Origin of the sequence: Bacillus sp. FSL K6-2971 (assembly GCF_038006405.1) — a bacterium.
GTDB classification, from domain to species: domain Bacteria; phylum Bacillota; class Bacilli; order Bacillales; family Bacillaceae; genus Bacillus; species Bacillus pumilus.
The window spans coordinates 2,466,026-2,522,690 of the sequence record NZ_JBBOVD010000001.1 but is presented as its reverse complement, the minus strand read 5'-3'; the positions used below and the strand labels follow the sequence as shown (position 1 = coordinate 2,522,690).

Annotated in this window: 62 protein-coding genes and 1 other annotated feature (2 of these 63 cut by a window edge); of the genes, 45 read left to right on the top strand and 17 right to left on the bottom strand. The window is 41.5% G+C overall.

Features of this window, described 5'->3' with window-relative positions:
• From MHI33_RS13380 to MHI33_RS13370, 3 genes are all read left to right on the top strand, one after another.
• Positions 1-836, top strand: partial view of an alpha-ketoacid dehydrogenase subunit beta gene (locus MHI33_RS13380; RefSeq protein WP_065098373.1) — the 3' portion only. It extends 148 nt beyond the left edge of the window; the window shows 836 of its 984 coding nt (coding positions 149-984); its start codon lies beyond the left edge, outside the window; the stop codon is at positions 834-836.
• Between the two features lie 18 nt (positions 837-854).
• Complete coding sequence (locus MHI33_RS13375; protein WP_113767407.1) at positions 855-2,111, top strand: dihydrolipoamide acetyltransferase family protein; 1,257 nt, start codon at positions 855-857, stop codon at positions 2,109-2,111.
• Between the two features lie 65 nt (positions 2,112-2,176).
• Positions 2,177-2,470: a YesK-like family protein gene (locus MHI33_RS13370; protein ID WP_050943788.1), complete on the top strand. Its 294-nt coding sequence runs from the start codon at positions 2,177-2,179 to the stop codon at positions 2,468-2,470.
• Between the two features lie 15 nt (positions 2,471-2,485).
• Here the strand turns inward: MHI33_RS13370 and MHI33_RS13365 are convergent, their stop codons facing one another.
• Entirely contained in the window at positions 2,486-3,379 is an 894-nt protein-coding gene (locus tag MHI33_RS13365; RefSeq protein WP_065098370.1) for a YegS/Rv2252/BmrU family lipid kinase, read from the bottom strand.
• A gap of 169 nt (positions 3,380-3,548) precedes the next feature.
• Here MHI33_RS13365 and MHI33_RS13360 point away from each other — a divergent pair, with 169 nt between their 5' ends.
• The 6 genes from MHI33_RS13360 to MHI33_RS13335 all read left to right on the top strand — a co-directional run bounded on the left by MHI33_RS13360 (position 3,549) and on the right by MHI33_RS13335 (position 8,083).
• Positions 3,549-3,986 (top strand): BrxA/BrxB family bacilliredoxin, encoded by a 438-nt coding sequence (locus tag MHI33_RS13360; RefSeq protein ID WP_003215907.1) that lies wholly within the window; start codon positions 3,549-3,551, stop codon positions 3,984-3,986.
• A 195-nt stretch (positions 3,987-4,181) separates the two neighbouring features.
• Positions 4,182-4,949, top strand: a complete 768-nt coding sequence (locus MHI33_RS13355) for a transporter substrate-binding domain-containing protein (protein WP_065098369.1) — start codon at positions 4,182-4,184, stop codon at positions 4,947-4,949.
• Between the two features lie 126 nt (positions 4,950-5,075).
• Positions 5,076-5,732: an amino acid ABC transporter permease gene (locus tag MHI33_RS13350; RefSeq protein WP_003215691.1), complete on the top strand. Its 657-nt coding sequence runs from the start codon at positions 5,076-5,078 to the stop codon at positions 5,730-5,732.
• Positions 5,725-6,447: an amino acid ABC transporter ATP-binding protein gene (locus MHI33_RS13345; RefSeq protein WP_003215712.1), complete on the top strand. Its 723-nt coding sequence runs from the start codon at positions 5,725-5,727 to the stop codon at positions 6,445-6,447. The genes MHI33_RS13350 and MHI33_RS13345 overlap by 8 nt, the downstream gene beginning before the upstream one ends.
• Before the next feature lie 120 nt (positions 6,448-6,567).
• Complete coding sequence (locus MHI33_RS13340; RefSeq protein WP_061408485.1) at positions 6,568-7,521, top strand: aromatic acid exporter family protein; 954 nt, start codon at positions 6,568-6,570, stop codon at positions 7,519-7,521.
• A 52-nt stretch (positions 7,522-7,573) separates the two neighbouring features.
• Positions 7,574-8,083: a L,D-transpeptidase gene (locus tag MHI33_RS13335; protein WP_106065558.1), complete on the top strand. Its 510-nt coding sequence runs from the start codon at positions 7,574-7,576 to the stop codon at positions 8,081-8,083.
• A 38-nt stretch (positions 8,084-8,121) separates the two neighbouring features.
• On the opposite strand, the gene MHI33_RS13330 is transcribed toward MHI33_RS13335, so the two are convergent.
• On the bottom strand, positions 8,122-8,202 hold the full coding sequence (locus MHI33_RS13330) for a hypothetical protein (protein WP_257736823.1): 81 nt from the start codon (positions 8,200-8,202) through the stop codon (positions 8,122-8,124).
• A gap of 114 nt (positions 8,203-8,316) precedes the next feature.
• Between MHI33_RS13330 and mce the strand changes: the two genes are divergently transcribed.
• From mce to MHI33_RS13310, 4 genes are read left to right on the top strand one after another with little or no spacing between them, the layout of a single operon-like run.
• Positions 8,317-8,739, top strand: coding sequence for a methylmalonyl-CoA epimerase (mce, locus tag MHI33_RS13325; protein ID WP_044141020.1), 423 nt, complete (start codon positions 8,317-8,319; stop codon positions 8,737-8,739).
• Positions 8,726-10,195 (top strand): acyl-CoA carboxylase subunit beta, encoded by a 1,470-nt coding sequence (locus tag MHI33_RS13320; protein ID WP_340911890.1) that lies wholly within the window; start codon positions 8,726-8,728, stop codon positions 10,193-10,195. Before mce ends, MHI33_RS13320 begins: the two co-directional genes overlap by 14 nt.
• Before the next feature lie 16 nt (positions 10,196-10,211).
• Positions 10,212-11,333, top strand: coding sequence for a M20/M25/M40 family metallo-hydrolase (locus MHI33_RS13315; RefSeq protein WP_065098365.1), 1,122 nt, complete (start codon positions 10,212-10,214; stop codon positions 11,331-11,333).
• Positions 11,334-11,347: 14 nt separating this feature from the next.
• Positions 11,348-11,812 carry a chemotaxis protein CheW gene (locus MHI33_RS13310; protein WP_044141023.1) on the top strand — a complete coding sequence of 155 codons (465 nt, stop codon included), beginning with the start codon at positions 11,348-11,350 and terminating at the stop codon, positions 11,810-11,812.
• A gap of 36 nt (positions 11,813-11,848) precedes the next feature.
• On the opposite strand, the gene MHI33_RS13305 is transcribed toward MHI33_RS13310, so the two are convergent.
• Both MHI33_RS13305 and MHI33_RS13300 read right to left on the bottom strand, forming a co-directional pair.
• Positions 11,849-12,667, bottom strand: coding sequence for a membrane protein insertase YidC (locus tag MHI33_RS13305; protein ID WP_003215471.1), 819 nt, complete (start codon positions 12,665-12,667; stop codon positions 11,849-11,851).
• Between the two features lie 27 nt (positions 12,668-12,694).
• Entirely contained in the window at positions 12,695-12,976 is a 282-nt protein-coding gene (locus tag MHI33_RS13300; RefSeq protein ID WP_003215677.1) for a hypothetical protein, read from the bottom strand.
• A gap of 180 nt (positions 12,977-13,156) precedes the next feature.
• Here MHI33_RS13300 and MHI33_RS13295 point away from each other — a divergent pair, with 180 nt between their 5' ends.
• The 10 genes from MHI33_RS13295 (at position 13,157) to MHI33_RS13250 (ending at position 23,443) form a co-directional block, all read left to right on the top strand.
• Entirely contained in the window at positions 13,157-14,149 is a 993-nt protein-coding gene (locus MHI33_RS13295; protein WP_065098437.1) for a carbon-nitrogen hydrolase family protein, read from the top strand.
• A gap of 348 nt (positions 14,150-14,497) precedes the next feature.
• Positions 14,498-15,742, top strand: coding sequence for a DNA polymerase IV (locus MHI33_RS13290; RefSeq protein ID WP_340911884.1), 1,245 nt, complete (start codon positions 14,498-14,500; stop codon positions 15,740-15,742).
• A gap of 98 nt (positions 15,743-15,840) precedes the next feature.
• Positions 15,841-17,250 carry an NADP-dependent phosphogluconate dehydrogenase gene (gene gndA, locus MHI33_RS13285; RefSeq protein ID WP_044141026.1) on the top strand — a complete coding sequence of 470 codons (1,410 nt, stop codon included), beginning with the start codon at positions 15,841-15,843 and terminating at the stop codon, positions 17,248-17,250.
• Positions 17,251-17,369: 119 nt separating this feature from the next.
• Positions 17,370-18,215 carry a GRP family sugar transporter gene (locus tag MHI33_RS13280; RefSeq protein ID WP_340913837.1) on the top strand — a complete coding sequence of 282 codons (846 nt, stop codon included), beginning with the start codon at positions 17,370-17,372 and terminating at the stop codon, positions 18,213-18,215.
• Positions 18,216-18,227: 12 nt separating this feature from the next.
• Complete coding sequence (locus tag MHI33_RS13275; protein ID WP_106067124.1) at positions 18,228-19,013, top strand: SDR family oxidoreductase; 786 nt, start codon at positions 18,228-18,230, stop codon at positions 19,011-19,013.
• A gap of 144 nt (positions 19,014-19,157) precedes the next feature.
• Positions 19,158-19,469: a PTS sugar transporter subunit IIB gene (locus MHI33_RS13270; RefSeq protein WP_003215713.1), complete on the top strand. Its 312-nt coding sequence runs from the start codon at positions 19,158-19,160 to the stop codon at positions 19,467-19,469.
• Between the two features lie 3 nt (positions 19,470-19,472).
• Positions 19,473-19,805, top strand: coding sequence for a PTS lactose/cellobiose transporter subunit IIA (locus tag MHI33_RS13265; RefSeq protein WP_003216020.1), 333 nt, complete (start codon positions 19,473-19,475; stop codon positions 19,803-19,805).
• Between the two features lie 25 nt (positions 19,806-19,830).
• Positions 19,831-21,177 carry a PTS cellobiose transporter subunit IIC gene (gene celB / locus MHI33_RS13260; protein WP_003216035.1) on the top strand — a complete coding sequence of 449 codons (1,347 nt, stop codon included), beginning with the start codon at positions 19,831-19,833 and terminating at the stop codon, positions 21,175-21,177.
• The gene (locus MHI33_RS13255) at positions 21,161-22,567 is read left to right on the top strand and encodes a glycoside hydrolase family 1 protein (RefSeq protein ID WP_340911874.1); all 1,407 of its coding nucleotides are present in this window, start codon (positions 21,161-21,163) and stop codon (positions 22,565-22,567) included. The genes celB and MHI33_RS13255 overlap by 17 nt, the downstream gene beginning before the upstream one ends.
• Positions 22,568-22,720: 153 nt before the next feature.
• Positions 22,721-23,443, top strand: a complete 723-nt coding sequence (locus MHI33_RS13250; protein ID WP_106067144.1) for a GntR family transcriptional regulator — start codon at positions 22,721-22,723, stop codon at positions 23,441-23,443.
• Between the two features lie 46 nt (positions 23,444-23,489).
• On the opposite strand, the gene zwf is transcribed toward MHI33_RS13250, so the two are convergent.
• Complete coding sequence (gene zwf, locus MHI33_RS13245) at positions 23,490-24,965, bottom strand: glucose-6-phosphate dehydrogenase (protein ID WP_106067122.1); 1,476 nt, start codon at positions 24,963-24,965, stop codon at positions 23,490-23,492.
• Positions 24,966-25,185: 220 nt separating this feature from the next.
• Here zwf and rnz point away from each other — a divergent pair, with 220 nt between their 5' ends.
• A complete protein-coding gene (gene rnz / locus MHI33_RS13240; protein ID WP_185108541.1) occupies positions 25,186-26,115 on the top strand; it encodes a ribonuclease Z in 930 nt (309 codons plus the stop codon).
• Between the two features lie 139 nt (positions 26,116-26,254).
• On the top strand, positions 26,255-27,562 hold the full coding sequence (locus MHI33_RS13235) for an aminotransferase class I/II-fold pyridoxal phosphate-dependent enzyme (protein ID WP_003215770.1): 1,308 nt from the start codon (positions 26,255-26,257) through the stop codon (positions 27,560-27,562).
• Positions 27,563-27,628: 66 nt separating this feature from the next.
• Here the strand turns inward: MHI33_RS13235 and MHI33_RS13230 are convergent.
• The 3 genes from MHI33_RS13230 to namA all read right to left on the bottom strand — a co-directional run bounded on the left by MHI33_RS13230 (position 27,629) and on the right by namA (position 30,796).
• Positions 27,629-28,779, bottom strand: a protein-coding gene (locus MHI33_RS13230; RefSeq protein WP_340911867.1) for an IS3 family transposase whose coding sequence is annotated in 2 segments (ribosomal slippage) — positions 27,629-28,506 and positions 28,506-28,779 — 1,152 coding nt in all. Because the reading frame shifts where the segments join, the coding sequence is not laid out codon by codon here.
• A 116-nt stretch (positions 28,780-28,895) separates the two neighbouring features.
• Complete coding sequence (locus tag MHI33_RS13225) at positions 28,896-29,660, bottom strand: alpha/beta fold hydrolase (RefSeq protein ID WP_044141035.1); 765 nt, start codon at positions 29,658-29,660, stop codon at positions 28,896-28,898.
• A gap of 119 nt (positions 29,661-29,779) precedes the next feature.
• On the bottom strand, positions 29,780-30,796 hold the full coding sequence (gene namA, locus MHI33_RS13220; protein ID WP_080772998.1) for an NADPH dehydrogenase NamA: 1,017 nt from the start codon (positions 30,794-30,796) through the stop codon (positions 29,780-29,782).
• Positions 30,797-30,937: 141 nt separating this feature from the next.
• On the opposite strand from namA, the gene MHI33_RS13215 reads away from it, so the two are divergent.
• The 5 genes from MHI33_RS13215 (at position 30,938) to MHI33_RS13195 (ending at position 36,184) form a co-directional block, all read left to right on the top strand.
• On the top strand, positions 30,938-32,551 hold the full coding sequence (locus tag MHI33_RS13215) for a M20/M25/M40 family metallo-hydrolase (RefSeq protein WP_044141037.1): 1,614 nt from the start codon (positions 30,938-30,940) through the stop codon (positions 32,549-32,551).
• 370 nt (positions 32,552-32,921) lie between these two features.
• The gene (locus MHI33_RS13210; protein ID WP_044141038.1) at positions 32,922-34,271 is read left to right on the top strand and encodes a coproporphyrinogen-III oxidase family protein; all 1,350 of its coding nucleotides are present in this window, start codon (positions 32,922-32,924) and stop codon (positions 34,269-34,271) included.
• Complete coding sequence (locus tag MHI33_RS13205; protein WP_044141039.1) at positions 34,271-35,527, top strand: MFS transporter; 1,257 nt, start codon at positions 34,271-34,273, stop codon at positions 35,525-35,527. Before MHI33_RS13210 ends, MHI33_RS13205 begins: the two co-directional genes overlap by 1 nt.
• A 19-nt stretch (positions 35,528-35,546) precedes the next feature.
• The gene (locus MHI33_RS13200; protein ID WP_044141041.1) at positions 35,547-36,035 is read left to right on the top strand and encodes a DinB family protein; all 489 of its coding nucleotides are present in this window, start codon (positions 35,547-35,549) and stop codon (positions 36,033-36,035) included.
• 14 nt (positions 36,036-36,049) lie between these two features.
• Positions 36,050-36,184 (top strand): hypothetical protein, encoded by a 135-nt coding sequence (locus MHI33_RS13195; protein ID WP_258395125.1) that lies wholly within the window; start codon positions 36,050-36,052, stop codon positions 36,182-36,184.
• 50 nt (positions 36,185-36,234) lie between these two features.
• On the opposite strand, the gene proC is transcribed toward MHI33_RS13195, so the two are convergent.
• On the bottom strand, positions 36,235-37,062 hold the full coding sequence (proC, locus tag MHI33_RS13190; protein WP_044141042.1) for a pyrroline-5-carboxylate reductase: 828 nt from the start codon (positions 37,060-37,062) through the stop codon (positions 36,235-36,237).
• 41 nt (positions 37,063-37,103) lie between these two features.
• Positions 37,104-37,316, bottom strand: a binding site (T-box leader).
• 169 nt (positions 37,317-37,485) lie between these two features.
• On the opposite strand from proC, the gene MHI33_RS13185 reads away from it, so the two are divergent.
• Together MHI33_RS13185 and MHI33_RS13180 are read left to right on the top strand one after the other, a co-directional pair.
• Positions 37,486-38,436, top strand: coding sequence for an MBL fold metallo-hydrolase (locus MHI33_RS13185; protein ID WP_044141043.1), 951 nt, complete (start codon positions 37,486-37,488; stop codon positions 38,434-38,436).
• Between the two features lie 12 nt (positions 38,437-38,448).
• Positions 38,449-39,225 carry an SDR family NAD(P)-dependent oxidoreductase gene (locus MHI33_RS13180; RefSeq protein ID WP_065098350.1) on the top strand — a complete coding sequence of 259 codons (777 nt, stop codon included), beginning with the start codon at positions 38,449-38,451 and terminating at the stop codon, positions 39,223-39,225.
• 66 nt (positions 39,226-39,291) lie between these two features.
• Here MHI33_RS13180 and MHI33_RS13175 read toward each other — a convergent pair whose 3' ends face one another.
• Positions 39,292-40,620: a CoA-disulfide reductase gene (locus MHI33_RS13175; protein ID WP_044141045.1), complete on the bottom strand. Its 1,329-nt coding sequence runs from the start codon at positions 40,618-40,620 to the stop codon at positions 39,292-39,294.
• A 188-nt stretch (positions 40,621-40,808) separates the two neighbouring features.
• On the opposite strand from MHI33_RS13175, the gene coaA reads away from it, so the two are divergent.
• The gene (gene coaA / locus MHI33_RS13170; protein ID WP_044141046.1) at positions 40,809-41,768 is read left to right on the top strand and encodes a type I pantothenate kinase; all 960 of its coding nucleotides are present in this window, start codon (positions 40,809-40,811) and stop codon (positions 41,766-41,768) included.
• A gap of 31 nt (positions 41,769-41,799) precedes the next feature.
• On the opposite strand, the gene MHI33_RS13165 is transcribed toward coaA, so the two are convergent.
• From MHI33_RS13165 to MHI33_RS13150, 4 genes are all read right to left on the bottom strand, one after another.
• Positions 41,800-43,035: an MDR family MFS transporter gene (locus MHI33_RS13165; protein WP_340911853.1), complete on the bottom strand. Its 1,236-nt coding sequence runs from the start codon at positions 43,033-43,035 to the stop codon at positions 41,800-41,802.
• Between the two features lie 188 nt (positions 43,036-43,223).
• Entirely contained in the window at positions 43,224-43,568 is a 345-nt protein-coding gene (locus MHI33_RS13160) for a YolD-like family protein (RefSeq protein WP_044141048.1), read from the bottom strand.
• A 15-nt stretch (positions 43,569-43,583) separates the two neighbouring features.
• Positions 43,584-44,816, bottom strand: a complete 1,233-nt coding sequence (locus tag MHI33_RS13155) for a DNA polymerase IV (protein ID WP_126741066.1) — start codon at positions 44,814-44,816, stop codon at positions 43,584-43,586.
• A 149-nt stretch (positions 44,817-44,965) separates the two neighbouring features.
• On the bottom strand, positions 44,966-45,415 hold the full coding sequence (locus tag MHI33_RS13150) for a YfmQ family protein (protein ID WP_065098346.1): 450 nt from the start codon (positions 45,413-45,415) through the stop codon (positions 44,966-44,968).
• Between the two features lie 276 nt (positions 45,416-45,691).
• Between MHI33_RS13150 and MHI33_RS13145 the strand changes: the two genes are divergently transcribed.
• On the top strand, positions 45,692-46,171 hold the full coding sequence (locus MHI33_RS13145) for a GNAT family N-acetyltransferase (RefSeq protein WP_034661184.1): 480 nt from the start codon (positions 45,692-45,694) through the stop codon (positions 46,169-46,171).
• Positions 46,168-47,142 carry a bifunctional GNAT family N-acetyltransferase/GrpB family protein gene (locus MHI33_RS13140; protein WP_065098345.1) on the top strand — a complete coding sequence of 325 codons (975 nt, stop codon included), beginning with the start codon at positions 46,168-46,170 and terminating at the stop codon, positions 47,140-47,142. Before MHI33_RS13145 ends, MHI33_RS13140 begins: the two co-directional genes overlap by 4 nt.
• A 17-nt stretch (positions 47,143-47,159) precedes the next feature.
• Here MHI33_RS13140 and MHI33_RS13135 read toward each other — a convergent pair whose 3' ends face one another.
• Complete coding sequence (locus MHI33_RS13135) at positions 47,160-47,822, bottom strand: expansin EXLX1 family cellulose-binding protein (RefSeq protein WP_445661790.1); 663 nt, start codon at positions 47,820-47,822, stop codon at positions 47,160-47,162.
• 259 nt (positions 47,823-48,081) lie between these two features.
• On the opposite strand from MHI33_RS13135, the gene MHI33_RS13130 reads away from it, so the two are divergent.
• The 3 genes from MHI33_RS13130 to MHI33_RS13120 all read left to right on the top strand — a co-directional run bounded on the left by MHI33_RS13130 (position 48,082) and on the right by MHI33_RS13120 (position 50,227).
• Complete coding sequence (locus MHI33_RS13130) at positions 48,082-48,408, top strand: iron-sulfur cluster biosynthesis family protein (protein WP_044141053.1); 327 nt, start codon at positions 48,082-48,084, stop codon at positions 48,406-48,408.
• Positions 48,409-48,420: 12 nt separating this feature from the next.
• Entirely contained in the window at positions 48,421-48,660 is a 240-nt protein-coding gene (locus tag MHI33_RS13125; RefSeq protein WP_003215790.1) for a YqkC family protein, read from the top strand.
• Positions 48,661-48,964: 304 nt separating this feature from the next.
• Positions 48,965-50,227, top strand: coding sequence for a response regulator aspartate phosphatase (locus MHI33_RS13120; RefSeq protein ID WP_065098343.1), 1,263 nt, complete (start codon positions 48,965-48,967; stop codon positions 50,225-50,227).
• Between the two features lie 26 nt (positions 50,228-50,253).
• Here the strand turns inward: MHI33_RS13120 and MHI33_RS13115 are convergent, their stop codons facing one another.
• A complete protein-coding gene (locus MHI33_RS13115; protein WP_065098342.1) occupies positions 50,254-51,186 on the bottom strand; it encodes an alpha/beta hydrolase in 933 nt (310 codons plus the stop codon).
• 125 nt (positions 51,187-51,311) lie between these two features.
• Here MHI33_RS13115 and MHI33_RS13110 point away from each other — a divergent pair, with 125 nt between their 5' ends.
• The gene (locus MHI33_RS13110) at positions 51,312-51,533 is read left to right on the top strand and encodes a YqkE family protein (protein ID WP_065098341.1); all 222 of its coding nucleotides are present in this window, start codon (positions 51,312-51,314) and stop codon (positions 51,531-51,533) included.
• A gap of 154 nt (positions 51,534-51,687) precedes the next feature.
• Here MHI33_RS13110 and MHI33_RS13105 read toward each other — a convergent pair whose 3' ends face one another.
• Positions 51,688-52,611 (bottom strand): aldo/keto reductase, encoded by a 924-nt coding sequence (locus tag MHI33_RS13105; RefSeq protein WP_065098340.1) that lies wholly within the window; start codon positions 52,609-52,611, stop codon positions 51,688-51,690.
• Between the two features lie 167 nt (positions 52,612-52,778).
• On the opposite strand from MHI33_RS13105, the gene MHI33_RS13100 reads away from it, so the two are divergent.
• The 6 genes from MHI33_RS13100 to spoIIM all read left to right on the top strand — a co-directional run.
• Positions 52,779-53,336, top strand: a complete 558-nt coding sequence (locus MHI33_RS13100) for an NUDIX hydrolase (RefSeq protein WP_044141058.1) — start codon at positions 52,779-52,781, stop codon at positions 53,334-53,336.
• The gene (locus MHI33_RS13095; protein ID WP_113767387.1) at positions 53,333-54,514 is read left to right on the top strand and encodes a TIGR00375 family protein; all 1,182 of its coding nucleotides are present in this window, start codon (positions 53,333-53,335) and stop codon (positions 54,512-54,514) included. The genes MHI33_RS13100 and MHI33_RS13095 overlap by 4 nt, the downstream gene beginning before the upstream one ends.
• Entirely contained in the window at positions 54,501-54,953 is a 453-nt protein-coding gene (locus MHI33_RS13090; protein WP_340911826.1) for a GNAT family N-acetyltransferase, read from the top strand. The genes MHI33_RS13095 and MHI33_RS13090 overlap by 14 nt, the downstream gene beginning before the upstream one ends.
• Positions 54,954-55,021: 68 nt before the next feature.
• Positions 55,022-55,243 (top strand): hypothetical protein, encoded by a 222-nt coding sequence (locus tag MHI33_RS13085; RefSeq protein WP_217012288.1) that lies wholly within the window; start codon positions 55,022-55,024, stop codon positions 55,241-55,243.
• Between the two features lie 108 nt (positions 55,244-55,351).
• Positions 55,352-56,482, top strand: coding sequence for a S8 family peptidase (locus tag MHI33_RS13080; RefSeq protein WP_113767384.1), 1,131 nt, complete (start codon positions 55,352-55,354; stop codon positions 56,480-56,482).
• 116 nt (positions 56,483-56,598) lie between these two features.
• Positions 56,599-56,665, top strand: partial view of a stage II sporulation protein M gene (gene spoIIM / locus MHI33_RS13075; RefSeq protein WP_034661156.1) — the 5' end (the start) only. 581 nt of this gene lie beyond the right edge of the window; 67 of the gene's 648 nt are visible here — the first part of the coding sequence; its start codon is at positions 56,599-56,601; its stop codon lies off the right edge, out of view.

The following is a 56,665-nucleotide window of genomic DNA, read 5'->3' as shown; positions in this document are numbered from 1 at the left end:
AAGCGCGCGTCATGGATACACCTCTTGCAGAATCAGCCATTGCTGGTGTAGGGATTGGAGCAGCGATGTATGGAATGCGCCCAATTGCTGAGATGCAATTTGCGGATTTTATCATGCCTGCTATTAACCAAATCATTTCAGAGGCTGCGAAAATTAGATACCGCTCAAATAACGATTGGAGCTGTCCAATGGTCATCCGCGCACCTTATGGGGGCGGAGTTCACGGGGCGCTTTATCATTCACAATCAGTTGAAGCGATTTTTGCCAACCAGCCTGGTTTGAAGATTGTCATGCCTTCTACGCCTTATGATGTAAAAGGTCTTTTAAAAGCTGCGGTGCGTGATCCAGATCCTGTATTGTTCTTTGAACACAAACGTGCCTACCGTCTGATTAAAGGAGAAGTACCTGAAGAGGATTACACACTTCCTATTGGAAAAGCAGATGTGAAACGTGAAGGCGATGATATCACGGTCATTACATATGGCCTCTGCGTCCATTTTGCATTGCAAGCAGCAGACCGCCTTGCGAAAGACGGCATTTCTGCGCATATTCTCGATTTGAGAACAGTGTACCCGCTTGATCAGGAATCCATTATTGAAGCGGCATCAAAAACAGGCAAAGTGCTTCTTCTAACGGAAGATACAAAAGAAGGCAGCATCATGAGTGAGGTAGCGGCGATCATATCAGAGCATTGCTTATTTGATTTAGACGCACCAATCAAACGTCTAGCCGGACCAGAAATTCCGGCAATGCCTTATGCACCGACGATGGAAAAATTCTTCATGGTCAACCCAGATAAGGTAGAAGCTGAAATGAGAGAGCTAGCGGCGTTTTAAGAAAGAGGAGGGTTTCAAGTGGCAATTGAACAAATGAAAATGCCTCAGTTAGGTGAAAGTGTAACAGAAGGAACCATCAGCAAATGGCTCGTTTCACCTGGCGATCATGTGAATAAATACGATCCAATTGCGGAAGTCATGACGGATAAAGTGAACGCAGAAGTCCCGTCATCTTTTACAGGAACGATAACAAAGCTATCAGCTGAAGAAGGCGATACACTGCAAGTAGGAGAAGTGTTCTGTGAAATTGAAGTAGAAGGCAGCTCGCAGCAAAGTGCGAAAGAAGAAGCCGCACCTGAGCAAAGTGAAGCACCTGAAGCAGATCAAACAAAAGAGAATCAAAGTCAAAAGAAACGCTACTCTCCAGCAGTCCTTCGTTTAGCAGATGAGCACAGCATTGATTTAGCGGCAGTGCAAGGAACGGGAGCAGGCGGACGAATCACAAGAAAAGATTTACTTCAGCTCATTGAAAAGGGCGGCATGCAAGGGAAGACAGCACCTGTCACTGAACAGGCGGTCAAGCCAGAGCCTGTGCAGCCATCAAAATCAAAAGCGGCGCCTTCCATCTCTACAATGCCTGGTGATGTTGAACTGCCAGTCACGCCAATCAGGCAGGCGATTGCGGCAAATATGCTGAGAAGCAAACATGAAATTCCGCATGCATGGACGATGATGGAAGTTGATGTGACAAACCTTGTGACTAGAAGAAATCAGCTCAAGGACCAATTTAAAGCAAAAGAAGGCTTTAATTTGACATTCTTTGCGTTCTTTGTCAAAGCAGTGGCTCAGGGCTTAAAGGAATTCCCAGAAATGAACAGCATGTGGGCTGGAGATAAAATTGTGCAAAAGAAAGCGATCAATGTCTCGATTGCTGTTGCGACTGATGACGCTCTTTTTGTTCCAGTCATTAAGGATGCAGATGAAAAAACGATTAAAGGCATCGCCAAGGAAATTCATGAGCTTGCTTCCAAGGTGAGACAAGGTACGCTGAAGCAAAGTGACATGGAAGGTGGCACCTTTACTGTAAACAACACGGGATCATTTGGTTCTGTACAATCTATGGGAATCATTAATTATCCGCAAGCGGCGATTTTACAAGTAGAATCGATCGTGAAGCGTCCAATGATTGTAAATGGTATGATTGCAGCAAGAGACATGGTCAACCTTTGTCTCTCATTAGATCACAGAGTTCTTGATGGTCTTGTATGCGGCAGATTCCTTCAACGGATTAAACAAATCCTTGAAGGCATTGACGAGCAGACATCAGTTTACTAAAACAAGAATGTCCCCCTCCCGCTAAGGAGAGGGGGATTTCCACATGATGAGAAAGGAGCGATGGTATGTCTGGACTAGACTTTTTTGCGTTTTTAACGATTGGACTCATGTTTATCACAGCAATTGCGTTCGCTTTTCTTCGATATATTTCTAAATCACGCAACCATCCTGAAAGATTACTACTGATCATATCAATCGTTTCAATTATTCAAGTTTTGTATTGCTTGCTGATTGTCGGTGGATTTAAAGGAGCAGCGAATAGCCTCTTAGGAATTTCTCTTCTTGCCGGGACGCTGCTTGGCTATGCGCTTGAATATTTATACAGACGCTATATCAAAAAAACGCCCGAAAAAGAATAATCTCGGGCGTTTTCTTTATTTTGCTGGAACAATAAAGGTCAAATGTTGTTTTAACACTTCTAAAGAAGCTGGGGCTGTCATGTACACTTCGCCATCTGTATCAGCATCCATTTCCTCTTTTGTGTGGATCTGAATATTGGATGCTTGAATGAGGGAGAGGTCTCCGGTGAAATCCTCCAGCTCTTCCCGGTTCATAGAAAAGATTTCTTTTAGAGCAGAGAAACTCGTATTTCTGCAAATTAAGATTTCTGCTTTCCCATCATCAATCGTTGCACTCGGCAAATCAATTTTATTTGTCCCGATGAAATGTCCATTCATGACAAGAACGATGACGGCTTCTTCTTCCCAGGTCTCCTCCTCTGTTTCAATTCGTACATGAAAAGGATCTGTTTGCTGTAAGGTGCGGAGGGCACTTGTGAAGTAGCTGATTTTGCCGAGTACAGCTTTTTCCTTGTCATTAATATTGTTGGATGTGTCTGCAATCAGCCCGATTCCCCAAAAGTTTAACAAGTATCGATCTCCTGCTTTGATTAAGTCGACCTTTTTTTCTACGCCGTCTACAATCATTTGAGCGGCTTTCTGCATTTGTTGCGGAATACCAAGCGTTCTAGAAAAGTCATTGCATGTCCCGCCTGGTAATATCGCTACAGCTGGCCTTTTTTCTAAACCACCGATGCCATTCATGCATTCATGCACGGTTCCATCTCCGCCTAATATGATCAGCAATTCTATCGTCTCATCAATTGTGCGACAGAATTCATAAGCATCATTTGGCTGCTTTGTTGGTTTAAGAATGAGTTCATCAATATGTAGAGAAAGAAGAGGTACTGTTTGTCCGAGAACTTTTTCCATGTTTTTTTGTCCAGCATTTCCATTATAAATGAGCATCGCTTTTTTGAATTGTGCCATCACGCAGTTCTCCCTTTCATCTCTTTATCATCACTTTTCCCCAATTTCGCGGCGTATAAACGATGTTCAGAAAAGTGTGGAATGAAAAGACAACACATTTGCCCGCAGGCGTTTTCCTTGATATGATGTTGTTAAAATGGTTTTGGCATGCTAAAGGAGTGGACGGACAATGAATATTGATTTTAATTTATTTATGAATGATATTGTGAAACAAGCGAGAGAAGAGATCAAACAGGCTGGCTATAATGAGCTTACATCAGCTGAAGAAGTGGATGAAGCCCTGTCTAAAGAAGGCACGGCACTTGTGATGGTGAATTCAGTATGCGGATGTGCTGGCGGTATTGCAAGACCAGCTGCAGGCTATTCTGTTCATTATGATAAGCGTCCAGATCAATTGCTGACAGTGTTTGCTGGACAAGACAAAGAGGCAACGGCAAGAGCCCGTGAATATTTTGAAGGCTTCCCGCCATCTTCACCATCCTTTGCATTATTAAAAGATGGAAAGATCATTAAAATGGTCGAACGTCATGAAATTGAAGGGCACGAACCAATGGAAGTCGTGTCAAAGCTTCAAGCTGCATTCGATGAGCATTGCAAAGAAATTTAACATGTGACGTTTGAATGATGACATATAAAGCAGTCCGGTCTTTAGATCGGTCTGCTTTTTGTTTTATAAGACCATTGAATCAAAATAATTTTAGCAAAATACTATTGCATCTTAAAAAGAAAGTGTTTAAAATACATTATAGTGAATAAATATTCAAAACAATACATGATTTTAAATACTGGGAGGCATTATCTTATGAAAAAGTGGTTATTATTACTTATGACAGCTGGTCTTGCAGCTGCACTCGCAGCTTGCGGAACTTCTTCTAATAATTCAAACGCATCAGGAGATGACAAAACACTCGTTATGGCGACATCAGCAGATTATCCGCCATTTGAATCAAAAGACGGAGATAAAATTGTCGGTTTTGATGTCGATCTTGCAACAGCACTAGCGAAAAAGAACGGCTACAAGCTAGAAATTCAAGATATGGATTTCGCAAGCCTTGTATCCGCCCTTAAAACAAACAAAGCTGATATTGTCCTAGCAGGAATGACACCAGATGAAAAGCGTAAAAAACAAGTAGACTTCTCTGATGTTTATTACAATGCTAAAAACTTAGTTGTCTCAAAGAAATCTAGCGGAATGAAAACAGAGAAAGACTTAAAAGATAAAACAGTCGGCGTTCAATTAGGTTCAATCCAGCAAGATGAAGCAAACGGTTTGCAAAAGAAATATAACTTAAAAGTGGAAGACCGTAATAAAATCTCTGATATCATTCAAGAGATCAAAGCAGGCCGTTTTGATGCAGCTATTATTGAAGATAAAGTAGCAGCGGGCTATTTAAAGAAAGAGAAAGACTTTCAGGCTTTTGACCTTAGTGGGTCAACAAATAATGGTTCAGCCATTGCATTCAAGAAAAATAGCGACTTAACAGCTAAATTTAATAAATCATTAAAAGAAATGCAAGACAATGGCGAACTTGATAAATTAATTAAAAAATGGTTTGCTGATGAAAAATAAGTCAGGAAAAGGATCAGCGTCATTCATGAAAATTCAGTAGAAAGCGCTGAAAAGTTCAACTCATGTTGAACTTTTTTCCTGTTTTATTATTTGATTTCGTATGAAGGCATAAAAAAGGAGACTGTCATGTTAGATTTTAAAGATGTAATACCTCAGATGCCCTTTATTTTAGAAGGGCTTAAGGTCACACTTTCTATTGTAGTGGTATCACTTTTTCTTGGATTTATTTTAGGGATTTTATTAACGCTTTGCAAAATTAGTGTATTTAAGCCGCTCATTTGGCTTGCAGATTTTTATACATCCATCTTCAGAGGCACACCGCTTGTGCTTCAATTGCTCATTATTTATTTCGGTCTGCCTCAGCTTCTCGGGTTTCAAATCGATCAATACTGGGCTGCTGTAGCGGCATTTTCACTAAACTCTGCGGCTTACGTATCTGAAATTATTCGTGCTGGTATTAATGCCATTGATAAAGGTCAAAAAGAAGCAGCCGTTGCTTTAGGCATCCCTTATGCTAAAATGATGAAGGACTTATTGCTTCCGCAGGCATTTAAAAATATTTCACCTGCACTTGTGAACGAAACGATTACACTGACAAAAGAATCAGCTATTGTGACAGTCATTGGACTGGGAGATGTCATGAGACGAGCCTATCAAGCAGGTGCCGTCACGTATAATTATCTTGAACCGCTTATTTTTGCGGGTCTCATCTATTATGTCATCGTGCTTGTTCTCACCTTTGTCGGCAAATCGGTGGAAAGGAAGTTAAAATCAAATGATTAACATAGAGAAACTCACAAAATCTTTTGGCAAAAATGAAGTATTAAAAGGGATCGACACCACTATTAAAGAAGGAGAAGTTGTCGCAGTCATTGGACCATCTGGTTCAGGAAAATCGACGTTTCTTCGCTGCATCAACTTGCTTGAAAAGCCGACTTCTGGTGTTATTACGATTCAGGATACCGAAATCACAAACCCAAAAACCAATGCACTCAAAGTGCGTGAGAACATCGGAATGGTGTTTCAGCATTTTCACCTGTTCCCGCATAAAACGGTGCTGGAAAATATCACATATGCGCCAATGAATGTGAAGAATCAATCGAAGGAAGACAGCATCAAACAAGCTGAAGATCTGCTGAAAAAGGTAGGGCTTTTAGAGAAAAAAGATGATTTTCCGAACCGCTTGTCAGGTGGTCAAAAACAGCGTGTCGCAATTGCACGTGCGCTTGCGATGACACCAGACATCATGCTGTTTGACGAACCAACGTCTGCACTAGATCCAGAAATGGTCAAGGAAGTGCTAGAGGTCATGAAAGAGCTGGCTCAATCTGGAATGACACTTGTGATCGTCACACATGAAATGGGCTTTGCAAAAGAAGTGGCTGACCGCGTGATCTTTATGGACGATGGGAAAATTGTAGAGGATGCAAACCCTGTGCAATTCTTTGAATCGCCTTCGTCACAGCGCGCGAAAGACTTCTTACAAAAAATATTATAAAGAAAAAAGAGAGGGAGACTTAACATCTCCTTCTTTTTTTGATTATAATGGGGAAAGTAAAAAAGTTCATCATTTCACAATAAGTGAATAGAAACAAGACAGAAAAGAGTGACTCACATCATGTTTAAAATCGGCTACCGAACGCTGAAAACAGCATTAGGAACAGCGATCGCCATTTATATTGCGCAACTGCTTGGCCTTCAAAATTATTCCGCTGCCGGGATTATTACGATTCTGTGTATTCAGGTGACAAAGAAACGGTCGCTTCTTGCATCAGGTGCCCGCTTTGCCGCATGCAGTCTTGCCATTTTATTTTCTTATCTATTTTTCGATCTGATTGGGTATCATCCTTTTGTGATTGGTCTGATGCTGCTTGTCTTTATTCCGACAACCGTATTGCTCCGCATTAAAGAAGGGATTGTCACAAGTTCAGTCATCATCCTCCATTTATACATGTCGGGCGGGATTACCCTTCACCTCATTTGGAATGAGCTGCTGCTGATTACGATTGGTGTTGGCGTGGCACTTATCATGAACCTGTATATGCCAAGTGTCGATAAAAAGCTTAAACGCTACAGCGAACAGATTGAAGCCAACTTTGCAAAAATTTTTGAGGAAATCGAACAATACTTAATGACAGGGAAACAAGACTGGACAGGCAAAGAAATACCAGAGACACATCAATTGATTAAAGAAGCAAAAGCTCTTGCATATCGTGATGTTGAAAACCATGTCTTAAGACATGAAAACCTGTATTATCATTATTTCAATATGAGGCAAAAGCAATTCGAAATCATCGAGCGTGTGCTTCCGAAGATCACATCCATTTCCATTACAACAGAGCATGGACAAATCATTGCAGAATACATTAGAGACTTACGCGAACATATTCACCCAGGGAACACGGCGCATAAGTTTTTAAGGCGCCTCATTGATATGAAAGAAGAGTTCGATAAGCTCCCGCTGCCGCAAACAAGAGAAGAGTTTGAAGCAAGAGCTGCACTGTTTCATTTCCTCGGAGAAATGGAACAATATTTAGTACTGAAAAGCTATTTTAAAGGGATGAAAGAATAGAGACGCATGAGTTCCTCCTTCATTGGTCAATCTAATGAAAAAGGAGGAGCCTATGCGTCTTTTATTTTATACCGTATTGACCATGTCCCTTTCACCTATCTGGCCGCTCGGACAAAACCCGCTTCCAGGAGACCCTTATGTCATTATTAATAAACAAACCAATGAACTTGCCTATATTGATCAAGGACAAATCCAAAAAATATATCCTGCTTCTACAGGGAAAACTTCAGATTTAACGCCAGAAGGGGAATTTACCATTATGATCAAAGCGAAAGATCCCTATTACAGAAAAAAGAATATTGAAGGCGGTGCGAAGAACAACCCTCTTGGCAGAAGATGGATTGGATTTGATGCACGAGGAACAGATGGCAGAATATACGGAATTCATGGGACGAGTGACGAAACATCGATAGGGAAATTTATCACGGCAGGCTGTGTGAGACTGCATAATCAAGATGTAGAGCTTCTATTTGACCAGCTTCCGGTTGGGACAAAAGTTTGGATTACAACATCAACCGATTCATTTGAAAAGCTTGCCAAAGACAAACAGGCCATTCGTTGATTGAACGAATCACCTGCTTGTCTGCTTTTATTGAAACCTTATAAAAAGGTTGCGGCTCCTGCTAAAAGCGAAGATATTAGCAACAGGCTAATCATGAGCAATACCATGAATTTCATCATTTTCTGAGACATATCGCACCCCTATAATCGAAGATTTTTTGCGACGAACGCACCTTTCTTTATTCTAGCTCGTTTTTTCAAATGCGACAAGTGATCAACAAAGGAAGTGAACGGATGAATCAAATCGACCATATTGCCATTGCGGTCTTTTCTATAAAAAACACATCTCGAATTCTTCAACAGCTGTTTAACTGGCATTTTTCAGACATACAAGAGATTCCTGAGCAGGAGATTAAAGCGTCCTTCGTTTCACTTGATCATGTGCACATTGAATTAATTGAACCGATGTCCGGCAGCAGCAAACTACATACCTTTTTAACAAAAAGAGGAGAGGGACTCCATCATATTGCGCTAAAGTCAGGTGACATACAGGCGGACCTTAACCGTCTTGATCATCTTGGCGTGGAGCTTCTCCAACAATCAGCACAGATAGGCGCGAGCGGGAAGCGGATTGCTTTTATTTCACCGAAAGAAACGTCCGGTGTGTTATTCGAATTGTGCGAGCCCTTGAAAGGAGAGGAACATGGCAATGAATGAATCGTTCAATGACTTGGCTAAATGGCGCGAAAAAGCATTCATGGGCGGCGGCGTGAAACGTGCAGCTGCGCACCGGAACAAAGGGAAACTAACCGTTCGTCAGCGGTTGCATGAACTTCTTGACGGGGGCAGTTTCATGGAAATTCAAGGATTTGCAACAGGCCGCATGTCAGAGCATGTCGGTGATGGCGTCGTTACTGGAACTGGACTCATTCATGGAAAGCCGGTATGTGTTTATGCACAAGATGCAACAGTGCATGGAGGCTCTTTAGGCGAAATACATGCCAAAAAAATTGCTTCTCTAATGGATCTCGCAGCTAAAAATCAGATGCCGGTCATCGGTCTAAAAGACTCAGGTGGTGCGAGAATTCAAGAGGGTGTGGTATCATTAGAAGGATACGGACAGATTTTTAAACGGAATGTGCTGTACTCTGGTCAAATCCCGCAAATATCCGTTATTTTAGGCTCTTGTGCTGGAGGAGCAGTCTATTCTCCTGCCTTGACTGATTTTGTGTTCATGACAGAACAGACAGCTCATATGTTTTTAACAGGTCCGAAAGTCATAGAAAAGGCAACAGGAGAAACGGTCTGTCCTGACCGTCTTGGCGGTGCAAGTGTTCAGCATCAGACAAGCGGGAATGTGCACTATACTGGCAAAGATGAGAAAGACGTGTTAAAAGCGGTTCGAACACTTTTAACGTACATACCAACGAAACAACAGACTGTCATGGACGCTGAAACGAGTAAGCAAGACGCAGCTGATCCAGGCGACATCTTGCCGAAGGATCCATCACGCACCTATGACGTCAAACAAGTGGTGACAGCGATCATCGATTCAGACTCATTCTTTGAGACGCAGCCTTGTTTCTCAAAAAATATCGTTACAGGGTTTGCCAAATTACAAAGGGCTTCAATTGGTATAGTTGCCAATCAGCCAAAGGTGCTGGCAGGAAGTCTTGACCTTGACGCTGCTGATAAAGCGGCCAGGTTTATTCGATTTTGCGATGCGTTTCATATTCCGCTCTTAACACTTGTAGACGTCCCTGGTTTTTTACCAGGGGAAAAAGCCGAGCATGCGGGAATTATCCGTCACGGCGCAAAGCTTTTATATGCGTACGCTGAAGCGACCGTTCCAAAAATCACGGTGATTTTAAGAAAGGCGTATGGCGGTGCGTATGTCGCAATGAATAGCAAGGGCTTAGGCGCTGACTTTGTTTATGCATGGCCAGCGGCAGAAATTGATGTCATGGGGAAAACGTTCGCAGACGAAATCGTTCATCCTGCTTCCCGCGAGATTGAGATGGAGCCAAGTGTATTAAAAGCAGCTCAGGCAGGGCTAATAGACGATATTTTCATGCCGGCTGAAACGAGAGAGCGATTGATTCGCTCATTTGATTTGCTTCGCAGGAAGGAAGAAGATAGACCGTTAAAAAAGCATGGCAACATGCCGCTATAAGAGGAGGAGCATCATCATGATCAATGAAAAACGTTTGCTAGACGAATTTTTAGAACTTGTTCAGATTGATTCGGAAACGAAACACGAAGAGAAAATTGTGGAAGTCTTAAAAGAAAAATTCTCACAGCTTGGACTAAAAGTGGTGGAAGACGACTCAAAAGCGAAAACAGGCCACGGTGCAGGCAACCTCATCTGTACACTGGAAGGCAATCAAGAGGCTGATACCATCTATTTCACGTCTCATATGGATACAGTTGTTCCGGGCAATGGCGTAAAACCAGTCATTGAAGACGGCTATGTGAAAACAGATGGAACAACCATTCTTGGTGCTGACGATAAGACAGGACTTGCGGCAATGTTTGAAGCAATCCGTGTGCTGAAAGAGAAGAATTTACCGCATGGAACGATTGAATTTGTCATCACAGCAGGTGAGGAATCAGGACTTGTCGGAGCAAAAGCGTTAGATCCGAAGTTGATGACAGCTTCATACGGCTATGCCCTTGATTCAGATGGCAAGGTCGGAACCATTATCGTAGCTGCGCCAACACAGGCAAAAGTACGCGCAACCATTTACGGGAAAACAGCTCACGCAGGTGTCGCGCCTGAAAAAGGTGTGTCTGCGATTACCATTGCATCAAAAGCCATTGCCAGTATGCCGCTTGGCCGAATTGATGAAGAAACAACGGCGAATATTGGTCGTTTTGAAGGCGGAACGCAAACGAATATTGTGTGCGATCAAGTCGATATCCTTGCGGAAGCACGCTCTTTAGAACCTGCAAAAATGGAAGCACAAGTAGCGAAGATGAAAGAAGCCTTTGAAAAAACCGCTAAAGAAATGGGCGGAAGTGCCGATGTACACATTGACATCATGTATCCAGGCTTCAAATTCTCTCACGGCGATCAAGTCGTAGAAGTGGCGAAAAAAGCGGCTGCGAAAATTGGCCGTCCATCAGAACTACAGACGAGCGGTGGTGGCAGTGATGCAAACGTCATTGCAGGAAACGGCGTCCCAACTGTCAACTTAGCTGTTGGATATGAAGATATTCATACGAAAAATGAGAAAATGCCGATTGAAGAATTAGTCAAAACAGCTGAAATGGTTCTCGCCATTATCGAAGAAACGACAAATCCATCGTAAAGGCAGGAGACTCTGTGAGCACGCAAAAGATCATTATTTTCCAAGTGGGGCAAGAGGATTTTGGCATTAGTGTAGAGCATATTCGTTCGATTGAGAAGGTCCCTTATTTACAAGAAGTATCGAACCTACCTAAAGAAATAAAAGGACTCATGTCTTTAAGGGGAGAGGTCATTCCTGTCAGTGACACAGGCGTGATGCTTCACGGAAAGCCTCTTGATGTGAACGAACAGTCCAAGGTGTTGCTATTTGAATTAAACGGACAAATGGTAGGCTGTCTTGTCTCGGATGCAAAAGATATTATCGATATCGAGCTAAGCGAGATCAAGCCATTTCATATGAACACGAAAGCCTCTGAATATTTCTTCGGCGTTGTGGAGAGAGAGAACAAGATGATTTTACAAGTGGACCCGAATAAGTTCCTTGGGAGAATTGAGGATCTCGATCAATTGCCAGCGCGGTTAAAAGAAGAATTGGCATAAAGAAGATCCCCTTATCATCAGATAAGGGGATTATTTTTATTCAGCAGCTGGGCTAGCTTGGTCGTTTGCCTCAGCTTTTGATTTTGATTTTTGGTACATGACATTTAAAATAATGGTTTGGATTGTGAGTAATAATCCGCTTGTCATCCAGTATAAAGGAAGGGCAGCGGGTGCATTGATTGAAATAAACAGCATCATGATTGGGAAAATCATGCCCATCACTTTGGCTTGTTTCAGCGCAGCCTCTGTCTGGGTGCCTGATTGCTTCGCAAACCTTTGCGTAACATAAAATTGCAAGAAATACATAGCGCCTGCAAAGATTGCGACCAATAGATCGGTTTGTCCTAAGTTAAACCATAGGAACGAATGTGTTGCGATCTCAGGTGTTGAGCGGATCGCTGAGTAAAAGCCAAGAACAATTGGAATTTGAATCAGCATAGGCAGACAGCCCATTGCCAGCGGGTTCACATTGTTCTCTTTGTATACTTTCATCATTTCCATTTGTAGTTCTTTTTGTTTTTCAGGTTCTTTCGTTTTCTTCAATTTGCTTTGAATTTCATCAATTTGAGGCTTTACTAGTGCCATTTTCTCCTGCATGACTCTTTGCTTCTTAAATTGGTTCGCAAAAAGAGGGAAAATCAGCAGACGGACGATCAAGGTCACGAACATAATCGATAAACCATAATCATCATGGAAGAAGTTCGCAAGCCAAATGATCAGCTCAGAAAAAGGCTGGACAAAATAATGATGGAAAAACCCATCAGAGCTCGCATTCGTTTGCCCACTCGCTGCAAAAGCAGGTGAGGCAATCATCATTAAACATAAAGTCGTACAAATCGTTAATAAACGTTTCAATTCGTTTCCTCCTCATTTTTTAAAAAATTAATTAGAGAGAGGAAGCGAATGGTCTTCATCATCGTTCGATGATCGTTTCATTCGAATGACTTTACTAATCCAAGTTGTAATGCGATCATATATGATAAACAGAAAGTCTGTTCGATTCAATAAAGATGCGTCCAACTCTTCCAAACGATGTCCACCGAGGTGTTCGTTCATACGGCAGTCTTTTAATAAAAACGCAATACCGATGGCCGTCAGCGCTGGAAGAATAATCGTAAAGAATTCAACAAGGAAAAAGACTTCATTGAATGTATCAATAATCATGATTATCACATCCATTTCATTACTCACAGTGTACTATACACATTGTGAAATGTCTAACAGGATCACGTGTTTTCTCTACCGAGTATAAATCCTTATTTTGCATAAAATGGTATTTGTCATCCAAACTTCATAATTCCTATCTTATAATGAGGGGGAATAGAAGAAATGGAGGTTTTTAATATGACAAGTATTTACCCGAAGTTTCGAGCAGCTGCGGTACAAGTAGCACCTATCTACTTAAATTTGGAGGCAACCGTTCAGAAATCATGTGAACTGATCGACGAGGCAGCTTCAAATGGTGCAAAACTTGTAGCATTCCCAGAAGCATTTTTACCTGGTTATCCTTGGTTTGCTTTTATTGGTCATCCAGAATATACAAGAAAGTTCTATCACGAATTATATAAAAATGCAGTCGAAATCCCTAGCTTAGCTATTCAAAAAATAAGCGAGGCAGCAAAAAGGAATGAAACGTACGTTTGTATATCATGCAGTGAAAAAGATGGCGGCTCTCTCTATTTAGCTCAACTTTGGTTTAACCCAAATGGGGATTTAATAGGGAAACATCGGAAAATGAGAGCTTCTGTAGCAGAAAGACTGATTTGGGGAGATGGAAGTGGAAGCATGATGCCAGTTTTTCAAACTGAAATTGGCAACCTTGGCGGATTGATGTGCTGGGAGCATCAAGTGCCACTAGATCTGATGGCGATGAATGCTCAAAATGAACAGGTTCATGTAGCGTCCTGGCCAGGTTATTTTGATGATGAAATTTCAAGTAGATATTATGCCATCGCGACACAAACTTTTGTGCTGATGACTTCTTCTATCTATACGGAAGAAATGAAAGAGATGATTTGTTTAACGCAGGAGCAAAGAGATTACTTTGAAACATTTAAGAGTGGGCATACGTGCATTTACGGTCCAGATGGAGAACCGATCAGTGATATGGTTCCAGCTGAAACAGAGGGAATTGCTTACGCAGACATTGATGTGGAAAGAGTTATTGATTACAAGTATTATATTGATCCAGCTGGCCACTATTCCAATCAAAGCTTGAGTATGAATTTTAATCAGCAGCCTACTCCGGTTGTGAAACATTTGAATGACACTAAAAATGAAGTGTTAACATACGAGGCTATTCAATATCAAAATGGTATGCTTGAAGAAAAAGTGTAATTCGTGAAACCTTCTCTTTTTTAGAGAAGGTTTTAGCGTGTAGACAAACCCTCGTATTCGTTGTCAGATCTGCGCGCTGGTGCTCACGAATGTTGAATTCGCTCCGCTCCAGTGCTCAATCTTCCTAGACTTCAAGGGTTTTCAATTCACGCTGAAAAGAAGACAAAGGGCTAAAATAAAAATCATTTTAGCCCTTTGTCAACAATCTGAAACCTTCTCTTTTTTAGAGAAGGTTTTTTTGAGGAAAGATGAAATAAATCAATGTATAATTGAGCATAAAAGAGATTAATCATATTTGATCGATTCGGAACTTCTGATCAAAATATAGGGATTTAAGAAAATGGGGTTATGCCAATGTCAAATATTATTTTTCATATAGACATGAATGCGTTTTATGCGAATGTAGAAATGGCGTATGATCCTTCTTTGAGAGGGAAACCTTTAGCCATTAGCGGAAATGCGAAAGAGCGTAAAGGGATTGTGGTGACGTGTAGCTACGAGGCAAGAGCGCTAGGTGTAAAGCCCCCGATGCCGTTATGGGAAGCGAAGCGGCTTTGTCCGGGGCTGATTGTCCGTACACCAAACTTTGACCGGTACCGAAGCTCCTCACAAGAGATGTTTACAATACTAAGAGAATACAGCGATTTAGTCGAGCCTGTATCCATTGACGAGGGCTATATTGATTTAACGCATACGCCATATGCCGAGCATGCGGTGAAAACGGCTCATGATATTCAAACGAGGCTTGTAGAGGAGCTCATGCTTCCTTCAAGTATTGGCATTGCACCGAATAAATTTTTAGCGAAAATGGCGTCTAATTGGAAAAAACCAATGGGCATCACCATTTTGCGTAAACGAGATGTACCCCAAATGCTATGGCCGCTACCAGCGGGTGACATGCACGGAGTTGGACAAAAAACGGCAGATAAATTGAAAACGATTGGCATTCATACCATTGAAGATTTAGCGAAAGCAAATGAGTATACACTAAAGGAATTACTAGGCATCAATGGACCGAGATTAAAGCAAAAGGCGAATGGTGAACATGACGGCATCGTGGACCCAGAAAGGATATACGAATTTAAATCCGTCGGTAATTCGTCAACCCTTCCTCATGATTCTGACGATCCAGATGAACTTGTCGCGTTAATTGATAAGCTGTCACAATCTGTGAGTGCAAGGTTAAGGAGAAAAGAAGTGATGGCAAATCGGCTGCTCATCATGATTCGGTACGCAAGCTGGAAAAATATCACGCGAAGTGTCACCCTCACGAATCCGACGGATCGGAAGGAAGACTTATTTGAGGCAGCAAGGCAGTTATTCCTTAAACATTGGAATGACCAGCCTGTGAGGCTCTTAGGTGTGACGGGGACAGACCTTGTAGAACGAAAAGCAGCCGTTAAACAGCTTGATTTATTTTCCTATACAGAAGATGCAAAAGAAGAGCCTCTTCAAACCATTTTAGAAGGGCTAAAAGAAAAGTATGGAAAATCACTCGTTCAAAGAGGGATGACCATCAAGGAAAAAGAGAGCAAAATAAGTGGAACAAGTTTTAATAAAGACTTTTTTCAGGACGAAAAAGGAAATGACTAGCCTGAAAACTTGATAAAAGAGGTGGTGTTGTGGTAATTTCAAAGGGTACATCATTTCAGCAGTAATCAATATAGTGTGTTAGAAGGGACGTCAGAATTATGTCAAAACAACAAATCGGTGTGGTTGGACTAGCCGTTATGGGGAAAAACCTTGCCCTTAATATTGAAAGCCGCGGGTTCTCCGTGTCCGTTTATAACAGATCTAGCAGCAAAACGGAAGAATTTCTTCAAGAATCAAAAGGGAAAAACGTTGTAGGCACATACAGCATCGAAGAATTTGTTCAGTCGCTTGAAACACCGCGTAAAATTCTTTTAATGGTAAAAGCTGGTGCAGCAACGGATGCAACCATTCAATCATTACTTCCTCACCTAGAGAAAGGTGACATCTTAATTGATGGTGGAAATACATATTACAAGGATACGCAAAGACGTAATCAAGAGCTTGCGGAAAGTGGTATCCACTTCATTGGTACAGGTGTTTCCGGCGGTGAAGAAGGTGCACTAAAAGGTCCATCGATCATGCCTGGCGGTCAAAAAGAAGCGCATGAGCTAGTGAAACCAATTTTAGAAGCGATCTCTGCGAAAGTAGATGGCGAGCCATGTACAACGTATATCGGCCCAGATGGAGCAGGACATTATGTCAAAATGGTCCATAACGGCATCGAGTACGGAGACATGCAGTTGATTTCTGAATCATACTTTATCTTGAAGCATGTGGCTGGATTGTCAGCAGAGGAGCTTCATGAAGTATTCTCAGAATGGAATAAAGGCGAGCTTGACAGCTATTTAATCGAAATTACAGCTGATATTTTCACAAAAGTGGATGAAGAAACAAACCAGCCGCTTGTGGATGTCATCTTAGATAAAGCTGGACAAAAAGGAACTGGAAAGTGGACGAGCCAAAGTTCTCTTGATCTAGGTGTTCCGCTTCCAATCATTACTGAGTCTGTTTTCGCCCGCTACATTTCAGCAATGAAAGATGAGCGTGTTGAAGCAAGTCAATTAATCGAAGGTCCTAAGCCAGCGCAATTAGCAGAGAATAAACAAGAGCTGATCGAAGCGGTTAGAAAAGCTTTATTCATGAGTAAAATCTGCTCGTATGCACAAGGTTTTGCGCAAATGAAAGCAGCATCTGATGAGTATAACTGGGATTTAAAATACGGTGAAATTGCAATGATCTTCCGTGGTGGATGTATCATTCGTGCAGCCTTCTTACAACAAATTAAAGAAGCATATGACCGTAACCCTGAACTGAAAAACCTATTGCTTGATCCTTACTTTAAGGATATTGCTCAAAGCTATCAATCATCTCTTCGTAAAGTCATTTCGCTTGCAGTGGAGCAAGGAGTTCCTGTTCCTTCATTGTCAAGTGCACTTGCTTACTTTGATAGCTATCGCACAGCTGTCCTGCCAGCGAACTTAATTCAAGCGCAGCGTGACTATTTCGGTGCCCATACGTATGAGCGCACAGATAAAGAAGGCATCTTCCATACGGAATGGATGAAATAAACATAGAACGACTGAAAAACCTTACCCTTTGGTAAGGTTTTTTTGTGTTTGCATCTTTTCGGCTAAAAATGCGAAAAAGAGGGATGCTATGTAAAAAAGAAAAGAAAGTAGGGATCGAAGTGGGCATCTTATATGCACTTCTCCCAGCGATATTTTGGGGAAGTATTGTTCTCATCAGTGTCAAACTTGGCGGGAATGCTTACCAGCAAACCCTTGGTATTACGCTTGGTGCATTTATATTTTCAATTGCAGCCTTCTTCATCAAAATGCCAGAGCTGACACCGCTTATTTTTGCGGTTTCTGTGATTTCAGGCATCTTTTGGAGCATTGGACAAATGAATCAGCTTTCAAGTGTTGCGTTTCTCGGAGTCTCGAAGGCGGTTCCTTTATCAACGGGCATGCAGCTTGTGAGCACTACTTTATTTGGCGTCATGGTCTTCAAAGAATGGCAAACGATGACGGTCATACTCATTGGTTCTTGTGCTATTTTACTGATTATTGCAGGTGTTGTGCTGACATCGCTCGGCCAAAAAAAGAATGGTGGCGGGAACGGTAGCAATTTCAAAAAAGGGATCATGATTCTGCTCATCTCAACGGTTGGTTATGTCGGATATGTTGTCATTTTGAGATGGTTTCATATTGATGGCTGGTCTGCGCTCGTTCCGCAATCGGTCGGCATGCTGCTTTCATCCTTGGCGATTAGTCTTAAGCAGAACCCGTTTAGTAAATATACGTTTAAAAATATCATTGCCGGTTTGGTTTGGTCGACAGGAAATCTCGGACTTCTTTTGGCTATTCCGCTTATTGGTGTTGCCGTAAGTTTTTCGATGTCACAGACAGGGATAGTCATCTCAACATTAGGCGGCATTTACTTATTAAAAGAGAAAGCATCCAGAACAAGCTTTGTCATTGCAGGCTGCTTGATGATCATTGCAGGCGGCGTGCTGCTAGGCTTTACAAAATAGGAGGGTAAACGAATGTATCCAGATTTAAAAGGGAAAACAGTCCTGATTACAGGAGCTGGTACAGGAATAGGTCAAGCGATGGCGCGCCGGTTTGGACAAGAAAAAGCCAATGTGGTGATCAATTATTTCTCAGATCAAGAAAATCCAGATGACACCATTGCGGATATTCAAAAAAATGGCGGACAAGCTGTGAAAATCAAGGGAGATGTCTCAAAGGAAGAGGATATGCAGGCAATGATTGATAAAGCCGTTCATACGTACGGAAGCCTTGATGTCATGATCAATAACGCAGGCATTGAAAACGAAGTGCCTTCCACAGAAATGACGCTGGATAATTGGAACAAAGTCATGTCGACCAATTTAACAGGTATGTTTCTAGGCTGCCGTGATGCATTGAAGTATATGACAGATCACGGAATAGAAGGATCGATCATCAATATGTCGTCGGTTCACCAGCAAATCCCTTGGCCTCATTTCGTGCATTATGCAGCAAGTAAAGGGGGCGCCAAGCTGCTGACAGAAACGCTGGCACTAGAATATGCCCCTAAAAAAATACGTGTAAACAGTATTGCACCAGGCGCCATCGATACCCCGATCAATAAGGAAAAATTCGATGATCCCGCATTGAAAAAAGGCGTGATTGAACTGATCCCCATTGGCTATATTGGAAAGCCTGAAGAAGTGGCAGCATGTGCTGTCTGGCTGGCGTCAAAAGAGGCAAGCTATGTCACAGGCTTGACACTCTATGTGGACGGCGGTATGACAAAATATCCTGGCTTCCAAGCAGGAAAAGGATAAGAAGAAAGAAAAAGAGCGTACACAAACAAACGCTCTTTTTTTATATAAAATACAGACAAATAAAATGAAATGTCTAGACATTTAAAAATAAAAATATATAATATTAAATGGAAGCGCTTTTATTACAACAATGGGGTGAGAGAAATGAAACGTATTTTATTAGCATGCAGTTCAGGAATGTCTACGAGTTTACTAGTTACAAAGATGAAGGCTCATGCCGACTCAATAGGGGACGAGGCAGAAATTTGGGCAGTTGGGCAAGATCAAGCGAGAAAAGAAATGGCGAATGCGGATGTTGTGTTAATTGGACCGCAAATGAGCTTTTTAAAAGGGGATCTTCAAAAAGAAGCAACAAAATACGGGATTGCAGTAGAGGTCATCGATATGCAGGCGTACGGGCTTGCCGATGGACAAAAAGCGTATGAACAAGCCGTTACATTGATGGAGGAATCGTAAAGAATGGAAAAGAAAACACTCGAAGGGCTCACAGAGGAACAAGTCAGTTTTCAATTGATCTTACACAGCGGTAATGCACGCAGCAAATTGCTTCAATCTCTTAAACAATTTCGAGAAGGTCAAGAAGATGAGGCATTTGGTCTCATGAAAGAAGCAGAAGAAGATTTACGTCATGCACATGGCATCCATTTTCAACTCGTGCAGCAAGAGGCAGGCGGGGAGAAAACGCCTTTCTCCTTATTGCTCATGCACGCCGAAGACCACTTAATGTCGACTATTACGATCAAGGAGCTTGTGGGAGAGCTCCTGCCAATTTTCCAAACGCTTAAACAATAAAAGGTGTAAACAAGGGGGGAAACCAATGTTTGATAAAATAAGTGCTATTTTGGTTCCAATTGCTGGGAGACTGAACAACAACCGCTATTTGGGCGTATTACGGGATGCCTTTATGCTTGCGTTCCCGCTCACCATTTTTGGTTCCATTATGGTTGTGCTAATGAATTTGCCATTTTTAGATAAAATCATGAGTCAAACCGCACTGGAAGGCGTCCAGTCTGCACTGAATATCGCGCCAAGTGCGACCATCAGCATTATGAGTGTGTTTGTTGTATTTGGGATTGGCTACTATTTATCGAAAAGCTATGATGTGGAAGCTGTATTTGGCGGCGTGATTGCATTAGCGTCTTTCTTACTTCTGACGCCATTTCTACTAGAACAAGAAGGCGGTGCATCTATTGCAGGCGTAATACCAGTCGATCGTTTAGGAGCAAAGGGGATGTTCCTTGGAATGATCACAGGCTTTTTGTCTGCTGAAATTTATCGTTATTTTGTCCAAAAGAAATTTGTCATCAATATGCCGCAGGGGGTTCCGCCAGCTGTTGCTAAGTCTTTTGCTGCACTGATCCCGGCTACTTTGACACTCACAGCCTTTTTACTGATCAATATCATCATTACACAAGGCTTCAAAACAAATATGCATGACTTGATTTATCATGCGATTCAGGCACCGCTTGTCGGACTTGGAAGCGGTATCATTCCGACCTTGATCGCTGTTTTCTTTATACAAATTCTTTGGTTCTTTGGGCTTCACGGCCAAATTATTATCAACTCTGTCATGGACCCCATTTGGAATACGTTGTCCATTCAAAACCTAGAGAGCTATACAAAAACTGGTGAGGTTCCGAATATCATCAGCAAGCAGTTTATCGAAATTTATACGGTTGGTATGGGCGGAACCGGTATGACGCTGGCTGTTGTGTTTACGATTTTAATTTTCCTGAAAAGTAAGCAATTAAAACAAGTAGCAAAGCTCGGCTTAGGACCAGGATTATTTAACGTCAATGAACCGATTATCTTCGGTTTACCGATTGTCATGAACCCGCTTATTCTCATTCCATGGATTTTGGCGCCAATGGTTATTACATGTATTTCTTATTTTGCGATGGCATCAGGCATTGTACCACCGCCGACTGGCGTGAATATTCCCTGGACGGTGCCGATCTTTATTAGCGGAATAATGGCAACCAATTCACTGGCGGGCGGCCTGCTTCAGCTGTTTAACCTGATGATCGTGTTTGTCATTTGGTTCCCGTTCCTGAAATTTATTGACCGTATGAATGTGAAGAATGAAAAAATAACCACAACGGAAAAAACAAAAACAACCAACATCAAAGGTGAAGGAGACTCAATACATGTCGATGGAAAATAACAAGCAATCATATTCATTTCCAGAAGGTTTCTGGTGGGGATCTTCTGCCTCTGCCACGCAAACAGAAGGCAGCGTCCCTGGTGATGGAAAAGGACCGAATATTTGGGATCATTGGTTTGAGCAAGAGCCGACTCGTTTTTTTGATGGCGTAGGACCGAACGTGACATCCCAATTTTACCGAAAATATAAAGAAGATATTCGTCTGATGAAAGAAATTGGGCACAATTCATTCCGGTTATCCATTTCCTGGTCACGTCTTTTGCCTGAAGGGAAAGGTTCGGTCAATGAAGAAGCAGTATCTTTTTACAATGATGTGATCAACGAACTGATTGCACATGATATTGAGCCGTTTGTGAACCTGTACCATTTCGATATGCCAATGGCGCTACAGGAAAAAGGCGGCTGGGTCAACAGACAGGTAGTAGATGATTATGTGAGCTATGCAGAATTATGCTTTCAATTATTTGGCGATCGGGTGAAAAAATGGTTTACCCATAATGAACCGATCGTTCCTGTAGAAGGCGGATATATGTATAGCTTTCATTATCCAAATGAAGTCGATTTCCAAAAGGCTGTACAGGTCGGTTATCATGAACTTTTATCAAATGCGAAGGCGATTGCGGCTTATAAAAAGTTGAAGCAAGGCGGGAAGATTGGCATCATCCTCAATCTTACCCCATCTTATCCGAGAAGCCAGAATCCGCGCGATTTAGAAGCAGCTGAGATGGCGGATGCTTTCTTTAACCGTTCCTTCCTAGATCCTGCGGTGAAGGGACATTTCCCAGAGAAACTAGTAGAGGTGTTAAAGAAAGAAGGCTTTATGCCTAGTATGCAAGAAGGAGACCTTGAGCTCATTCAAGAGAATACCGTCGACCTCCTTGGAATCAACTATTATCAGCCAAGAAGAGTGAAAGCGAAAGAGCATATGCCGCATCCAAATGCACCATTTATGCCAAATCATTATTTTGATGCGTTTGACATGCCGGGAAGAAAAATGAATGTGTATCGTGGCTGGGAAATCTATGAAAAAGGCATTTATGATATATTGAAAAAAGTCCAAACAGACTATGATAATATTGAATGCTTTATTTCTGAAAATGGAATGGGTGTCGAAGGAGAAGAGCGGTTTAAGGATGAAGAAGGAATGATTCATGACGATTACCGCATTGACTTTATTTCTGAGCATCTTAAATGGGTGCATCAAGCCATTCAAGAAGGAAGTAATGTAAAAGGCTATCATCTGTGGACGTTTATGGATAATTGGTCATGGTCGAATGCCTATAAGAATCGCTATGGATTTGTCTCAGTTGATCTTCAAGAAGACGGAAAACGTACGATTAAGAAAAGCGGATACTGGTTTCAATCGGTATCAGAAAATGACGGTTTTTAATCAAAATACTTGCTCTTTCCTTGAAAAGGGCAAGTATTTTTCTTATGTGGCCATAAGTGGATGAAACAAAAATGGCTCGTACCTTTTAAGCTCACTAGGCTTAGTGTAGAATGAGAGGAAGCTATGAAAAAACAAGTCAGTTGGTGGTGTGAGATGAAAAAGTACGAACTCATTTCAGAAGAAATCAGAAAACGAATAGGAACAGCATATTATCCAGAAGATCAACCCATTCCAGATGAAAACTCGCTTGCCGCTGAATTTCAATGCAGCCGAATGACGATGAAGCGTGCGCTCGATCTTCTCGTAGCAGAAGGTCTGCTCTTTAGAAAAAGAGGACACGGTACATTTATTGTGAAGGCAGCGCTCAATCAAGGGGCAATCAATGTGTCAGGACATGAAAATAAAGGGTTCACAAAAGTCATGGCGGATAAAAACGTCACGACTCAAATCATTCACTTTGATGTCCATTTTCCAAGCAAAGAGGTGGCAGCCCACCTATCCATAGACTCCACCACACCCATTTATGACATCATCCGTCTCCGTCTTGTGGACGAGGAGCCATATGTATTAGAAAAAACGTTTATGCCCGTCAATCTCATTAAGGGAATAGATGAAGAGGTTCTATTGGGATCAATCTATGGCTACATATCAAATGATTTGAAATTAAAAGTGGCAGGAGCGCATAAGAAAATTAGAGCAGCTAAATCAGACGAGCTGGACCAGCAATATTTAGGCTGTGACCCAACGGATCCTGTGCTAGAAGTCGAGCAGGTTGCTTATTTAAACACAGGCCGGCCGTTTGAGTACTCCTTTAGTCATCACCGCTATGATAAGTTCGACTTTTCAACGGTTGAAATTACAAAAACAGGACGTTAAAAAAAGAGCAGAACCCCCAAGGGAGACTGCTCTTTTTTATATCATTTTATATATTCCACCAATGATACCCGTCTTTTTCTAGAAGCTCATCGGCTTCTTTCGGTCCCATAGAACCAGCAGGATAATTTGGTTTTAATGTTTTGTTTTCTGCCCATTTCTCAGAAATCGGATCCACAAAGTTCCAAGAAAGCGCCACTTCATCCCAGTGAGCAAAGTTCGTAGCATCGCCTAGCAAGCAGTCATGAATCAGCTTTTCATAGGCTTCTGGTGTATTCATGATGTCGTTATAGTTTGTTTGGTAGTCGAGCTTAATCGGTTTTGCAAATGTACCGCCATCAAGCTTACGAGCGTTCAGGTGAAGGGTAATACCTTCATCTGGCTGAATGTGGATGACGAGTAAGTTTGGATGCATGGAATTTCCGTTACCATAGTACAGGTTCATTGGAATGTCTTTAAATTGAACAACGATCTGAGTAGATTTCTTTTCTAAACGTTTTCCAGTACGAATGTAAAATGGCACGCCGGCCCATCTAAAGTTATCAATGAGCAGCTTCCCTGCAACGAATGTTTCCGTGTTTGAGTTCGGGTCTACATTTTGCTCTTCAAGATACGAAGGAACCATGCCGCCATCAACCGTACCAGCATCATACTGTCCGCGGACAAAGAATTGATCGACCTCATCTTTAGAGAAAGGACGAAGAGCGCGTAATGCTTTCCGTTTTTCGCTGCGGATTTCCTCGGTATTCAGTTTAATTGGCGGCTCCATTGCTAAAAGTGCAACCATTTGAAGCATATGGTTTTGGACCATGTCTCTTAGTGCACCTGAACTTTCGTAATAACGGGCCCGGTCTTCAACCCCTAATGATTCACTAGATGTAATTTGAATGTTTGAGATATATCGGTTTGTCCAAAGTGGTTCAAAGATGGCATTTGCAAAACGGATGACCTCAATGTTTTGAACCATTTGTTTACCGAGATAGTGGTCAATACGATAAATTTGATCTTCAGAGAATGCATCTCGAATTTCTTCATTTAACTTTTTCGCACTTGGCAAGTCATGGCCAAATGGTTTTTCGATGACAAGTCTTGACCAGCCAGTTGTTTTTGATACACCTTCACTTTTTAGGAACTTTGCAATCGTTCCGAAGAATTCCGGTGCCATCGCTAAATAGAACATCCGGTTGTTTGGGATGCTGTACGTATCTTCAAGGCCTGCTAGAAGTGTGTTAAGCGATTGATAGGAAGCAGGGCTTGATACGTCAAAGTCGTGATAATAAAAATGTGAACTGAATTCCTCTATTTTCGCTTCTGCATCATTAGAAGAAACAGATTCTTTCACCACAGCTCTTAGATCCTCATGAGACCACGGACGGCGTCCAACACCCACGACGGCGAATTGATCACCAAGTTTTCCGCTATGATAAAGTCTATGTATAGAAGGGTAGAGCTTGCGTTTGGCAAGATCTCCTGTTGCGCCAAAAATGACAATGACTGCTTTTGGATTGTTAGTTTCTGTATTCACGAAAAGTACCTCACTTTATTCGTAGCATTGTTGTAAAAACCAGAATGTATGTACATTTTCTTTATTTTAAAGGTTCATTGTTCGTAAAGCAAACATTTGATTCGACTTTTTCTGCTCTCGTTTGACTTTTTTCGAAAATTCCGGTGAATTCACATTTACCTTCTCTTCATGTATTCTATATGAATGAAGATATTGTATACCGGCTTTAGGAGGAAAAGTAATGGAACTGCTCTTTTTAGGAACTGGTGCAGGCATTCCTGCAAAAACTAGAAACGTCACTTGCACTGCGCTAAAGCTTTTAGAAGAAAGAAAAGCAGTGTGGCTTTTTGATTGTGGAGAAGCGACGCAGCATCAAATATTACATACAACGATTAAACCGAGAAAAATTGAGAAAATATTTATCACTCATATGCATGGTGATCATGTATACGGTCTCCCAGGACTGCTTGGCAGCAGATCCTTCCAAGGCGGAGAGGATGAACTAACGATCTATGGACCTAAGGGCATCAAAGCGTTTGTGAACGCAGCACTTTCAGCTACACAAACGCATTTGACATATCCGCTGCATATCATAGAGATAGATGAAGGGATCGTATTTGAAGATGATACCTTTCAAGTAGAAGCAAGACGAGTATCTCACGGTATTCCAGCTTACGGCTATCGGGTAGTGGAAAAAGATGTACCAGGTGCATTAAAAGCCGAAGACCTAAAAGAAATCGGTGTAAAACCTGGACCTTTGTATCAGAGGTTGAAAAATGGGGAAACCGTGACACTCGAAGATGGAAGAATCATTGATGGAACCGATTATTTGGAACCCCCTAAAAAAGGGAGGATCGTTGCATTTTCAGGAGATACCCGTTTATGCGAGAATATAACAAGGCTTGCCAAGGATGCGGATGTGTTAGTCCATGAAGCAACATTCGGTAAAGAAGATGCTGATCTAGCCTACAATTATTATCACAGCACGACAGAGCAAGCAGCGAAAACAGCGCAGGAAGCAGGCGCAAAAAGATTAATTTTGACCCATATTAGTGCACGTTACCAAGGAGAAGAGGCACTGAAACAACTATTGAAAGAAGCCCGCGATATATTCCCGCTGACAGAAGCTGCACAGGATTTCTCTTCTTTTTCCATTGACCGCACCCTGTAAAAATTGGATGAATCGTCAAAAAAAGTTGTGTGATTTTTTTGATATTTATAATGACTCTCTTTTTCAGGTAGTGGTAAAATGGTGAAGAAAAAACAAATGACGAATGAAACTATGAAGAATACGGGAGGCACAATCAAAGATGAGCGGTTTTACAGCGTTAAGTGAAGCAGAATTAAATGACCTATATGCAGCACTACAAAATGAGTACGAAGCTTATAAAAGTAAAAACTTACACTTAGACATGTCTAGAGGAAAACCTTCACCAAAACAGCTCGATTTGTCTATGGGTATGCTCGATGTTGTGACATCAAAGGATGCGATGACGGCTGAAGATGGCACAGATGTGCGTAACTATGGCGGTTTGACAGGGCTTCCTGAAACGAAGACATTTTTTGCAGATGTGCTCAATCTGAAACCAGAACAAATCATCATCGGCGGTAATTCCAGTCTTAATATGATGCACGATACCATTGCCCGTGCCATGACCCACGGCGTATATGACAGCAAAACACCTTGGGGAAAGCTGCCAAAGGTAAAATTCCTTGCACCAAGCCCAGGATATGACCGTCACTTTTCCATTTGTGAGCTATTTAACATAGAGATGATCACGGTAGATATGAAAGCTGATGGACCTGATATGGATCAGGTCGAAAAATTGGTCGCAGAGGATGAAGCGATTAAAGGCATTTGGTGTGTACCAAAATATAGCAACCCAGATGGCATTACGTATTCAGATGAGGTGGTTGACCGCCTTGCTTCGATGAAAACAAAAGCAGACGACTTCCGCATTTTTTGGGATGATGCATACGCAGTCCATCACCTAACTGATACGCCTGATACGTTAAAAGATATTTTTCAAGCAGTAGAGGAAGCAGGGCACCCAAATCGTGTGTTTATGTTTGCGTCTACTTCTAAAATTACATTCCCAGGCTCAGGTATTGCACTCATGGCATCTAGCCCGGATAATGTGAGCTTTACTCAAAAACAATTATCGATTCAAACGATTGGACCAGACAAAATCAATCAATTAAGACACCTTCGTTTCTTCAAGAATCCAGAAGGCTTGAAGGAACATATGAGAAAACATGCTGCGATCATTAAGCCAAAGTTTGACCTCGTTCTTTCCATTCTTGATGAAACACTTGGCGGGAAAGACATTGCAGAATGGCACAAGCCAAATGGCGGATATTTTATTAGTTTAAATACGCTTGATCATTGTGCAAAAGCTGTTGTGCAAAAGGCAAAAGAAGCTGGTGTGACCATGACAGGTGCAGGCGCGACTTATCCTTATGGAAAAGACCCGCTTGATCGTAACATTCGCATTGCGCCAACGTTCCCATCACTTGAAGAACTAGAGCAAGCGATTGACATCTTTACATTATGTGTTCAGCTTGTCAGCATTGAAAAGCTGCTGTCTAAAAAAAGTCAGTCCGCTCCAACGGCATAAAGAAAAAACTCCTTGACGAGTCACTAGGGACTGACCCCCGTTTTTGAGACAGGGATCAAAACACCTTTATACAGCCAATTGCCGATAGTTTATCGGTGATTGGTTGTTTAGTTTCGTTTGAATACGAATGTTGTTATAATAATAAATGTATTCTTTGACAGTGCGTTCTACGATGCTGGTCGTAGTGCGGTCAATCCTGTTAAGATAGAACGTTTCAGACTTTAGTGAGGAATGAAACGATTCGATGGAGGCATTATCAGCGGGCGTCCCTTTACGGGACATGCTCATGGTAATGCCTTTTATATGAACAGCTTTCTGATACTCGTAAGATGTATACACAGAACCTTGATCGCTATGTAACACGCAATTCTCAGGCAGTGCTGGGAGCTGATTAAGTGTGTTTAAGATAAAGTCTGTGTCCTGCTTATCACCAATCGTAAAAGCAATCACTTCTCCATTATATAAATCCAATATACTGGAAAGGTACAATTGTTTCTGTCCATAAGGCAAATACGTGATGTCCGTTACTAGTTTTTCAAGAGGGCGATCAGACTGAAAGTTCCGATCCAGTATGTTATCGGCCACGGCATAGGGCTGCCCATTCTTCTTACGCTTTTTCATTTTAACCCGGCATTGCCACTGGTTTTTCTGCATGATGCGTTGAACAGTTTTATGGTTAATACGCATTCTCCTTTTTAGTATGGCTGTGATTTTTCGATAACCATATCGATATTTGTGCTTTCGGCACAACGTGCCGACCTGTTTCTCTAGTTGTCTTTTAGAATGATTCTGAGTCAGATCCTTTTTCCATCTATAATACGAAGTACGTAAGATGCCTAAATGGACACAGATGTCCTGTACCGTCATCGTTTTGCACAATTCTTCTACCAGTTTGATTGACGTTTCCTTATCAACTTCCTTTCCAATTCGTTGTACTTTTTTAAAACTTCATTCTGTTGACTCAAATAGCGATTTTCTGCCTGCAGTCTCTCTAATTCGGAAGAGTACTCGGGACCCTTTCCATAGGTATATTGTTTTCCAACAGGCTGTTCGAACCGGTGTGTATCCCCAGCTTTATGCCACCTCACCCATGTCTGAACCTGCGTCTTATTCTTGATATTCAATTTCTGCATGATCTCTTTCATAGGTACGCCTGCCAATCTCATTTCTACAGCCTTCTGTTTGACTTCAACCGGATAACTCACTCTTGTCCCCATAGAAAAAACACCTCCATGTTTTATTTCGGATCACAACGATCCATTTTCAAACTTGAAGGTGTTTTTTATTTGTCTCATCTTATGGGGTCAGTTCCCTAGTCAAGGAGTTTTTGTTTTTAATTGGCTGTTTGATAATAGGAAACAGGTTGTTTCGCTGCGCACCATACATCATAGATCGCAAGCTGTACAATATGCGGTTCATCATGATGAATATAGTGCGAGCTGTTCTGCGCTTGAATCCATCCACTTTGAGATGACAAAGACAGCATCCGTTTATGAAGTCTGAGCCATGCCTCGTGTGCTGGGTGAAACAATCGGCTCTTACCTGATGAAATGACAAGGAGCGGCATCATCCCATAATGGGTTTGTTCCTCTTTTATTGTGCTTAGCATTTGTTGAAAGTTCTCATGCGTACATTCTGCTGTAAATTGCGCCATATATGAAGTCCGTTCTTCCTTTGATAAAAGCGGGAGGATGACCTGTTCTTGCTCCTCACTTGCCGGGTCTAACAGCACCATGCCAATGACGTCATCTCCTCTGCGGCTTGCCCATAACCGGCTGACAAGAGAGCCAAATGAGTGAGCCACAATGAGAAAGGGCGGCTGAATATTGGCTTCTTCTAGCAGCGCATCTAAATCATCTGCAAGATCATGCAATGTTCTTCCTTCACTGCTGTCACTGCTTTTTCCGTTTCCTAATCGATCATATAAGAAAACCCCAAGCTCAGGATCAATATCACGGGCCATATTCGACCACGTATCACCCGAAATGCCGTAGCCTGCTTCAAAGATAATGGTGGCTTGCCTTTTGCCTTGACGATGTTTTGTATAAAAATGATGTCCATCTATATGATACATTCTTTCAATCATTGCCGAGTTCATTCTTCCATCTCCTCTAAGTGGTTCTTTAGCTAAAAGACGGCACAAAAGGCAGATATGTTTCTCTTAAAAACAAAAAAGATGCCTATTTCAAAAAATAGACACCTTTTTCCTATGCATTTTTACCAAGCGCGGTCATATTGACGCGGGCCTTCGATGGATGTACGAAGCTCTTGGGCAGCTGTTTTTGGAAAGTATGGATCCCGTAAAAATTCTCTGCCTATAAAAATTAAGTCTGCACGCTGATTTCGTAAAATCTCCTCTGCCTGTACACCAGATGTGATCAGACCGACAGCACCTGTTTGAATACCGGCACCTTCTTTGATTTTTTCTGCGAAGGTCACTTGGTAGCCAGGGAATGTGCTGATTTTCGCCTGTATGACAGCGCCTGAGCTGACATCGATTAAGTCGACACCTTGTTCCTTCAGCCATGTAGCAATGCCAATGTAATCGGCAATATCAAGTCCTTTTGTCGTGTAGTCAGAGGCAGACACACGGACAAATAATGGTCCTTCCCATACTTCATTGACTGCATCGACGACTTCTCTTAAGAAACGATAACGGTTCTCTGGTGAACCGCCATAGTCGTCTGTTCGGTGGTTCGCCAGCGGTGAAAGAAATTCATTGATCAAATAGCCATGCGCCCCATGAATTTCAATGATGTCAAAGCCGGCCTTTTTTGCCCGGACAGCTGCATCCTGAAACGCCTGAACGGTATCTTTGATTTGATCGACGGACATCTGGGCAGGGATTTTAGACTGTTCGTCAAATGGAATGCTAGATGGTGCCAGGATGTCACCATCTAGTTCAGCTTTACGTCCTGCATGAGCCAGCTGGATGGCTGTCTTGGTTCCGTATGCTTTGATTTGTTCGTTTAATGAAGCGAAGCCTTCAATGTGCTCATCACTCCAAATCCCGAGATCTTGATCACTAATTCTTCCCTCAGGGGAAACGGCACTTGCCTCCACCATGATCAGGCCAGCTTGACCTTGTGCACGGGAAATATAATGTGTAAAGTGGAAAGGCTGTAATTTCCCATCACGATCATAGGATGAATACATACACATCGGGGACATCACGATGCGGTTTTTCAGCGTAACACCTTTTAATGTCCATGGTGAAAAGAGTTTTGTTTCCAAATACCTTCGCCTCCTCATAGAATTGTATAGCCGATTATAACAGCCATTCAAACTTTCGTCATAAAAGGTGCTCAAAGAATATAGCTTTTATACACGTTTTTGTATAATGGAGAAGATAGAGAAAGCAAAGGGGGAGAACGAATGAAATGGCAAACAGAGAGTGAACGAAAGGAACTGCTCACTGCTCTTATGCAGTATGAAAGCATATCGGGTACAACTGGAGAAGTGGCGTTAGCTGAATATTTATATTATTTACTGAGGGAGCGGCCTTATTACAAGCAGAACCCTGACCATTTGGCTTTGCATCCGATGAAAGATGGCCGGTATTATTTAACGGCGCTTGTAAAGCGCAGTTCGCTTTCTCGTACCGTTTTGCTGCTTAGTCATTTCGATGTCGTCGATACAGAAGATTACGGTGAATTTCAAAACATGGCATGCAAGCCTGAAGAGTTAATGGCATCATTTTCTCAAAAAAGTGCGCTTCTCCCAAAAAGAGCAAGAGAAGATCTAGCTTCAGGTGACTGGTTATTCGGAAGAGGTGCCATGGATATGAAGGCAGGTCTTACTGTACAGCTGTCTATGCTTGAAAGAGCGATGACAGAGACATTTGATGGAAATGTCCTACTCATCACAGTCCCGGATGAAGAAGTGAATTCTCAAGGAATGCTTGAAGCTGTTCCAAAACTAAAGGAGCTTAAGGAAAAGCATGACCTCGACTATACCGCGTGCTTAAACAGTGAGCCTATGTTTGAAAAGTATCCAGGTGATGAACATTATTATATGTATACAGGCAGTATAGGAAAGGTGCTGGCTGGATTTTTGTGCAAAGGAATTGAAACACATGTAGGAGAGCCGTTCTCAGGCTTAAATGCGAATTTCATGGTATCTGAATTAAATCGGCTGTTAGAGCTGAATAGTGATTATTGTGAGAAAGTAGATGGTGAAGTCACGCCGCCCCCAACCAACTTAATGCAAAAGGATTTAAAAGAAGCCTATTCCGTTCAAACACCTCACACAGCTGTTTCTTTATTTAATGTGCTGATGATGAATCGTTCAAGTGAAGAACTGCACGGGCTTCTTTATGACACGGCGAAACAAGCAGCAGATCAAATTGAAGCTGATCTTAAACAAAAAACAGCAGAATTTCAGCGCTTTAAACCTTTTACACCAATTGATACGAGGATTACCGTTCTCACGTATCATGAGCTGTATCAAAAAGCTGCTGAACGCTCAGGTAAACAGGAGGTTGAACGTATTGTGAACTATGCGTTCGCCAATCGAGGTGAGCTTGGAGATCGTGATTTTTCAACCAAAATCGTCTCTGAGCTGACGACGCTTTGCAAGGAAGAAGGGCCGCTCATTGTTCTATTTTATAGTCCGCCATTTTATCCAGCCGTTTCCTCAACGGAAGATCCGCATATCCAAGCAACTTTAAAGAGGATTCAAATAGAAGCAAAGAAGAGTTATGGACTTGAAATAGAAGAAGTGAAATATTTTCCGGGATTGTCTGATTTAAGTTACTTACAGCTCGAAAAACAGGACGTAGGGCATTACACGACCAATATGCCGCTTTACCAGAAAGGCTATTCTTTACCAGAAGGAGAAAAGGAAGCACTTTACGTTCCAGTCATCAACGTGGGTCCATTAGGAAAGGACCCGCACAAATGGACAGAGCGCCTGCACATTCCGTTCTCATTCGGCATTTTGCCAGAATTACTAGAATCAGCGATTCATGCTTTGTTAGAGAAAAAATAAGTATATGATGAAGAGCCCTATCGTGATGATAGGGCTTTTGATTGTGAATGTGCGTGTTATATTTGCTTCGTTCTGCCAAAAGTTATATATGTAAATTGCTATCTAAAACAATAGTCCTTGCAAAAAATAGTTAAAATGATTGAAATATTCAGAAAAGTCTATTATAATCAATTGTGTAATTTAATTACAATTATCCTAATTATAAGGAGGTGATTAAGATGAAGCGTAACGAGTGGATTGCAATCTAATGAATTGAATCAGTACTTGTCGAAAGAGTGTATCGCAGAGAAGCGATTTAATCAGCTTCTCTGTGAATTTATTTGTATGTGGGTTAAAAATAGACGAAAGTTGGGTGAGAGGAATGTCAAATATGAAAAGTTATTATGAAGAGCATCCGCCTTTATGGAATTTTCTTTATCCGTTTTTTGGCCAAGCTAGCCAAGAAGGAGCACAATCTCGTGTGACAGAATTCATTCAAAAAGAACGAACATTTCAAAAAGGGAAAAATGCTTTATATTTACATATCCCTTTCTGCGATACGATTTGTTCGTTTTGTCCTTTTATCAAATCCACCAAATATGAGCCCATTATCGGAAAGTATATAGATGCTTTAATCAGTGAGATTCGTATTTTATCCCAGTCCCCTCGTATTCAAAAAATGACATTTGATGTGGTGTTCGTTGGAGGAGGAACGCCTTCCATTATGCCCCCAGAACTAATCTATCGACTTTCGACCGCCATAAAAGAAAATTTCACACTATCTTCTGATTATGAATGGACCTTTGAATGTGAAGCAAAAACAGCTACACCTGAAAGAGTGGCTGCCATGGCTGAAGGTGGAGCCAATCGAGGAAGCTTTGGTGTCCAAACATTAAATGAACATTATCGAAAAATGTTCAATTTAACGGCTAGTTTTGATCAAATCTCTCAGACTGTTGACTTAATGAAGCGTCATTTCCAATCTTATAATATTGATTTACTTTATCAGTTGCCCGGTCAAACGAAAGAAGAGATGATAGCAGACATCAATGGAGTGATGGCATTAAGAAGCACAAGTATTGATACGTATCCACTAGAATATATTGCTTGTTCAAAGGGATGGTTATCAAAAATTAATAAAGGCAAGGTGCCTATGCCGCCAAATCCTAAAGAAAAGTTTGAGTTTAGTGATACATTATACCGTCATTTAAAAACGAATGGCTGGCATCAGAATTATGTGTATACGTTTATGGCTCCAGAGCATCAGAATAAACGTTTTCAATATGGCGAAGTGATTTACGGAGGTTACGAAGATCAATATATTGGCCTAGGAACAGGAGCGATTTCCTATATGCAAGGCATGATATGGTCAAATGAAGGAAATACGCAAAAATATATTGAAAGCCTGACGAATCAAGAATTGCCTATCGTTAAATCTAGAGAATATCATGCTTTTGATAGAAGGCTCGTCTTCTTCCCTAAAACTATGAAAATAGAGAAAGCGCACATCAATCAAATGCCAAAACGTGAGGAAATCTATCGTAAACTACAATTACTTATGATGAAGGGAGTCGTTGAAGAAGCGGAGCAATATTTTGTGATAAAGGAAGAAGCAAAGCCTTGGTATCCTGCGATTTTAGTAGATCTTATACCAGAAAAAGAAAGAGAAAATTATGATCAAGCCGTAGGATTTATGCAAAAAGAGTTAGGCTGGTATGAGTCAACTGAGGTGCTCATCTAATGGTTTTAAAGAAAGAAACGACATCTCTTTTTAAAGATCAAAACTTTGTCTGTTTCTTTATTGGGCAAAACTTATCTGCTTTTGGAGATTGGTTTAGAACGATAGCGACAATTGGTTTAATTTATGAACTCACTGGAAAAGCCACCCATCTAAGCATTCTATTTATCTGTTCTATGCTTCCCCTTATCTTAACATCTATGCTTTTGAGCCCAATTATAGATAAGTTTTCTTATAAGAAAGTAGTCATCTTCGCTGATGTGGCACGTTTTATCATTGGACTAGGGTTTGTTTTTGTTGTCACAATGGATGTTACACCATTTATCCTTTATTTATTATTAGCGTTAAATGGTGCTTTCTCTGGTATATATCTGCCTGCTCGTTCATCTATGATACCTGAAATCATAGACAAAGAGCAGCTTTCTAAGGGGAATAGTTTACTCGCCACATCTTTTAGCGCATCGATGCTCATTGCGACAGGTTTAGGCGGGTTGGTGACAGAAATATGGTCCATTTCTACAATTTATTTAGTAGATGCGATGACATTTTTATTATCAGCCATGCTGTTAATTCCTATTAAAGCGAAAGAGGCATCTGAAAAAAAAGAGTATGTGTCATATGTTCAAAGCTTTAAAGAGGGGATCAAAGAAATTAAAGGATCACCCAAAATTCAAAGTGCGATATGGATATTGATGTCAAGAGAATTTGCTTTAAGTATCGTGTATGTTCTATTTAGCTTGTACATTTTAGAAGTAGCAAGAGAAGGGAATTTTGGCTTAGGGCTTGGTCATACAATTAGTGGGCTCGGGCAAATTATTGGTGGGATTACACTTGCAGCATACTTTAAAAAAGTGAAATTCTCCTTTCAGTTTTATAAAAAGTGGTCCACGTTAGCGATTATTTTGCTGGGAGTATTACATGCACTTTCTTATCAACAAACGTCTTTTATTGGATTTTTGGTTGTTGTTTTATTAGCTAATCTGTTATATAGCCCAGTCGAAGTTTTGTACTCAACAAATATCATGACCTATGCAAGCAGCCATTTAAGAGCCCGAGTTTTTTCGGTAGGTCTTGCATTATCACGTATATTTTATATTAGTGGGTTTATCATCATGGCATTTATCGGAGATTTGATTCCTATACATGTCATTGCTATAGGGATGGCAGGACTTGTGATAGTAGCAGGCTTAGTGAATAGCTTACTATTACTTAAAGGGAAGCATCAAGATAAATCCAAAGTAGAAATACATTCACTGTAAAGGAGACATTGATTACTTAATGGAAACTGGAAAATTAACAAAAACAGAAATTACTACATCGCTTCAGGAAAGTATCCGTGAACTAGAAAAGCTAGTGGAGACATGTGATGAGCACACACTAGATCAAACTTTGGGAGAGGGCAAGTGGTCGATCAAGCAACTCGTAGGGCATTTGTATGATACAGAAGAAGTCTGGTCAGAGCGGATAGAGCAGGCAATATCAAATGACCACACCCCTTTTCAATCGTATGATCCTGAAATGTATGTGAAGGAAAGAGCTTACGAAAGGTTTAACGTAAAGGAGATCAAAGCACTGATTAAACGATTGAAAGAGAGAAGAAGCAAGACACTTCATCTAATAGAAAAGGATACATGGGAGCAATCAGGTCTGCATCCTGAAGAAGGGGTGATGACAGTGCAAATATTAGCTGAAACGATCGCCTTACATGAACAACATCATCTTGATCAAATCAAAGCCATCATGTCAATGAGTGAATCATCTGCATGAGGAGGTGCTAAATAGTGAAGCATCAAGAATTGTTAATCGATGTGAATTTTTATCAGGCACGTAATTCTTTATTAGAACAAGCCATTTCTAAAAAAGAACCGAAGTGTGAAACAGGCAGTTTACATCAAGTTGCTAGTGAGAAAAAATAGATGTGTATATGTAGAAAAGCACCTGTCTTCAAAACAGGTGCTTTTCTCTATCATTTATACGTGCTTGCTGAAAACATTTCGTTTAATTCTGCTGCGCGTTTTGTTGCGGTTTTGACACAATCGACAACGGCTTCTTCAAATTGATAGGCAGCAAGTGTGTTCAGGCCGGCTTCTGTCGTTCCGCCTTCACTTGTGATTTCTTTGCGCAGTTCAGCAGGTTCTTTACCGCTGCTTTGAAGCATGTTTGCGGCGCCCGCAATCATTTGGCAGATGAGCAGCTTCGCTGTTGCTTGGTCCATCCCAAGTTCCGAAGCGCCTCGCTCCATTCCTTCAATCAAATGATAAATAAAGGCTGGGCCGCTTCCTGCAATAGCCGTAACAGCATTTAGCTGTGATTCATCTAATACCGTCACATGACCGATCGTTTCAAAAAGCTCGATTGCTTTTTTCTTTTGATCCTCTGTCACTTCTTGACTGACGGCAATGCCTGTTGCTGATTGCTGAATGGCCGCTGATGTATTTGGCATCGCACGAACCACCGCAGTCTTCTCGCCAGCATAGTGTTGAATCGTTTCAATGGAGATGCCCGCTAAAATCGAAATGATCAGCTGTCCTTGTAAATGAGGCCGCACTTCAGATATCCCGCTTTCCGCATCTTTCGGTTTTAAAGCAAATACGAGAATATCCGCTTCTTCATAAATAAAAGAACGAGAGAAATCCGTTTTGACCCCATAACGCACCTTTAATTCTTCTAACCGTTTTTCATTCGTTTTGTTTGTGACAATAATATCTTCATTTGACATGATGCCGCTTTTTAATAAACCTTTTATCATCGACTCTGCCATCGAGCCTGCACCGATAAATCCAATTTTACTCATAAGCTGCTCCTCCTTGTAGAAAATAAAAAAACCTCTCGCCTGAAAAGGACGAAAGGTTTTTCGCGGTACCACCCTCAATTAGCATGCAAATATGCATACTCAGCTCTAGTCCCTTAACGCGGGAAACGTTTAGGTTTGCCTAACAGCTCAAAGGGCAGGTTCAGCAAATAAGAGGATGGTGAGGTCTTACAGCCGGTGGACCTCACTCTCTTGCATCATTATTTTGCTTACTAATCCTTGTCACCCGCGCATCTTATATTTGTTGTTCATTATGCAACGATGGACAAGTTTGTGTCAATAGGGACAGATAAAAAAATTGACCGCCTAAACCGCATGACAGTCTGCCCTTTGCAGGATACAATGAATAAAGAAGACGGAGTGACAATGAACCATGAGTCAAAAAGCAGGAGATGACATAAAAAAGTGAAAGAAGACATCATTCAATTATCCATCCCGACACCATTTGCTGTGGGGGATGTACATGCATATATTTTAAAAGGAGAAGCTGTGACCTTAGTGGACTGCGGGCCGATGACAGAAGAGGCGGAGCACGCCTTTGTCACGCAATTACAAGAGCATCGTTTATCAATTGACGATATTGATCAAGTAGTGTTGACCCATCATCATGCAGATCATGTCGGTCTTTTAAATCTGATGAAACCTCATGTCCGTGTGATCGGACATAAGTTAAATGAGCCGTATATTAGCCAGGACTCTGTGTTTAAAGAGCGTCAAATTGCTTTTACGGAACGATTTTTTCAGCAGTTAGGTGTGCCGCTTCGCCCAGGTGAGTGTGAAAGAATCGTGAAGCAATCTTATACATATTCTTGTACTGCACATGTAGATGACGTCATCAAAGAAGGCGATCGATTGAAAGGGCATGAACAGTTCTTTGTGATGGAAACACCGGGACATGCACAGTCTCATCTTTCCTTTCTAGATGAAACAACGGGCCATTTCATTGGTGGAGATCTGCTTTTGACAACCATTTCCTCAAACCCGTTAATGGAAGCGCCGTATGAAGGGGAGAAACGTCAAAAATCGCTGCTTCAATATAAAGCATCACTCAATCGATTACTTCATCTGCCGATCAAGACGATTTATCCAGGACACGGGCAGCTCATCACGTCTCATCATGAATTGATCGAAGAAAGATTTAAGAAACAAGAAAAACGGGCAAATACGATGTATCAGCTGCTCAAACGAAAAGAAATGACTGCCTTTCATCTTTGCCGCAAGCTATTTCCAGTGCTGTATGAAGAGGCCTTATTTTTAACGATGTCAGAGACAGTTGGACAGCTGGATGTCCTCTTAGAGGCTGGACAAATTGAAGAAGTGCAAAAAGATGGAATTCTCTATTACAGGGCAAACTAAGGAGTGAAACGTATGGGGCGATTAACAGGAAAGAGAATATGGATTACAGGCGCATCTGGTGGCATTGGTGAAAAAATGGCGTATTTGGCAGCAGAAGAAGGCGCAGAGATCATTATTTCAGCAAGACGAATTGAAAAGCTGACGGGTGTAAAAGAAAAGATTATGAGTGCTGGCGGAGTGTGTCACATCGTGGAGCTAGATGTCAGTCACCTTGAGGACATTGATCGCGCATATGAAGAAGTGGGGGCTGTTGATATTTTGGTTAACAATGCCGGTTTTGGTGCGTTCGATCTCGTTGAAGATGCGTCCATTGAAGAAATGGTGTCGATGTTTGAAGTAAACGTGTTTGGTTTAATCGCTTGCACGAAAAAGGTCATTCCAGAGATGAAACAAAGAGGACATGGACATATTATCAATATTGCCTCCCAAGCAGGAAAGATTGCCACCCCGAAATCAGCCATTTATTCCGCATCCAAGCATGCCGTCCTTGGCTTTTCAAACAGCCTCAGAATGGAGCTGTCAGACATCGGCATTCACGTCACCACAGTGAATCCAGGCCCGATTGCCACTGACTTCTTTACCATCGCCGATCGCAGCGGTGAATATGTGAAGAATGTGGAATTCATGATGCTTAGTGCGGACAAGGTGGCTGGGAAGGTCGTATCCGCTATGATGACGAAAAAAAGAGAGATTAATCTGCCTGGATGGATGAACGCTGGCAGTAAATTGTATCAATTATTTCCATTTTTATTTGAAAAAGTAGCACGCAAAGCGATGATGAAAAAATAACAAAAAAGAAACCGGTTGTGAACTGGTTTCTTTTTTTTGAAGTAAGCTGCCATTGTGACCGTTTTTTTATCCCCGCCTTGCCGCTTGTTGAAGCGGGTCCCACACACTGTTAAAAGGCGGTGCATAGCTAATATCTAAATCTTCAAGATCTGTTATGGTTAGCTGTTGGTAAAGAGCAGTTGCCATCACATCGATCCGTTTATCTACACCGTTTCTTCCGATGATTTGGGCACCGAGCAAGGTGTAGTCATCACTTCTGTAAATCAGTTTGACTTTCATTTTCTGCGCATCTGGATAATATCCAGCGTGATCCGTACTGTCAATGGTGATGGTGGAAAAAGGAATGTCAGCTGCTTGTGCTTCCTTTTCTGATAAGCCCGTTCGTCCCGCTGTCACGCTCATAAATTTCATCACTGCTGTTCCAGTCACACCTTGAAACGCCCGGTTTGTTCCCGTCATATGAAAACCAGCGATTCTTCCTTGTTTATTCGCCGTTGTGCCGAGCGGGATATAATCAAGCGATTGTTTGATGCGGTGATAAGTGGCTGCGCAATCCCCGGCAGCATAGATGTCTTTTACATTGGTTTGCATGTATTCATTTACAACAATGGCGCCATTTGAAAGACGTTTGACTCCTGTTTTGTCTAAAAAAGAGGTTTGCGGGGTGACGCCGATGGCCATGATGACCATATCTGTTTTTATGGTTTGTTTGTCTGTTTGAACAGCTGTGACATGTGATTCGCCCTCTAATGTCTGCACGGTTTCCCCGAGTGTCACGTGAATGCCTTGGGCATCCGCCTCTTCTTTCAGGTGCTTTGCCATATCGGGGTCAAAGCCCGGACCAAGTGTTGAACCCCGCTGAATGATATGTACTTTTTTTCCCAGCGCTTTTAAATTTTCAGCCATCTCTAAGCCGATATATCCACCGCCAATGATCGTGACATGTGTGATATCTTGTTTTAAGTGGTCTAAAATGGACAGCGCATGCGGAATAGTTTTTAATATGTGTACGCCTTCTAGCGGCTGATTGTTTAAATTCAGTGTGACGGGGCTTGCTCCTGTCGCAATTAAGAGGCGGTCATAGCTTTCGGTAAAGGGTTCTTTTGTTTTTGTATGAGACCCTGACACCGTTTTTTGCTTTGGGTCAATGGAGGTCACTTCGTGTAGGCATCTAGCATCAATTCCGTATTTGTCGCGAAACGTTTCAGCGCTGCGTGCAATCAGCTTGCTGTGGTGATCAATGAGACCGCCGATCAAGTAGGGGAGGCCGCACTGTCCATATGAGAAAATCTCTCCTTTTTCAAAAGCGACAATATGTGCATCTGGGTCCTCTCGATATATTTGCATAGCACAGCTCATTCCTGCTGCATCTCCGCCAATTATCACATATTTCATTTGGTGTGCTCCCTTCTATTTATCGAACTGAATACTCTTATTTACCCTCATTTTCCTTTTTTTAATGCTTTTTTTCGCAAAAGAAGCAAACTTTAGTGGAAAAATAAAGACAGCGCCTTCATTTTAAGCTACAATCGGATTATCGTCCTTTTTGGTTACGAGTTTAGTGAAGATTGGTGGGAAAGACTTTGAGTGACACTCGACTAGATTTTAATACTTTATATACACGTCATACAAGAGAGGCTTGGTCTGCTCTTGGAGAATATATGCCGGTATCTGTTTCAGAAGAGGAAGCAAGAGCACTTCAAGGATTAAATGACTATTTATCTCTTGAAGAAGTTCAAGATATTTACATACCACTTATTCGTTTTCTGACATTGCATGTCTTTGCAGAAAAACAAAAAAATCAGCATGTGAATGCCTTTTTAAACTACCCGCATCATGCGAAAATTCCTTTCCTAATTGGGATTGCTGGAAGTGTGGCTGTCGGGAAAAGCACAACGGCCCGTATCATCGAAACGCTTTTATCGAGGCTTGGAGATGGGCTGAAAGTGAGTCTTGTGACAACGGATGGCTTTTTGTATCCTCAAAAAGAATTAAAGGATCGAGGACTCATGGAAAAGAAAGGATTCCCAGAAAGCTATGATGTCAAAGCCTTGTTGTCTTTTTTAAATGAATTAAAATCAGGTAAACAAACTGTGCATGCCCCGGTATATTCGCATCTGACCTATGACCGGCTTGAAGGGGTGTATGAAACGGTGGAGGATGCCGATATTGTTATTATTGAAGGAATCAATGTGCTGCAATCCCCAGCGCTGGATGATCTGAAGGATGAACCGCGTGTGTTTGTATCAGATTTCTTTGATTTTTCAATTTATGTAGATGCTGCTGAAACGCAAATTCAATCATGGTATAAAGAACGGTTCCGTTTGCTGAGGGAAACAGCTTTTCAAGATCCTGAATCCTTCTTTCATCAATACAAAGATTTGACGGATGAAGAGGCAGATTACATGGCAAGCACAATTTGGAATACCGTCAATCGCCCAAATTTATATCAAAATATTTTACCGACAAAATATCGAGCTGATCTCATTTTGAAAAAAGGTGATCAGCATAAGGTGGAAGAGATTGCTATCCGCCGAGTATAAAGAGAAACCGCTCAAATCAAGAGCGGTTTTTTTAATGATCTCCACTTACTTTAACAGCCACGGCAGCCGCCGGTCGCTTTTTCAGGCGGTAGTATCCAATGAGTAAGAACGGTACACCTGCAATCGTGACGATAGACAGCACTGAAAAAATAGAAAGGGGGTGGGCTGCGCCAAAATAGTCAATGCACAGTCCGCCGACAAAGGGTCCGACGACACTGCCGAGCTGAGAAAATCCGATCGCGCCAAAGTACGATCCCTTTACTTCGGGCTTTGCCACATTGTCTACAAAAAGATCCATCATCGCAAACAGCAGAACCTCTCCAATTGTAAACACGACAATGATGAAAGCAAGCATGCCTAGACTCTGTGAAAAAGCAATGGCAAACAAACTGCCGGCAAGAAGAATATTCCCAGTGGTGAGCGACAAAATGGTGGAGTAGCGCTTGGCGATCATGATGAGCGGATATTGTACGACAATGACAACAACTGCATTTAAAGATAAAAGATATCCAAACAGTTTCGGACCATCTTCAATCATAGGCGAAGCGGATAAATATTGAGGCAGCGTTGAGCTCAAGTGCGAATACCCGAACGAACATAAGGTAACGCCGATGAGGATAATGCTAAAGACCGTATCTTTTTGGATAATGGAAAGGGCTTTTTTGACCCCAATTTGTTTCGTGCTTTCTGGAGCAGCAACTGGATGTTTCTGAAATTGCCAAGCCAGCGTTAATCCGTATAACAAATAAATGAAGGCAGCGACAAGAAATGGGAAGGTTGTTTTCGATGACCCGAGATATAAGCCAAGCAGAGGACCGAAGATGACCCCTATGTTAATGGCTGTATAGCGTAAATTAAACACAAACAACCTAATACTTGATGGGGTGACATCAGATAAGAGCGCCTTAGATGTTGGTTCAAACAGTGCCCGGCACAGTCCGTTTAAAGCGTTCATGATAAAGAAGACCCAAATGGCATCTGCAAATGCAAAGCCAACAAAGACAAGTGTCCAACCGAAGATGGATAGAAGCATGACCTTTTTTCTTCCGATACGATCAGAAATATATCCACCGTAAAAACTCGCAACGATCCCAATCAGAGAGCTAACGGCAATGATTAATCCAGCAGAAGAAGCTGAGGCGCCTTTGACTTGTGTTAAATAAACGGCCAAAAAAGGAATGCTCATGGACGTCGCCATTCGGCCAAATATGGTGCCGATGATGATCGTCCAACTAAGCGGATGTAATGTACGTAAGTTATTTTTCATGCTGTTTCTCCCCTGAGTTTGTAAGATGTTCCAATCATACATGAAAAATTGTGCAAATTAAATACACAATTTGATGGAGGGGACATCCGCCGTATGGCAGAGAAGCATGATTGGCTCGTATTTGGAGGCGCATGCTTTTTTCTGCCGGTGCTTTTATGCCACTGATTCGTGTGGTCATTTGACCCCATTTAATCAAGGTCGATCGCGACGATTTGCTGCAAGGACAGGTTGAGAACATCTTCATCATTGACGATTTTTATGCGCTGCGTTTCATAATGAATGGCTTTGACCCAGCCCCAAAACTGCTCTTTTCTACCTGCTTCGGCATATGTCACGCAAATCGCTTGATCCTCGGTAATCGACTGTGTGATCAAAAAATTCATTTCCTCCAGCTGATCGGTGCTCAGCGGGGGAGGGGTGTATTTTTTTTTCTGCCGTTTTTGAGCAAGCAGCTGCTCCCGGTGCTCTGGAAGCATCATTCGGCTTGATTCCCACATGAGGTTGTATCCAGGTGTTAATTTATTGGGATTCATGGCTGTTCGCCTCCGTTATTTGTAATGTCCGCCAATTTTTTCGGCGCGGTGATACGCCTGCCCCGCGCTTGTCAGTGACGAAGCGTGCAGCAGGGCAGCAGGTCCATACTTCATGTGAATCGCATCAAATACTTTGCTGAGTTTGTCTTTTTGAACATGATGATCAAATAAAGTCAGCTGATACTGGCTGTCAGACTGCAGCTGAGAGAGGGTAATACCGACACTGCGAATGGGCTGACCATCCCAGTGCTGCTGACATAGCTGAATGGCTGCCTCTGCAATATCTGTCCCGTACTGTGTAGGTGAATGAAGCTTGATTTGTCTATGAAATCCGGTCGGGTGAGAAAAATCAGCGCCTCTCACGCCAACAGACACTGTTTGACCAAGATAATGCTTAAAGCGTGCACGTCTTGCCACTTCTTCGCTCAATTCAAGAAGAGCGACTTTGATATCCTCAAAAGACGCATAATCATGGGGGAGAGTCATATGATGTCCCACCGCTTTTTGTTCATTATGTGTGTGAACGGTGACCGGAGAGGGATCAAGTCCTAATGCTGTTCGCTGCAAAAGCTCTCCGTTGATTCCCCAGCGTTTTTTAAGCCGATCTAACGGATAAGTAGCAAGCGTCCCAATGGTACTGATACCCATTCGTTTTAAATGGTGCTCCATTCGTTTACCAACGCCAAATAATTTTCCAATCGGAAGCGGCCATAAATCAGCCGCAACACTGTCTGCGCGAAGTTCATAGATGCCAGATGTGTTTTTTTTAGCAAAATGGTCACAGGCCATTTTGGCGAGCACTTTATTAGGACCGATGCCAACACGTGCGTAAATACCCGTCTGGTTCATAATGGTTGTTTGTATATTTTGAGCGATCTCACGGGGAGAACCGAGTAGTGTCAGGCTGCCTGTAATATCGAGAAATTGTTCATCAATTGAATATGGTTCGACAAGATCTGTGTATTGTTCAAGCAGCTCTGTGATCATGACAGAGATATCAAGATAACGCTGCATACGGGGGCGTACGACGACAGCTTCGGGGCATTTCTCCTGTGCTTCCCATAATCTTGATGCATTTTGTACGCCCCGTTTTTTAGCAAGCGGGCAAGCGGCAAGTACGACCCCGCTCCGCCGCTCAGGATCTCCAGAGACGATGAGCGGCACATCCTTCAAGTGGGGAGCCTCCACTTTTTCGACTGACGCATAAAACGATTGCATATCCACAAGCAGAATGGCTCGTTCATTCATTATTCTCACCTCTTAGAACGTATGTTCCGTTCTTATTGTAACCGTCAGGAGACGAAATTGATACTGGTAAATCATTCAAAGAAAAGAGTGTAAAACGATACAAAAAAGACGAAGTGTCTTCCACTTCGTCTTTTTTGATACAACATATTTTAAGCATGTGCTAAATTGTAAGATGTTTGGAGCGGCTCAGAACGCAAACGATAGGCCGTCAGTTTTTTCTTCGGCTTATGAGTAAATTGCCGCACCACATCCACGTGGTCATCGTAATGATACAGATAAAGGGTCACATCATGCTTGCCAAGCTTTGTTTGCATAGTAAGCGGCGCAGGCCCTTCCTGCGGACGAAGAAAGCGCTCTTCATCACCAGGATAAATATAATAGCGTTCAATAAAGATCGCATCATTAAAATGTTGAATAATTTCAGATGCTTGCTGATCATCGAGCGGACGATCTTCAAACATGATCGTTGTATGATCACTTGTTACTTTTGCATGCACTGCATAACGACTAAAAAGGCGTTCCACAACACCAGAAGGCAGCGAAGTGACAAGAAGCTTTAAAAGACTAAACACAACAAGTGAAGTAACAATCCAAACCAATATCATCATCTCCAATAAACATTTGTTACATTTCCTATATGAACCATCTTAACATACCAAAAGAATGAAACTTTCGCACAAAAAGTGAACTTTTTGAAATAAGTGTGAAGATTTAAAAGGAGATGACGGCGAAAGAACGAAATCAACAAAGCTGAAAGGAAAAAGGCTGACACGTGATCTTTACAAACAATAAATCGGACAGGTAGACTATTGAAACAACAGTTTTTTGTGAAAAAAGAGAGCGGTAAGTTAAAAATGAAAAGGGGCGAGGTCATCATGATACGTCAAGTGAAGCCGTCAGATTTTTACGCCGTCACATCCGTCATCCAAAGCTGGTGGGGAGGTAGAGATTTGCGCGCAAAATTGCCGAAGCTATTTTTTGAACATTTTCAGCAAACAAGTTTTGTCGTCGTTGAAAAAGGTGAACTGATTGGCTTTTTAGTCGGTTTTCTATCACAATCTCATTCAGATGAAGCCTACATTCATTTTGTAGGTGTACATCCAGACCATCGGAAATTAAAGATAGGAAAAATCCTATATCAAGCCTTTTATGATGTGGCAAAACAGGAAGGAAGAACAACCATTAAAGCGGTAACAGCACCTGTAAATAAAGTATCAATTGCCTATCATGCAAAATTGGGCTTTCAAATTGAAAAAGGGGATAAAACTGTAGAAGGAATCTCCGTGTTTTCAGACTATGATGGAATAAATGAAGATCGTGTTTTATTTGTGAAAAAATTAGAGGCAATGCAATGATTGTCAATTTAGATCAAACAATAGGAGATGTAGCAAAGCAGATCTTACATATTCAACTAGCTGCATACCAACAAGAAGCTGAACAAATTGGCTATGCCGATCTTCCGCCATTAAAAGAGACCATTCAAGATGTAATGAAAGCAAAAGAGCAATTTATTGGTTTTGAGCAAAAGGGAATCTTACTAGGTGTTGCCTCTTATGAAGAGCAGAAAGATTATTTGATCATTAGTCGATTGGCTGTGCATCCCAAAGCGCTAAAGCAGGGTATTGGAACAAGACTTATGTCTACAATTATGGAGAAAAATGTCCCTATAGAACTGACCACAGGGCAAAAAAACACCCCTGCAAAAAGGCTATACGAAAAATTAGGATTTCTTGAAACAAATGTAATTCATGTTGCAAAAGAGCTCACCTTATCAAAAATGAAATGGACACCGAGGCGAAAGGTTGAGGTTGTCGAATTCAAAAAAGAATGGCATGAAGAATTCCATCAAGAAAAGCAGCGACTCAAGCAAATCATTCAAAAGAGCTGGATAGAAGGACATCATATTGGTAGTACGTCAGTTGAAGGACTTGTTGCCAAACCCATTATTGATATCTTAATAGAAGTAAGTCATCTAAAAGAGATCGATAGAAAAAGAGAGAGCTTTGAACATCTTGGATATCAAGCGCTCGGTGAAAATGGCATAAAAGGGAGACGTTTTTTTCAAAAGGGTGGCTTGAATCGTACGCATCATGTCCATATTTATGAGAGAAATCATCCTGATGTGAAAAGGCATTTATTGTTTCGAGATTACTTAAGGGCCCATCCAGAACGAGCTGTAGCGTATGCGTCTGTCAAGGAACAATTAGCAAATCAGTATCGGGAAGATATACAAAGCTATATGGCAGGAAAGAATGAAATCATAAAAGTAATAGAAAATGAGGCATATCGCTGGGATAGAGAAGGAGGAGAGGAAGCTCTTAAATAAGCTACCTCTTTTCCTCGTTAATTAGGAAGCTGAACATTGCCCTTTACAGTATAGGCCTGTGAAGCAGCAGTAGATGGAAGAGCGGGTAATTTATCCTTTACGATGACCCCGCGGATATCTGTGATTCGAACAGGAAGAGATTTAGACCCCATATTAAATCCAAGGAAATGGTTGTAGTCTGTCTTTTCCATGTTCACCCATTGTCCATCTTTGTAATATTCCATTTTCATAATCGGATATTTATGATTGCGCACTTGAATCGCAGCCCACCACTTACTGCTACCTTCTTTTATTCTGTAAACTACATTTCCGCTAATCGGTGCTTTTACAATTTTCCAACCAATTGGGATTTTTCCATCTTCCATATTACCGATTTTGGCAAAGGCATTATGAGAAAGATCAAGAGCTCCTTTCGCTCCTTCTGGATATTTATCGGTTACATACACAACGGTTTTTCCTTTTGGACCCTTTACTTCAAGGTAAGCCCCTGCAAGTGCCGCATTTATCCCTTTATAGTTATAGTCATGGGGATTTAAAGCCGTAATTTTCATGTCAGATGGAATAGGATCTAATAATGCGGCGCCCCCTGAGTAACCAGATCCCGTATAAGTCGCATAGCTTTCTCGTACTTCATCAAGGACAGATGCCGCTTTCATGTTTGGCACAGCGAAACTCAACATAAATATCAGTGCCCCGATGAAGCAGAGAGATAATCTTTTTTTCACGATCTAAAACCTCCTGTTTATTCTTTTTTAAAATTGGTAGCGTCATAAGTATAATTCTAAAAAACAAGAAGCAAAAAGAGCCAATAGATAGATATAATCATAGTGAGAAGAGCGTGTATTTCAAAGAATATGACTTTCGGATTTAGTCGTGTGGCATGTTTTATGGTGTTTTATGTGTTACAATGTAAGCATCAATTTAAAAAGGATGTTCGCCATGTATATTCACATCACAGAACAGGCTAAAACATATATAGAAAAACAGCAAACAGGAAACGAAACTAAGGAATTACTGCTTCGCTACGATTCAGAAGGTTGTGGCTGTGCAGTGAGTGGCGTACCAATGCTTTGGTTAACAAGTGAAAGAACAGGTGAATGGGAACAACTTAATAATAGCCAACATTTAAAACTATATATACACATTGCACAGAAGGTATTCTTTGATGAGGAAATGACCATCGATTTTAATGAAAAAGCCAATACATTGATGCTGAAAAGTCCTCAGCAAATACTCAGTCCAAGAATGGGCATACTTGTAAAGTAAGGTGGAAACGTAGTGGATCAGAAGCTTAGAGTGATACAAAACACGGCACAAAATAAAACATGGGTGTCGTTTTTAAATAACAATCATCCCTATACCCTTTTGCACTGGTCAATAGGTGGAATGGATTCGGTGAAAAAGGATGTTTGGCTTCTTCAGGATGAAGTCACATTTGAAACGGAAGAATTCCCAACGCTCGAATTAGCTGTCAATTGGATCAAAGAGAATATGGAACAGGTAACAGATGTATTATAAAAGCCCTTTTTGACAAAAGGGTTTTTTTCGTGACTTCATCATCTCATTAAACAACAGGGAACGTCTAATCTGAAAAATGATCTTTTGCAACGCAAAAAACTGTTTTATAACAACCAATTCGACAAAATGAAAAAAATAGAAATGAAAAAATCATGGATATAAATGCCGAAAAATAGGCAATGGAAGCGGTTATTGCGGGATACCGAAAACTTTGCGAAAAATGACATTTCATATTTCTTCCATTCGAGGAAATATGATAGAATACAACATGTATCGTATATGAGAAGGGAGGTGCTAAAGTGAATTGAAGCTCAAGCTGTCATCGCCTCAGGTTGGAATTAAAATAAACGAATGGTATAGGCAGATTTGCGGATTTCATGTCATGAAAGCAGAGAAGCTGAAGGCCGAGATCGAGCAGGAAATTCTGGAGATGGAGCAGGATCAAAACTTGTTGCTGTTTTACCAGCTGATGGATTTTCGCCATAAGGTGATGCTTGAATATTTTGAACCGGCAAAGAAAGCCTCAAATGATGAAGAAATTAAAAACCTGTTAGAAACGATCGAACATTCGCAAACGAAATTAACGGACATGCTTGAATACTATGTTCATTTTTTCACAGGAATGTTTGAGTTTGAACAGCAAAACTATTTAAGTGCCATTGCCTATTACCGTTCAGCAGAAAAAAAGCTCAATCTCATATCAGATGATATAGAAAGAGCAGAATTTTACTTTAAATTAGCTGAAATATACTACCACATGAAACAAACCCACTTTTCGATGCACTATGCCTTGCAAGCGTTAAATACGTACTCTGCCTACAGAACGTACACGCTGAGAATCATCCACTGTGAATTTGTCATCGGTGCAAACTATGATGATTTGAAATGCTATGAACATGCATTGCCCTACTTTAAAAATGCTCTAAATCGAGCACGCACGATTGGAAACCCTCGAGTCATAGGTTCGGCCCTTTTCAACTTAGGTAACTGTTATTACCAAATGAACGATCTTGCGGAAGCAAGCCGTTATCTGAAAGACTCTCTTGAAGTGTTTGAAAAGGAGAATTTAACCCATCTTAATCGCTCTCTAGACCCACTATTTATGCTCACCCAAATCCTGTTTAAACAAAAACAAATAGAAGAGTCGTTAACCCTCTATCAAAAAGGTATTATGAAAGCCTGTGAATTAGAAGATGAAATTTACATCTGCAAATTTCAGTTCTTAAAAGCATTATACGTTGATGCAGAAATAACGATCATAGACGATACATTAGACCTGCTCGAGGACAAGCGCTTATACCCAGACATTGAGGAATTGGCACTTGATGCGGCTCATTATTACAATGAGCTTGGACTGTATGAAGCATCGACACGGTTTTACGAACGGAAGATTCAAGCCATATCAAAAATTCAAAATGGGGGTCATTTATATGAAAACGAGTTTGATAGTTCTTTTATTGGCAGCAACTGCAGGATTATCGGTCATGAGTCAGCAGCAATCGGAAGAGAGTCATATGGAACTGGCGGGCAGACATCATACAACAGTGGTGACTATCGCATAAGTTAGCTCAAAAAGAGGAGACGAACTGCTGTTCATTCTCCTCTTTTATCATCATTCGATTCAAATGGTTGAAGGAATGCTTGAACTTCTTGTTCGTAAGCTTCTTTATTTTCACTAAAAGACATCGCGTGTGCCCCGTGCGGCGCTATAAATAGCTGTTTATCACCTTTTTTTCGAGCATATAGCTGCTGACTCTGCTCGCATGGAATATAGTCATCATAAAGACTATGGATAAAAAGCACAGGTTCTCTCACCTGATCGATCACATCAAGCGGTGACACTTGCCGAATGCTGTATCCATCCCGCCATTTTAACACTCGATCACTTAGTGGAAGAATCCATTGCCCTGAAAGACGAAAATCTGTTTTTAATCGATAGAGAAGCTGATCCTCAAAAGAAGCAAAAGGACAGTCAGCTATGTAAAAATTGGCACTTGCTTCCGGCTTTGCGGCATATAACAAAGTCGTGACTGCCCCCATTGATTCTCCATGTATACCGATAATAGCATTTTCCCCGAGTCTTTGTCTAAGCCACTTCACGACCTGCGCTAAATCTTCTTTTTCGTAGTACCCATAACTCGTGGTTTTTCCGCCACTCATTCCATGTCGTCTATGATCATAAAGCATCACATTCCACCCAAGCTTTTGGAATAATTTCATATACTTAACGGAATTTATTAAACTGACTGTGACGCCATGACAAAGTACGATGGTGCGTGTTGTATGCGGATGTGAGTGCGGCACAAAATAGCCATGAAGCTCATAACCAAATGCTGAAGGAATACACACTTTCTCTTTGTTAAGCTGTTGAAACTCTTCATGATGATAATGCCCTTCATCTGCTTCTCGTTTGATGAGCTCTTCATCTGTTAATTTTCGAATATACATCATTTTATTGGTGAAAAAAATTCCGATTGCAACGAGCGGACATAATATGAAGGCAAGTATAGCGATCCATTTTCTCATCTAGCTGATTCTTCCTTTCCGAGGTTTTTCCTATGATGATCATACCACATGTTGGGAGATTGGCGTGACTCTTGCTCAGGAAATAAAACGGATGATACACTTAGAGGCAAAAGGAGAGAGGCACAATGAAAAAGAACAATGATCAAGCGAAATTAAAGGACGGCATAAACGAGGATCTCAAACAGCAGCTCCTTCAAATGAAGCAGAATCTGGCCGCCGAGACAGAAAAAAGAGAAGAACAAAAACGACAAGGCCTCCTTCGGCAGCAGAAAGAAAAAGAAAAAAACAAAAGCTTCTCGGAGTTACTAGATGAAAGTCATTTGGACTGGAGAAAATATAAAAGCTAAAAAAGGGAGCACTGATGCTTCTTTTTTTATGTCATCATTTGTTAAATATGAAAAAGAGTTCACTCATCATACATACGATAAAATAGAAAAATTGTAGAAAAACATGAGTTTCTCTACAATCATCAGAGGTCACATCAGGTGATCTCTTTTTATCTTATTTAAACCGGTGCGCCTCGTACACAGATGGTTTTGTATAGTAAGTCAATGCTTTTACTTCTTGGTCACTTAAAGAACGTGCATTGGCCGCTGCCGCATTTTCTTTTAACTGTTCCACCGAGCTTGCGCCAAAAACAACGGAACTAACCGCAGAATTCTTAAGCAAATATTGAATGGACAGCTCTGTGAGTGATAGGTCATAAGCGACTTTCTTTAAAGAAGGAATGACTTGCTGAAGCTCGTCAAATGAATATTGAAGATAGCCGTTTTTTTGAATCGAGGCACTTGCTTGCGAAAGTGGTTTTTCGGTTAAAAGCCCTTTTGCTAAAGGTCCTCTTGCCACGACACTAATGCCTTGTTCTTCAAGAAGAGAGAACCATTCCTCTGGACGGCGGTCGAGTAAACTATATTGCATCATGACACTGACGATGTTTGATTTTTTGGCGTATTCTTTAATGACGTTTGGACGGATAGAAGAGATGCCATAATAGCGAATAACGCCTTCTTCCACTAATTCTTCAAAAGCCTCAATCGTCTCATCGATAGGATCATTGATCGTGCCTCCGTGCAATTGGTATAAATCAATATAATCTGTTTGCAGCCGCTTGAGGCTTTGTTTTACGGCTTCTTTTATGTATGCCTTTGAAGGGTCCCAGTCCCAGCCAGATTTGCCTTTTTCAAAGCGGTTGCCGCCTTTTGTGGCCAAAATTAAATCTTGCCGCCTGTTTTTAATCGCTTCCCCGACAATTTCCTCATTTGTCCCAAAATCATATAAATCGGCTGTATCCAAATAGTTAATTCCAAGATCAATGGCTTCATCTAATAAAGAGAGCGCTTTTCCTTTTTCTGTTCCTAGGGACATACATCCTAGAGCCGCTTCGCTCACCAAAAGATCCGATGTACCAATTCGTCTTTTTTTCAATTCCATCACACTCCTATTCCTTCACATTAAGTGAAAAAAATCTGGAATTCAAGCTAGGTGACTTCAAATGGCGCATTGAAGCAAGCGTCCGCATTTCGCTTCTCTTAAATCATCTATGTTAAAATGAATGAAGTAAAAAGTGAAAGTAGAACGAGGAGCTGACAAAATTGAAGGACTTTGAAGAAAAAACATTATCGACTAAAGAATTATACAACGGAAAAATCATTGATTTGGTTCTTGAAGATGTACAATTGCCAAATGGAAAACAAGGCAAACGCGAAATCATCAAACATCCTGGTGCAGTAGCCGTCATTGCTCGGACAGACGAAAATAAAATCATCTTGGTCAAGCAATACCGTAAAGCACTAGAGAGAGCCATCGTTGAAATTCCGGCTGGTAAATTAGAGCCAGGGGAAGAGCCGGCACATACAGCACTGCGAGAATTAGAAGAAGAAACAGGATACACCACTCAGAAGCTTCAAAAGCTGACAGCCTTTTATACATCACCAGGTTTTGCAGATGAAATCGTCCACATGTATCTTGCAGATCAGCTAGTTCCGCTTGAAGAAAAAAGAGAGCTGGATGAAGATGAATTTGTTGAAGTGATGGAAGTTTCATTAGAAGAAGCCTTGCACCTCATTGAAAAGCAGCATATTTATGATGCAAAAACAGCCTATGCCATTCAGTACTTACAACTGCAAGAGGTACTTAAGTCAACAAAATGAGGGAGTTTTTTGCAGACATCCATATTCATATTGGCAGAACAAGAACAGGCAGAGCTGTTAAAATTACAGGTGCAAGGTCACTGACAATTGACCAAATTCTCATTGAAGCAACGCAAAGTAAAGGGATGGGGATGATTGGTGTGATTGATGCACAATCTCCAGAAGTCCTAGAAGAATTAATAGAAGGTGTAGAGGAAGGCAAGTACACTGAACTAAGTGATGGCGGTCTATCATTTGAACAGACCGTGCTGCTTTTAGGCAGTGAATTAGAAATTAACGATAACCATTCAAAAGGTCCGATTCACGTGCTTGCATTTATGCCTACACTGCGCAAAATGGCTGAGTTCTCCGCATGGCTCGCGCTACATATGAAAAATGTGCATTTGAGTTCACAGCGCCTCTATGTGGATGGGAAAACACTTCAGCATAAGGTCAAGGAGCTAGGAGGCTTATTTATTCCTGCTCATATTTTCACCCCGCATAAAAGCTTATTTGGCAAAGGAGTCAGCACGTCTTTAACGGAAGTGTTCGATCCGGACCTCATTGATGCTGTTGAACTAGGACTTAGCTGCGATACGTCAATGGCGTCCCAGTTAAGCGAACTGAACCGTTATCCCTTTTTAACGAATTCAGACGCTCATTCTTTAGGAAAAATCGCGCGAGAATATACAAAAATCCGCATGGACCATGCCTCTTTTGCCGAATTTAAACTAGCCCTTGAAGGGAAAGGGGGGAGAGCCATCACAGGAAATTATGGGCTCGCCCCGCGGCTTGGGAAGTACTATCATACAACCTGCGAGAAGTGCGGATTAAGACCTCGCGCGCTAGATCAAGAAAAGTGTCACGCATGCGGACATACCCGGATGACAAAAGGAGTGAGTGAGCGTTTAAAGGAGCTTGCTGACCAGGAAAGTGACAAAGGAACAAGACCTCCTTATGTTCATCAGCTTCCGCTTCAATTTATTCCGGGTGTTGGAGCCAAAACGCTGGAGAAGCTAAAAGCCGTGTTTCACACAGAGATGAATATCCTTCATCAAGCAACAGAACAAGAACTAAAAGCTGTCCTGCCAGAAAAAACAGCCAATTACATCATTAAAGCAAGAAAAGGTGAAGTCGAACTGATCGCTGGCGGGGGCGGAGTGTACGGTAAGGTGGATATCAATCATGAATCAAGTTAACTGGACAAGTGAAACGTTTGAACAATTGACAAAAGAGGATCTTTACCTGATCTTAATGGAAAGAGTCAATGTGTTTGTTGTTGAACAAACATGCCCTTACCCTGAAATTGATCACCGGGATCAAGAAGCCTTTCATCTGATGGCAAAAGAGGACGGCACGATTGTGGCTTATTGCCGAATTTTTCAAAGCGGAATCATGTACGAAGAGGCGTCCATTGGCCGCGTTCTTGTGACGCAGGCAGGCCGAAAAAAAGGCTATGGAAAAATCCTGCTCAGCAAGGCTTTGGAAAAGCTGAATGACTTAGGTGAAACAAGTGTCAAAATTCAGGCGCAGGCCTACCTGAAATCGTTTTACGAATCCTTTGGTTTTAAGGCCGTTTCAGATTGTTATGATGAAGATGGGATTCCTCATCTTGATATGGTGAAAACAGAAAGATAGGCGTGTAGACGTCTATCTTTTTTATGTCGCATCGTGTATCATAACGTCAACGAAAGGGGTTTTGCCAAATGGGAAAAAGCAATGCAAAGAAAAAACGAGAACATATTGAAAGGCAGCACAGCCGAAACCCGGAACTGTCGAGAGGAACCATGGCGCACTTTAGTACACATGAAAGAAAGACTAAAACAAAACAAGAAGCCTTGCAGCACATGATGAAAAAACATAAAAAAAGGAATGCTTATGATCACTATCAAGAGGATCATAAGCATTTTTATTTTGCTTTTTTGTGACAACTAGTTCAAATAAATGGAAAGTTTTAAAAAATAGGACAAACGGTCGTTTCTTTTTGTCTAAAAATGTAGTTAAATGGCAAAAAGATGAAAGGGAGAGTGAGTATTGTGAACGTCAAGTCAATTGGAGCAGGGCTTTGTATGGCAAGTATGATGTTGGCATCGGTCACGTTCGGCGCCTCACATATTTCTGCAAAGGAACAAGCAAAAAAAGAGTACATGATCGGCTTTTCTTCTTCCGTTCAAGATCATACACAAAAACAGCTTGTTGAAGAAGCTGGTGGACATGTAAAAGAATCCATAGAGCAGATAGATATGATGAAAGTTTCCTTGAATGAGGCATCGAAAAAGAAACTAAATCAGGCAAAAGAAGTGACCTTCATTGAGGAGGACCAAAAGGCAAAAACAAGCGGTCAAACGATCCCATATGGCATCAAAAGCATCAAAGCACAAAAGGTACATAAACGGGGATACGCTGGACAAAATGTCAAAGTAGCCGTTCTTGACAGCGGCATTGATGGCAAACATGAAGATCTACATGTCACCGGCGGAGTCAGCTTTGTTCCAACAGAGTCAGATCCGCTTGTTGACCCGCATGAACACGGGACGCATGTGGCGGGCACAATTGCAGCGTTAGATAATAAGGTAGGTGTCGTTGGTGTTGCGCCAAAAGCTTCTATCTATGCGGTCAAGGTGGCAGATGAAAATGGTGATGGCTACTATAGCTGGATTATTAAAGGAATTGAATGGGCCATTGAGAATGACATGGATGTCATCAATATTAGTATGGGAGGAGCAAGTGAATCTGAAGCGCTGAAAGAAGCGGTAGATCGAGCATATGACAAAGGTATTCTCATTGTGGCTTCTGCTGGGAATGCAGGAAGTTATGGCTCTCTCAACACGGTTGACTATCCAGCCAAATACAGCTCAGTGATAGCGGTTGCTTCTGTTGACCAAAGAAAACAAAGAGCTTTTGATTCATCTGTAGGCGAAGAAGTGGAAGTTTCAGCACCAGGCGTTTCAACGCTCAGCACTATTCCCCATAATGAATATGGCTACAAGAGCGGAACATCCATGGCATCACCGCATGTAGCAGGAGCTGCGGCTGTCATTCTATCAAAACATCCGAATCTGACAAACGATGAAGTACGCGAGAGACTTTCAAAAACGGCTACACAGCTTGGAGATCCTTTTTACTATGGTGCTGGGCTTGTGAACGTACAAAAAGCGGCACGATAAATGAGAAGAGAGAGCGGTGTTTAGGCTGCTTTCTCTTTTTTCTTTCAATAAAACTGTCATGTTTCGTAATCTCTCTCATAGAATCTAGTAATCTTTACTATTTGGGAGGAAGACGCATGCGGAAAAAGTCTTGGAAGGAACATCTTCTTCAGCACGTAAAAGACCATCTATCGATTTATTTGT

What these genes read in the sequence shown, in the direction of transcription:
- MHI33_RS13165 (WP_340911853.1), bottom strand. Translation starts at nt 43,035, where the DNA reads ATGAAAAATAACTTACGTACATTACATCCGCTTAGTTGGACGATCATC.
- MHI33_RS13140 (WP_065098345.1), top strand. Translation starts at nt 46,168, where the DNA reads ATGATTGTCAATTTAGATCAAACAATAGGAGATGTAGCAAAGCAGATC.
- MHI33_RS13130 (WP_044141053.1), top strand. Translation starts at nt 48,082, where the DNA reads ATGTATATTCACATCACAGAACAGGCTAAAACATATATAGAAAAACAG.
- MHI33_RS13210 (WP_044141038.1), top strand. Translation starts at nt 32,922, where the DNA reads ATGAAAAGTTATTATGAAGAGCATCCGCCTTTATGGAATTTTCTTTAT.
- celB (WP_003216035.1), top strand. Translation starts at nt 19,831, where the DNA reads ATGTTTGATAAAATAAGTGCTATTTTGGTTCCAATTGCTGGGAGACTG.
- MHI33_RS13300 (WP_003215677.1), bottom strand. Translation starts at nt 12,976, where the DNA reads ATGATTATTGATACATTCAATGAAGTCTTTTTCCTTGTTGAATTCTTT.
- MHI33_RS13355 (WP_065098369.1), top strand. Translation starts at nt 4,182, where the DNA reads ATGAAAAAGTGGTTATTATTACTTATGACAGCTGGTCTTGCAGCTGCA.
- MHI33_RS13205 (WP_044141039.1), top strand. Translation starts at nt 34,271, where the DNA reads ATGGTTTTAAAGAAAGAAACGACATCTCTTTTTAAAGATCAAAACTTT.
- MHI33_RS13330 (WP_257736823.1), bottom strand. Translation starts at nt 8,202, where the DNA reads ATGATGAAATTCATGGTATTGCTCATGATTAGCCTGTTGCTAATATCT.
- MHI33_RS13175 (WP_044141045.1), bottom strand. Translation starts at nt 40,620, where the DNA reads ATGAAATATGTGATAATTGGCGGAGATGCAGCAGGAATGAGCTGTGCT.
- MHI33_RS13255 (WP_340911874.1), top strand. Translation starts at nt 21,161, where the DNA reads ATGTCGATGGAAAATAACAAGCAATCATATTCATTTCCAGAAGGTTTC.
- MHI33_RS13370 (WP_050943788.1), top strand. Translation starts at nt 2,177, where the DNA reads ATGTCTGGACTAGACTTTTTTGCGTTTTTAACGATTGGACTCATGTTT.
- MHI33_RS13345 (WP_003215712.1), top strand. Translation starts at nt 5,725, where the DNA reads ATGATTAACATAGAGAAACTCACAAAATCTTTTGGCAAAAATGAAGTA.
- MHI33_RS13265 (WP_003216020.1), top strand. Translation starts at nt 19,473, where the DNA reads ATGGAAAAGAAAACACTCGAAGGGCTCACAGAGGAACAAGTCAGTTTT.
- MHI33_RS13290 (WP_340911884.1), top strand. Translation starts at nt 14,498, where the DNA reads ATGCCAATGTCAAATATTATTTTTCATATAGACATGAATGCGTTTTAT.
- MHI33_RS13250 (WP_106067144.1), top strand. Translation starts at nt 22,721, where the DNA reads ATGAAAAAGTACGAACTCATTTCAGAAGAAATCAGAAAACGAATAGGA.
- MHI33_RS13155 (WP_126741066.1), bottom strand. Translation starts at nt 44,816, where the DNA reads ATGAATGAACGAGCCATTCTGCTTGTGGATATGCAATCGTTTTATGCG.
- MHI33_RS13225 (WP_044141035.1), bottom strand. Translation starts at nt 29,660, where the DNA reads ATGAACTCGGCAATGATTGAAAGAATGTATCATATAGATGGACATCAT.
- MHI33_RS13160 (WP_044141048.1), bottom strand. Translation starts at nt 43,568, where the DNA reads ATGAATCCCAATAAATTAACACCTGGATACAACCTCATGTGGGAATCA.
- MHI33_RS13295 (WP_065098437.1), top strand. Translation starts at nt 13,157, where the DNA reads ATGACAAGTATTTACCCGAAGTTTCGAGCAGCTGCGGTACAAGTAGCA.
- MHI33_RS13235 (WP_003215770.1), top strand. Translation starts at nt 26,255, where the DNA reads ATGAGCGGTTTTACAGCGTTAAGTGAAGCAGAATTAAATGACCTATAT.
- MHI33_RS13085 (WP_217012288.1), top strand. Translation starts at nt 55,022, where the DNA reads ATGGGAAAAAGCAATGCAAAGAAAAAACGAGAACATATTGAAAGGCAG.
- MHI33_RS13215 (WP_044141037.1), top strand. Translation starts at nt 30,938, where the DNA reads ATGAAATGGCAAACAGAGAGTGAACGAAAGGAACTGCTCACTGCTCTT.
- MHI33_RS13180 (WP_065098350.1), top strand. Translation starts at nt 38,449, where the DNA reads ATGGGGCGATTAACAGGAAAGAGAATATGGATTACAGGCGCATCTGGT.
- MHI33_RS13115 (WP_065098342.1), bottom strand. Translation starts at nt 51,186, where the DNA reads ATGAGAAAATGGATCGCTATACTTGCCTTCATATTATGTCCGCTCGTT.
- MHI33_RS13335 (WP_106065558.1), top strand. Translation starts at nt 7,574, where the DNA reads ATGCGTCTTTTATTTTATACCGTATTGACCATGTCCCTTTCACCTATC.
- MHI33_RS13350 (WP_003215691.1), top strand. Translation starts at nt 5,076, where the DNA reads ATGTTAGATTTTAAAGATGTAATACCTCAGATGCCCTTTATTTTAGAA.
- MHI33_RS13095 (WP_113767387.1), top strand. Translation starts at nt 53,333, where the DNA reads ATGAGGGAGTTTTTTGCAGACATCCATATTCATATTGGCAGAACAAGA.
- proC (WP_044141042.1), bottom strand. Translation starts at nt 37,062, where the DNA reads ATGAGTAAAATTGGATTTATCGGTGCAGGCTCGATGGCAGAGTCGATG.
- mce (WP_044141020.1), top strand. Translation starts at nt 8,317, where the DNA reads ATGAATCAAATCGACCATATTGCCATTGCGGTCTTTTCTATAAAAAAC.
- MHI33_RS13315 (WP_065098365.1), top strand. Translation starts at nt 10,212, where the DNA reads ATGATCAATGAAAAACGTTTGCTAGACGAATTTTTAGAACTTGTTCAG.
- MHI33_RS13090 (WP_340911826.1), top strand. Translation starts at nt 54,501, where the DNA reads ATGAATCAAGTTAACTGGACAAGTGAAACGTTTGAACAATTGACAAAA.
- MHI33_RS13145 (WP_034661184.1), top strand. Translation starts at nt 45,692, where the DNA reads ATGATACGTCAAGTGAAGCCGTCAGATTTTTACGCCGTCACATCCGTC.
- MHI33_RS13135 (WP_445661790.1), bottom strand. Translation starts at nt 47,822, where the DNA reads ATGTTGAGTTTCGCTGTGCCAAACATGAAAGCGGCATCTGTCCTTGAT.
- rnz (WP_185108541.1), top strand. Translation starts at nt 25,186, where the DNA reads ATGGAACTGCTCTTTTTAGGAACTGGTGCAGGCATTCCTGCAAAAACT.
- MHI33_RS13340 (WP_061408485.1), top strand. Translation starts at nt 6,568, where the DNA reads ATGTTTAAAATCGGCTACCGAACGCTGAAAACAGCATTAGGAACAGCG.
- MHI33_RS13110 (WP_065098341.1), top strand. Translation starts at nt 51,312, where the DNA reads ATGAAAAAGAACAATGATCAAGCGAAATTAAAGGACGGCATAAACGAG.
- MHI33_RS13365 (WP_065098370.1), bottom strand. Translation starts at nt 3,379, where the DNA reads ATGGCACAATTCAAAAAAGCGATGCTCATTTATAATGGAAATGCTGGA.
- MHI33_RS13320 (WP_340911890.1), top strand. Translation starts at nt 8,726, where the DNA reads ATGGCAATGAATGAATCGTTCAATGACTTGGCTAAATGGCGCGAAAAA.
- MHI33_RS13200 (WP_044141041.1), top strand. Translation starts at nt 35,547, where the DNA reads ATGGAAACTGGAAAATTAACAAAAACAGAAATTACTACATCGCTTCAG.
- MHI33_RS13275 (WP_106067124.1), top strand. Translation starts at nt 18,228, where the DNA reads ATGTATCCAGATTTAAAAGGGAAAACAGTCCTGATTACAGGAGCTGGT.
- MHI33_RS13270 (WP_003215713.1), top strand. Translation starts at nt 19,158, where the DNA reads ATGAAACGTATTTTATTAGCATGCAGTTCAGGAATGTCTACGAGTTTA.
- gndA (WP_044141026.1), top strand. Translation starts at nt 15,841, where the DNA reads ATGTCAAAACAACAAATCGGTGTGGTTGGACTAGCCGTTATGGGGAAA.
- MHI33_RS13360 (WP_003215907.1), top strand. Translation starts at nt 3,549, where the DNA reads ATGAATATTGATTTTAATTTATTTATGAATGATATTGTGAAACAAGCG.